Here is a 57,671-nt window from a genome sequence, read left to right as displayed (position 1 = left end):
GGAGTCGGATTACGTGGAGATGCTGCTGGACCACCAGGTCTCCGGCGTGATCTTCGCCGGTGGGTCGTATGCGCTGGCCGACGCCTCGCACGAGCACTACCGGCGGCTGACCGAGCGCGGCCTGCCGGTGGTGCTGGTCAACGCGGGCGTCGACGAGCTGGGTTTTCCCCGGGTGTCGACGGACGACGCGGTGGCGGTCGAGCAGGCGTACGGGCATCTGCGCTCTCTGGGCCACGAGCGGATCGGCATGGTGCTCGGCCCGGAGGGGCACATCCCGTCCCGGCGGAAGCTGTCCGCGATGATCCAGGTGGCCGGCGCGGAGGACGCCGCGGCGCGGGTCGAGCGGTCCAGTTTCTCCATGGAGGGGGCGCGGGTGGCGGCGACCCGGCTGGTGGAGCGCGGGGTGACCGGCATCATCTGCGCCAGTGACGTGCTGGCGCTGGGCGCGATCCGGGCGGCGCGACGGCTGGGCCGGTCGGTGCCGGGTGACGTCTCGGTGGTGGGTTTCGACGATTCCGCGTTCATGACCTGCACCGATCCGCCGCTGACCACGGTGCGGCAGCCGATCGAGACGATGGGCCAGGCCGCCGTGGACCTGCTGGTGAGCCAGATCGACGAGGCCCGGGAGTTCTCCGACGAGCTGCTGTTCGAGCCGGAGCTGGTGGTCCGGGGCTCGACGGGACCTGCCCCCAAAGACTGACAAAACACCTCTCCGAAGGCCGTCGACCACTGGTCGGCGGCCTTTTTGATGCCCGGGATCCGGTCCAGCCGCAAGGCAGTCGAATTTTTGCAGTAGAAAATCGAAACCTTGCGGCAACATGCTCGCCTCGTTACAGTGACCCCACTCACTACGAGAACCCGCAGGTCAGCGATGGCCATATAGGACCGTTCCCGAAGGGATGGACAGATGTCCGTACCGCAGTACCGGAAGGTTGCGGCGCTCGCGCTCGTGGCCGGCCTGGGGCTCAGCCTCACGGCGTGCTCCACCAAGAGCGACGACGACGGCTCGGACGCCGCCGGCAAGGTCACCATCACGGTCGACTGCCAGCCGGTCGCCGCCCAGAAGGAGCTGCTCGACAACTGGAACGCGGATGTCGCCGAGTTCCAGAAGCAGAACCCCGACATCGTCATCAAGAGCATCAGCGTCGGCCAGCAGTGCAACAACCCGCCGGACTTCACCGCGCGCCTGGCCGGTGGCACCACCACCGACGTCTTCTACGGCTACATGACCGACCTCCAGCAGGTGCTGGACTCCGGCCAGGCCATGGACATCACGCCGTACGTCAGCAAGGACACCGTCTCGACCTGGGACAGCGTCGACCCGGCGCTCAAGGAGGTCTTCACCGACGGCGGCAAGCTGTACGGCGTACCGGTGAAGAACTACTCGATGGGCCTGGTCTACAACAAGACGCTGTTCCAGAAGGCGGGCCTGGACGTCAACAACCCGCCGAAGACCTGGCCCGAGGTGCGGGAGGCGGCCAAGAAGATCGCCGCCACCGACAAGAGCGTGGCCGGTTACGCGGAGTACAGCGCCGGCAACACCGGCGGCTGGCACTTCACCTCGCTGATCTACTCCCAGGGTGGCCGGATCCTGTCCGAGGACGGCAAGAAGGCCGCCTTCAACAGCCCCGAGGGCAAGCAGGTCCTGCAGAACCTCAAGGACATGCGGTACGGCGACGACAGCATGGGCAGCCGCCAGCTCCTGCAGTGGGGTGACCTGCTGACCAACGCGGCGGCCGGCAAGGTCGGCATGTTCATCGGCGCGCCGGACACCACCCAGGCGATCGTCAGCCAGTTCAAGGGCAAGTTCGAGGACTGGGCGGTGGCCCCGCTGCCGGGCCAGACCGACCTGGGCAAGGGCACGCTCGGCGGCGGCGAGGGCTACTTCTTCAAGAAGGACCTCACCAAGGAGCAGGTGGAGGCCGGCCTCAAGTGGATCGCCTACCAGAAGCTGACGCCGGGCAAGGGCCAGTTCGACTACGTGCGGGCCAAGCCGCAGAACTACCCGGTCGGCCTGCCGCAGCCGCTGCTGTTCGCCCCGGGCACCGAGGCGCAGAAGCAGGAGCTCGACCTGCGTAAGGCGAACGCGAACGTGCCGGTGGAGAACTTCGCGCTCTTCGAGAACAAGCAGCTCCCGATCGTGGGTGAGCCGCGGGACGCGCAGGCGATCTACGCGATCCTCGACTCGGCGATGTCCGGGGTCCTGACCGACCCGAACGCGAACATCGACACGCTGCTCAAGACCGCCGAGGAAAAGGTCGACCAGCTGCTGGCGGCCGGTAGCTGAGCATGGCGGTCATGACTGCCCCCGCCCCGGTGAAGGCCGAGGCGGGGGTCTCCCCGAAGAGTCGCCGCAAGATCCGCGACAACCTGACCGGGCACGCGTTCCTGATCGGCGCGGTCCTCTGCTTCGCCCTCTTCATGTGGTATCCGATGATCCGCGGGCTGGTGATGAGCTTCCAGCGCACCCGTCGCGGTGTGACCACCTGGGTGGGCTGGGACAACTACCTCCGGATCATCGACGACCCGAGCTTCTGGATCGCCTGGAAGAACACCTTCTACTTCACCGGGCTGGCGCTGATCGTCGGGTTCGCGGTGCCGTTCTTCGTGGCGATCGTGCTGAACGAGTTCCGGCACGCCAAGGGCTACCTGCGGGTGCTGGTCTACCTGCCGGTCATGCTGCCGCCGGCGTCGGCGCTCTTCCTCTTCAAGTACTACGCGTACGACCCGAGCGAGGCCGGTCTCTTCAACGCCGTTCTGACATGGCTGCATCTGCCGACGTCGGAGTGGATGCAGTCACCGACCATGACGATGCCGGCAATGGTGATCGCGTCGACATGGATGAACATGGGCGGCGCGGTGCTGATCTATCTGGCGTCGTTGCAGAACATCTCCGGAGATCTGTACGAGGCCGCCGAGCTCGACGGCGCCGGCGTCTGGAAGCGGATCTGGCACGTCACCATCCCGCAGACCCGGCTGATCCTGGCGCTGCTCGCCATGATGCAGATCGTCGCCACCATGCAGCTGTTCATCGAGCCGCTGATCCTGGCCAACGGCGCCGGCACGCAGGACTCGGCGACCTCCGTGGCGTACCTGATCTACCAGCACGGCTTCTTCCAGAACGACCTGAACGGCGCCGCGGCCCTCGGTGTGATCATGCTGGTGGTCCTGGCCGCGTTCTCCGCCGTCTACCTGCGGTTGAGCACGAAGGACTGACCATGACCCGGACACTCATCTCGCACGCTCAACTCCGGCGCGGCCGCGGCCGGGTGATCTACTGGACGCTGCTGACCGTGGTCGTCGTGGGCTTCACCCTCGTCTTCCTCGGGCCGCTCTACTGGATGGTCACCGGCGCGCTCAAGTCGGGCCAGGAGATCGCGCAGACGCCGCCGACGCTGTTTCCGCGGGATCCGCAGCCGCAGAACTACGTCGACGCGTGGACCCAGCTGGATCTGGCGAAGTTGCTGTTCAACACGTTCTACTACGCGGCCGGCGCGGTGCTGTTCCAGCTCGTGTTCGACACCGCGGCGGCGTACGCGCTGTCCAAGCTGCGGCCGGCCTTCGGCAACGTGATCCTCGGCGCCATGCTGGCGACCCTGATGATCCCGGCCATGGTGCTGATCGTCCCGCAGTACCAGACCGTGATCGATCTGCCGGTGCTGGACCTCAGCCTGATCGACTCGCCGTTCGCGATCTGGCTGCCGATGGTCGCCAACGCCTTCAACATCTTCCTGCTCAAGCGATTCTTCGACTCGATCCCGGAAGAGATCATGGCGGCCGCCTTCGTGGACGGGGCCACGCCCCTGCGTACCCTCTGGTCGATCATCCTGCCGATGTCGCGGCCGATCCTCGGCGTGGTGTCGATCTTCGCGGTGACCGCGGTGTGGAAGGACTTCCTCTGGCCGCTGCTGGTGATGCCGCACCCGGAGACCCGCACGATCAGCGTCGGCATCTACGCCTTCGCGGCCGGCACCCCGCAGAACGTGGTGGTCGCCGCGTCGGTCATCGCGGCGCTTCCGACCGTGGTCATCTTCCTGATCTTCCAGCGCAACATCATGTCCGGCCTGACCGCAGGCAGCCTCAAGGGATGACGGGATGACAATGCAGTGGTGGCGTGACGCGGTGATTTACCAGGTCTATCCGCGCAGTTTCGCCGATGGCGACGGTGACGGGGTCGGTGACATCGCCGGCATCCGTGCCCGGCTCGGTCACCTGAGAGACCTCGGCGTCGACGCGATCTGGATGAGTCCGTGGTATCCCTCGCCGATGGCGGATGCCGGGTACGACGTCTCCGACTTCCGTGACATCGATCCGGTCTTCGGCTCGCTGGCCGAGGCGGAGGCGCTGATCACGGAGGCGCACGAGGCCGGCATCCGGATCATCGTCGACATCGTCCCGAACCACATCTCCAGCGAGCATCCGTGGTTCAAGGCGGCCCTGGCCGATCCGGAGGCGAAAGAGCGAGACTACTTTTGGTTTCGTAAAAGCCAAAATATGCCTACAAACTGGGTTGGCGAATTCGGCGGAACCGCCTGGACCCGGGTCGACGACGACACCTGGTACCTGCACCTGTTCACCCCGGAGCAGCCCGACCTCAACTGGGAGCATCCCGACGTCAGAGCCGAGTTCGAGAGCATTTTGCGGTTCTGGTTCGACCGGGGCGCCGACGGCATCCGGATCGACTCGGCGGCGCTGCTGTTCAAGGATCCGGCGCTGCCCGAGGTCGTCGAGGGACAGCCGCACCCGTTCCACGACCTGGACGCGGTGCACGACGTCTACCGGTCGTGGCGCCGGATCGCCGACGAATACGCCGACCGCGCCCTGATCGGCGAGGTGTGGATGCCGGACGTCGAGCGGTTCACCAACTACCTGCGGCCGGACGAGCTGCACGCGGCGTTCAACTTCGACTTCCTGGGCTGTGCCTGGGATCCGCGGCTGATGCGTGACTGCGTCGACCGCACCCTCGCAGCGCACGCCCACGTCGGCGCCCCGCCCACCTGGGTGCTGTCCAATCACGACGTCACCCGGCACGTGACCCGCTACGGCCGGGCCGACACCACGTTCAGTTTCGAGAACAACCTGGACGGCACCCCGGTCGACCTGGAACTGGGCACCCGGCGGGCCCGGGCAGCCGCGCTGCTCACCCTCGCGCTGCCCGGCTCGGCCTACATCTACCAGGGTGAGGAGCTGGGCCTCTGGGAGAACGAGGCGATTCCCCACGATCAAATTCAAGATCCGATGTACGCGCGACGCGGCCACACCCGCGACGGCTGCCGCGTACCGATGCCCTGGTCCGGCGACGAGCCGCCCTACGACTTCACCACCGGCGCCCCGTGGCTTCCCCAGCCGGCCGAGTGGAAGGACCGGACCGTCCAGGCCCAGACCGGCGACTCCCGTTCGATGCTGGAGCTCTACCGGTCGGCGATCCGCCTGCGCACCTTCATCGCCCACGACTTCGCCTGGCTGGACCGCGGCGAGGACGTGCTCGCCTGGACCCGCGGAACGGATTTCGCCTGCGTGCTCAACCTCTCCGGCGCACCGGTGTCCCTGCCTGCGCACCGGAGCATCCTGCTCGCCAGCAGCCCGCTCGACGGTGACCTACTCCCCCGGGACACCGCGGTCTGGCTGCGCCTCTAAGGCGACCGGGCGTTCCCGGATCCACCGCCGGGGACGCCCTTCGGGGGCTGGCCACACCAAGGAAGGGAAAATGGCCAACCGAACCGTCCCACTGGCAACACTGACCGCCGTCCTCGCGACCGCCGTCGTCACCGCGGTGACCTGGCAGTCCACCCCGGCGCAGGCCGCCGGGCTCTCCCCGTTCGACGTACCCGGGCGCGGCGCGACCGTGCCGTTCACCGAGTTCGAGGCCGAGAAGGCGGCGCACAACGGCGTCTCCACCGGCACCGACCGCACCTACGGCACGCTCTCGTCGGAGGCCTCCGGCCGGGAGGCGATCACCCTCGACGCCGCGGGTGAGTACGTCGAGTTCACCCTCACGAAACCGGCCAACGCGGTCACCTTCCGGTACAGCGTCCCGGACGGCCGGACCGCCTCCCTCGACCTGCGCACCGGATCAACGCTGATCAAGACGGTGCCGGTGACCTCGAAGTACGCCTGGTACTACGGCTACTACCCGTTCACCAACAACCCCGCCGACGGCCGGCCGCACCACTTCTACGACGAGGCCCGGACCCTGTTCGGGACCACCTACCCGGCCGGTACGAAGATCCGGATCCAGGTCGCGTCGACCGCCCTGTCCCCGAGTTTCACCATCGACCTGGCCGACTTCGAGAACGTGCCGGACCCGATCGGCAAGCCGTCCGGCGCCATCGACGTGGTGGCCGACTACGGCGCCGACCCGACCGGCGCCACCGACTCGACCGCGAAGTTCCAGGCGGCGGTGAACGCCGGCGCCGCCTCGGGCCGGGTCGTCTACGTCCCGCCGGGCGCCTTCACCCTGTACAGCCACGTCATCGTCGACCGGGTCACGCTGGCCGGGGCGGGTCCCTGGCACACCGTGCTCGGCGGCCGGCACCCCACCCAGCGCGATCAGGCGGCCGGCATCTACGGCAAGTACACCAACCAGGGCGGTCCCAGCCAGAACGTGACCGTCAAGGACCTGGCGATCATCGGCGACATCCAGGAACGGGTCGACGAGCATCAGGTCAACGCGTTCGGCGGCGCCATGTCGAACTCGGTGATCGACAACGTCTGGATGCAGCACACCAAGGTCGGCGCGTGGATGGACGGGCCGATGGACCGGTTCACCATCCGCAACAGCCGGATCCTGGACCAGACCGCCGACGGCGTGAACTTCCACATCGGCGTCACCAACTCGACGGTCACCAACACGTTCGTCCGCAACACCGGTGACGACGCGCTGGCCATGTGGGCGGAGAACACGCCGAACGTCGGCAACGCGTTCACCCACAACACCATCGTCGCCCCGATCCTGGCGAACCACCTGGTCAGCTACGGCGGCCGGGACATCGTGATGACCGACAACGTGGTCAGCGAGTCGGTGACCAACGGCGGCGGCATCCACGTCGGCAACCGCTATCCGGGCGTCACCGGGCCGACCGCGGTGGCCGGCACCTGGACGCTGGCCCGCAACACCCTGATCCGGGCCGGCAACTCCGACTACAACTGGAACTTCGGCATCGGGGCGCTGTGGTTCTGGCCGGACCAGGGGGCGATCACCGGCGCCACCATCAACGTGACCGACACCGACATCCTGGACAGCTCGTACGCGGCGATCCAGTGGATCGGCAACCAGACCACCGGGCTGAACCTGACCAACGTCACCATCGCGGGCGCGGGCACCTTCGCGCTCCAGGCGCAGGCCCCGGTCACCGCGCGGTTCACCGGCGTCCGGGCGAGCGGGATCGCGCAGAATCCGCCGACCTACAGCTGTGTCGGCTCCGGTCTGGCGATCACCGACGGCGGCGGGAACTCGGGCTGGCAGACGGCCGGCCCGTACTGCGGGCCGTGGCCCGCTCCGCGATACGGGAACACCACCCCGACCACCCCGACCACCCCGCCGACCACCACTCCCCCGGCCGGCAACCTCGCGGCGGGACGGCCGGTGACCGCGACCGGTCAGGCCGACGTCTACGGACCGGGCAACGCGGTCGACGGCAACGCGAGCACCTACTGGGAGAGCACCAACAACGCGTTCCCCCAGTCGATCACCGTCGACCTCGGGCAGAGCCGCCCGGTCGCGCGGATCGTCCTGAAACTGCCGCCGCCGGCCGCCTGGGCCACCCGTACCCAGACCCTGTCGGTCCTGGGCAGCGGTGACGGATCCGCCTACAGCACCGTGAAGAGCTCGGCCGGATACACGTTCAACCCGGCGAGCGGCAACACGGTGACCATCCCGGTGAGCACGAACCAGCGGTTCCTGCGGCTCACCTTCACCGGCAACACCGGCTGGCCGGCGGGTCAGCTCTCCGAGTTCGAGGTCTACGCCTCCTGATACGCCGGCGGGCGGCTCTCCACCGGGTCGCCCGCCGGTTTCACCTCTCGTGGAAGAAAGGTGCGCTCCCGCATGTCCAGATTCAGGTTGATAGCCGCGGCCACGGCCGCCGGCTTGATAGCCGCCCTCGTGCACGCCCCGCCCTCGATGGCCGCCGGACCGAACCTCGCGGCCGGCAAGACCTTCAGCGCCTCCAGCTTCACCGACGTCTACCCGGCCGGGAACGCCGGCGACGGCAACGCCAACACCTACTGGGAGAGCGGCAACAACGCCTTCCCGCAGTGGCTCCAGGTCGACCTCGGCACGTCGACCCCGGTCAACCAGGCCGTCCTCAAGCTGCCGCCGGCCACCGCCTGGAACACCCGCACCCAGACGCTGTCCATTCAGGGCAGCACCGACGGCGGCTCGTTCAGCACCCTCAAGGCGAGCGCCGGGTACAGCTTCAACCCGTCCTCGGGCAACACGGTGACCATCGACTTCACCACCGCGAGCGCCCGGTTCGTCCGGCTGAACTTCACCGGCAACACGGCCTGGCCCGCCGGGCAGCTCTCCGAGCTGGAGGTCTACGGCCCGGTGAGCGGGGACAGCCAGGCGCCGAGCGCGCCGGGCGGCCTCGCCTACACCGAACCGGCGAGCGGGCAGATCCGGCTCACCTGGAACGCGTCGACCGACAACGTGGGCGTCACCGGCTACGACGTCTACGCCAACGGGGTGCTGCGCACGTCCGTCGCCGGGAACGTGCTGACCTTCACCGACAACCAGCCGGACAGCGCCACGGTCGCCTACCACGTGCGGGCCAGGGACGCGGCCGGCAACGTGTCGGCGAACAGCGCCACGGTCACCCGTACCGGCGCCACCGGGGACACGCAGGCGCCGACCACCCCGGGGACGCTGTCCTACACCACCCCGGCGAGCGGGCAGATCCGCCTGGCCTGGGGCGCGTCGACCGACAACGTGGGCGTGACCGGCTACAACGTGTACGCCAACGGGACCTTGCGGACCACGGTCACCGGAACCACGTACACCGACAGCCAGCCGGACACGGCGACCGTCGCCTACTACGTGAAGGCCCGTGACGCGGCCGGAAACGAGTCGGCCGCCAGCAACACGGTCACCCGGACCGGGACGCCGCAGAACGGCACGAACCTGGCGGTCGGCAAGCCGATCGAGGCGTCCTCGGTGATCCACACCTTCGTGGCCACGAACGCGAACGACAACGACACCGCCACCTACTGGGAGGGCAGCGCGTACCCGGCGAACCTCACGGTCAAGCTGGGCGCCAACGCCACCGTGTCGTCGGTGGTGGTCAAGCTGAACCCGGCGACCGAATGGGGTGCGCGGCAGCAGACGTTCGCGATCCTCGGCCGGGAGCAGTCGGCGTCCGCGTACACCACGATCGTGGGCTCCGCGACGTACAGCTTCCAGCCGGCGAGTGGCAACACGGTGACCGTGCCGGTGAGCGCGACCACCGCGGACGTCCGTCTGTCCTTCACCGCCAACACCGGCGCGCCCAGCGGCCAGGTCGCCGAACTCCAGGTCATCGGCACCCCGGCGCCGAACCCGGACCTCACGGTCACCGGCATCACGGTCTCCCCGGCGACGCCCGTCGAGACCGACGCGATCACGCTGTCCGCCACGGTGCGTAACGCGGGCACGGCCGCGTCCCCCGCCTCCGACGTCAACTTCTACCTGGGTACGACGAAGGCCGGCACCGCCTCGGTAGGCGCTCTGGCGGCCGGCGCCACCGCGACGGTCACCGCCTCGATCGGAGCGCGGGACGCGGGCACCTACCCGATCGGCGCGAAGGTCGACGAGGCGAACACGGTCATCGAGACCAACGACGCGAACAACGCCTACACCAGCCCGAACAATCTGGTCGTGGCACCGGTCAGCAGTTCCGACCTGGTCGCCTCGGTGGTCTCCTGGTCCCCGGGCAACCCGGCGGCCGGCAACACGGTCACCTTCGCGGCGACGCTGCGGAACCAGGGCACCGCGGCCAGCGGCAGCGGCGCGCACGGCGTCACCGTGACGATCCTGAACGGCGCCACCGTGGTGAAGACGTTCACCGGCTCGTGGAGCGGCACCCTGGCCCCCGGCGCCTCGTCGCCGTCGATCAACCTGGGCACCTGGACCGCGGTCAACGGCAAGTACACGGTTCGGACGGTGGTCGCGAACGACACCAACGAACTGCCGGTGAAGCAGGGCAACAACACCAGCGAGAAGCCGTTCTTCGTGGGGCGTGGCGCGAACATGCCGTACGACATGTACGAGGCCGAGGACGGTCAGACCGGCGGCGGCGCGCAGGTCGTCGGCCCGAACCGGACCGTCGGTGACCTGGCCGGCGAGGCGTCCGGCCGCAAGGCGGTCACGCTGAACCAGACCGGCTCGTACGTGCAGTGGACCACCCGCGCGGCGACCAACACGGTGGTGGCCCGGTTCTCCATCCCGGACGGCACGACCAGCTCGATCAACGTGTACGTCAACGGCACGCTCAACCGGACGCTGCCGCTGACCTCGAAGTACGCGTGGCTGTACGGCAACGAGACCAACCCGCAGAACTCGGGGACCGGTCCGCGCCACATCTACGACGAAGCCAACATCATGTTGACCGGATCGTTCCCGGCCGGAAGTACCGTCAAGTTGCAGAAGGATGCCGTCAACTCGGGCAACATCGCCGTCGACTTCATCAACCTGGAGCAGGTCGCTCCGATCGCCAACCCGGATCCGTCCCGCTATGTCGTGCCGGCCGGGTTCGATCACCAGTCGGTGCAGAACGCCCTGGACGCCGCCCGTCAGGACGCCACCAAGCTGGGCGTCTACCTGCCGGCCGGCGACTACCAGACGAGCAACAAGTTCCAGGTGTACGGGCGCAAGCTCAACGTGATCGGCGCGGGCCCCTGGTACACCCGCTTCCACACCCCGTCCACCCAGTCCGAGACGGACGCCGGCTTCCGGGCCGACGCCACCGCCAACGGCTCGACGTTCGCGAACTTCGCGTTCTTCGGCAACTACACGATCCGCATCGACGGCCCCGGCAAGGTGTTCGACCTGGCCAACGTCGCCGACATCACGATCGACAACATCTGGGCCGAGCACACGGTGTGCCTCTACTGGGGCGCGAACACCGACCGGATGAAGATCACCAACTCGCGGATCCGGAACATGTTCGCCGACGGCGTCAACATGACCAACGGCAGCACCGACAACCTGGTCGACAACAACGACGCCCGGGCCACCGGTGACGACAGCTTCGCGCTGTTCTCCGCCATCGACGCCGGCGGCTCCGACGAGATCAACAACGTCTACTCGAACCTGTCCACCACACTGACCTGGCGGGCCGCGGGCATCGCGGTCTACGGCGGGTACGCCAACACGTTCAAGAACATCTACATCGCGGACACTCTGGTCTACTCGGGCATCACGATCAGCTCGCTGGACTTCGGCTACCCGATGAACGGTTTCGGCGCCAGCCCGCCGACCGTGTTCGAGAACATCTCGATCGTCCGGGCCGGCGGCCACTTCTGGGGCAACCAGGTGTTCCCGGCGATCTGGGTGTTCTCGGCGTCCAAGGTGTTCCAGGGCATCCGGGTGAACAACGTCGACATCGTCGACCCCACCTACTCCGGGATCATGTTCCAGACCAACTACGTGGGCGGCCAACCGCAGAACCCGATCAAGGACACGGTCTTCACGAACGTGTCGATCACCGGCGCGAGGAAGAGCGGCGACCAGTTCGACGCCAAGTCCGGCTACGGCATCTGGGCCAACCCGATGCCGGAGGCGGGCCAGGGGCCGGCGGTCGGCTCGGCCACCTTCACCAACCTGCAGTTGAGCGACAACTACCGCGACATCGAGAACCCGACGACCACCTTCACCATCACGCGTAACTGAGCGGCACGGGGAGGAACGTGCCCGCGTCCCACCGGGACGCGGGCACGTTCGTAGGATCCATCGGTGCACATCGAGTTCACCTACGCCCGCTCCCCCGAGTACTACCGGAACAAGTTCCCGGCCCGGACCTCGCGGGCCGCGAAGCCCCTGTTCGCCTCGGTCGCCCCGATCGGATTCCTGGCCGTGTTCATCGTGCTGGGCGGGGAGCTCAGCCCGAAGGCCCTGATGACCGGCGGCCTGCTGCTTCTCGCGGCGATCGCGGCGATCGGGTCCGCACTGTGGCTGTCCGCGCGGGCTGCCCGCCGGCCCCCGGAGGCACCGGAATCCGCGCTGGTCCCGCGCGTCTGGGCACTCACCGGCGAGCGGCTCGTCGTGTCCAAGACCGAGTCGTCCATCGAGTACGACTGGTCGGTGTTCACCGCGATGTGGGTGCTGGACGACGCCTATCTGCTGCGCACCGCGACCGGCGGGATCATCGACATCCCACGGGCGCCGCTCACCCCGGAGCAGGACGCCGAGCTGCGGACCTTCCTCTGCGCGGTGGTCGACCGTCCGGAATCCAGCATCGGCCCCGACCGCCCGGAACCCACCGCCGGCCCGTCCACCGAACCGTCGGCGGCCTGATCATGCACCTCGAGATCGTGCGGAACGAGCCGTTGCCCGCACTGCGCCGGGGCCCGCTGCGGTCCATCCCGCTCGCCGCGCCGCTCGTCGTGGCCGGTGCCGCCGGAACAGGGCTCGGCCTGTGGCTGGGCGCTCCGGGCCCGGTCACCGTGGCCGCCGCCGTCCTGGCGGTCACCAGCCTGAGCGCGATCGGCATCGAGATCCGCACCCGCCCGCACCAGGTCCGGCCGGGGCGGCTGCCACTTCCGGAGACCTGGACCGTCACCGACGACGGCTTCGAGGTCCGCACGGCGGAGAGCCGCAAGACGTGGAACTGGTCGCTGGTCCGTTCGGTCGCCACCCATCCGGACCGTTACCGCCTGACGCTGGACGTCTCGGCCCCCGTCGACCTGCCCCGCCCGGAGTTCCCGGCCTCCGACGCGGTCCTCGACCACTTCCTCCGGCAACGCGCCCTGCTCCCGCCGCTGACCGGCGGCCTCTCGCCCTGGTCACGACGCTGACCGGCGGCCACTCACCCCGGTCGCGGCGCTGACCCTGGCGGTCACTTGATGTCCGGTCCTAACGTCGGGGCATGCAGCCCGATCCGCGAGCCCGTGCCGGATGGCAGCGACCACCGGAACCACCGGTCACCTTCTGGTGGTTCCTCGTCCCGTTGCTGACCTGCGGGCTGGGCACCGCCCCGATGGTGCTGGCCGGTGCGATCAAGCTCCGCTCGCGGACACACCTGATCCTCTCCGGCGTCTACTTCGTAGCATTCTTCGCCAACTGCGCGGGCTCGGCGGTGACGGGTGACGGCTCGGAGTCGACGGTGGCCGTCCTGCTCAGCATGGTCTCCCTCGTCCTGTGGGTGGTCGGGACGTTCCACGTCGGCTTCCTCCAGCAGCGGGTCCGGGCCGAGTTCTTCCAGCGAAACCCCCAACCCCGGACCCAACCTCCCGCGTACGGACGAGCCAGGCCCCGCCCGCGCCTGACCCACTACCCGCCGCCGCGCCCGGACTGGAACCCCGCGCCGGCCGTCGATCCGGCGCTGGCCCGCGCACAGTGGCGGGCCGCCCGCCGGGAGGAGGCCCGCCGGGTCCAGACCGAGCAGCCGTCGATCGCGTCCGAGCTGATGATCGGCCGTCCCGACCTGCCGGGCCGGGAGTACGACGACGGCGGCCTCGTCGACGTCAACCACGTCCCCGCCGAGTGGCTGGCCCGCGCCCTGCGCATCGAGCGCCCCCTCGCCGACCGCATCGTCGAGGCCCGCGACCTGCACAACGGTTTCACCAGCCCGGACGAGCTGCTGATCTACTGCGACGGCCTCACTCCGGAAAAGCTGGCCCAGTTCCGAGACCGCCTGGTCTTCATGCCCCGCTGACCGAGGCACCCGCTGACCGAAACCCCCACTGACCGAGGCCCCCGCTGACCGAGGCACCCGCTGGGTGAAACCCCCGCTGGTTCACTCGCAATGTGGTCGCTCTTGTTCAGCTAGCCGCGACTCCCCCGGCGCGATCTTGAACGATTGACCACCCCCAGCGGTGGGAAAACGTCCAAGATCGCAGCGGAAGCGCGGCGGGCGCGCTGCGGCCGTGAGGGGCCGCCTCGGCCCGGCGGGCGCGCTACGGCCGTGAGGGGCCGCCTCGGCCCGGCGGGCGCGCTACGGCCGTGAGGGGCCGCCTCGGCCCGGCGGGCGCGCTACGGCCGTGAGGCCGCAGCGGGCCCGCGTGGCAGGGCGGAACGGCCACGATTCGTCGGGGACGTTCCACCGCGTACCGGAAACGGGTTGTGGTTTCAGGCGGCCGGGATCGATGAGATGGGGCGGGCGTCGCCGAGGACCGGATCGACCTCGTACATCCGGGCTTCGGCGAGGTCGAAGTACATGCCGGCGAGGCGCAGCCGGCCGGCTGTCTCGGCGGCCCGGACCGCCGGATAGGTGCGCAGGTTGGCGAGTTGCCGGACGACGTTGTCGGTGCAGCAGCGTTCCTCGTCGCCACTGTCGCCGAAGTCCACCCCGGAGAGCGCGAGCCAGTCGCCGAGAGCGGACCCGGGCGGCGCCGCGCCGCTCATCAGGGCGCGGACGGCTCCGCACCCGGAGTGGCCGCAGACCGTGATGGCGCTGACGCCGAGGACGTCGACGGCGTATTCGACGGCCGCGCCGGCCGAGACGTCGCCGGCGCCGTGCGGGGGCACGATGTTGCCGACGTTGCGGACGCAGAACAGGTCGCCCGGGCCGCTCGCGGTGATCAGGTTGGGGACCAGCCGGGAGTCGGCGCAGGTGATGAAGAGCTGCTGCGGCCGCTGACCGTCGCGGGCCAGGTCGGCCAGGTGCGGCCGGACCAGCGGGGCCACGGTGCGCTCGAACTCGGCGATGCCGGCCGCCATGGCGCCGCGGCGCTGCTGGTCCATGTCCTGCCAGCGGGACCAGGAGCCGAGCAGCCGGGGGGTGCGTTTGCCGCTGCCCAGCCGGCCCGAGGTGGCCTGGGAGAACCAGGAGTCGTGCACCTCGCGGATGCGTACCGTGCCGCCGGTCCGTTCGTGTGCCGAGCACCAGTCGCGGATCGTCTCGTAGGCGCCGTGGTCCAGGTAGTCGAGGTGCAGTTCGAGGTCGACGTCGCTGCCGCCCGGTACGCCGCCCAGTTCCCGGGTGAGGCGGGCGGACTCGACGAAGGACAGGGTGCCGTTGATGGTGACCAGCCAGTCGCCGGGGGCGCGTTCGACCCGGCGGATCTCCGAGCGGGTGAGCCGCCAGAGGATCAGCAGCGCCGCGGTGATCATGCCGAGGGCGACGCCGGTGAGCAGGTCGGTGGCGACCACGCCGAGACCAGTGACCAGGTAGGTGGGCAGTTCCCGGTGCCGGGCGTAGGTGCGCATCTGGGCCAGGCTGACCAGCCGGAGGCCGACCACGATCAGGACGGCGGCCAGCACCGCCATCGGGATGGTCTCCAGCAGGCCGGCGCAGAGCAGCACGAACGCCGCGACCCAGACGCCGTGCAGGATCGCCGAGGCCCGGGTACGCGCGCCGGCCGCCACGTTGGTGGAGCTGCGCACGATCACGCCGGTCACCGGGAGCCCGCCGAGCAGGCCGGATGCCGTGTTGGCGGCGCCCTGGGCGACCAGTTCCCGGTTGAGGTTGGCGCGCGGGCCGTCGTGCAGCCGGTCGACGGCGACCGCGGAGAGCAGCGACTCGACGCTGGCGACCAGGGCGATCGTCAGGACGGCCACGACGATCTCGCGGGCCGGGGCGTCCGGCCAGCTGGGTGTGATCAGCCCGGCGAGCGGTTCGTCGGGCAGGCGGACCCGGGCCACGTCGGCGCCGGTGGCGGCGGCGAGCGCGGTCATCGACACCACCGCGACCAGGGCGGCCGGGAGCATCGAGCTGCGGACCAGGCGGGGCCAGAACACCAGGACGGCGACGGTGAGGATGCCGAGCACGGCGGCCGCGCCGTGGTGGGCGGCGATCTGGCCGGGCAGGTCGCGCAGGTTGCTCCAGGCGGAGCTCTGCGGGGTGCCGCCGAGCATGACGTGCACCTGGCTGAGCGCGATGACGAGGCCGATGCCGGCGAGCATGCCGTGTACGACGGCGGGTGACAGGGCCAGGGCGGCGCGGCCCAGCCGGGACGCGCCGAGGAGGATCTGAACGAGGCCGGCGACCGCGACGATGGCGGCCGTGCCGGCGAATCCGAAGTCGGCGACGGCGCCGGCGACTATCACGGTGAGGCCGGCGGCCGGGCCGCTGACCTGTAACGGGGCTCCGCCCAGGGCGCCCGCGACGATGCCGCCGATGACGGCGGCCACCAATCCGGAGAGCAGCGGGGCTCCGGATGCCGCGGCGATGCCGAGGGACAACGGAATGGCGATCAGGAATACGACGATGGACGCCGGCAAGTCCCGGCGCAGGATCTGCGTCAAGTCGGACATTTCGGTAATGTACCGAAGGTCGGTTAACGGGTGATTAACTAAACGGCCCTTACAGTAAGTACACAGAAAAGTGCCGCCCAGTGGATCACCGGGCGGCACTCGGGCGCATAACTATGCGATCAGGCCTTCCAGACCTCGTTGTTGGCCTCGTAGATCTCCCGCAGGATGGCCGGGACGTCGTAGGTCAGCTTCCAGTCCGGGTAGTGCTCCTCGAACCGGCCGGTGCCGCTGATCCACCACTGGTGGTCACCCTGGCGGGCCTGGTCCACGTACTCGGTACGGGCTTCCAGACCGGTGATCTCCGAGGCGATCTTGAAGGCCTCGATGTGCGAGCAGTTGGAGAACCGGCCGCCGCCCATGTTGTAGATCTCGGCGACCCGCGGCGCCCGGTGGAACGCCTCGAACGCGGTGATCAGGTCGTGCGAGTGGATGGCGTCACGGACCATCTTGCCCTTGTAGCCGAAGATCTTGTACGTCCGCTGCTCCATCACGCAGCGCATCACGTACGCCAGGAAGCCGTGCAGCTCGGCCGCCGAGTGGCCGGGGCCGGTCAGCGTGCCACCCCGGAAGACCGCGGTCGGCATGTCGAAGTAGCGGCCGTACTCCTGGACCATGATGTCGGCCGCCACCTTCGAGGCGCCGAAGACCGAGTGCATGCTGTTGTCGATCGTCATGGTCTCGTCGATGCCGCCGTACCACCGGTGGTCCTCGGGCAGCTCGTACCGCGTCTCCAGCTCCACCAGCGGCAGCGAGTTGGGCGTGTCGCCGTACACCTTGTTGGTCGACGTGAAGATGAACGGCGCGTCGATCGCGTGCCGCCGGGTCGCCTCGAGCATGTTGATCGTGCCGACCGCGTTCACGTCGAAGTCGGTGAACGGCTCGCGGGCCGCCCAGTCGTGGCTCGGCTGCGCGGCCGCGTGGATGACCAGCCCGATGTTCGATCCCAGGTCGGCGAAGAGCCGGTCCAGCCCGTCCCGGTCCCGGATGTCGACGCTGTGGTGGGTGTACCGGTCGCCGACCTCCTTGACCAGGCGCTGAAGGTTCCACTGGGTGGAGCCGTCGGCGCCGAAGAAGTAGCCGCGCATGTCGTTGTCGACCCCGACCACGTCCATGCCGAGTGCGGCGAAGTGCCGGACCGCCTCCGAACCGATCAGACCGGCCGATCCGGTGATTACGACGACGCTGCTCATGAAGGACCTCCGCGGGTGTCGGGCGTCACCGGGCGACACTACCGGTGAGCTGCAAAGGACCTCCGGCCCGGGCTGGAGTGTCGCGATCGTCATGCTTGACCGCAGCGTGAAACGGGCACGTCACAGATTCGCTACATCCTATGGAAAGGCTCCGGCGAAACCGGGCTGAACCTATGCAGAGGCGGTCTCGATGACGGAGTCACTACAGGCGTCGGATCCGCGCGTCCCCGAACGGGCCGCACTCACCCTCGGCGTGGAGGAGGAACTCCACGTCGTCGACCTCGGCACCCGTGAGCTGGTCCCGCGGGCGCCGGAGATCCTGGACCGGCTGGACGCGGCCCACTTCTCGGCCGAGCTGCACCGGTCGGTGGTGGAGACCAACACCCCGGTCAGCGCCACCCTGGACGATCTGCGGGCCGGGATCGTCGCGCGGCGGCGGGAGGCGATCGGGGTGGCCGAGTCGCTCGGCCTCGGGCTGGTCGCGGCCGGCACCGTGCCGCTGGTCGACCTGGACGCGCTGCCGGTCACGCCGACCTCCCGCTATCGGCGGATGCTGCACGAGTACCAGATGCTCGTGCGTGAGCAGCTGATCTGCGGCGCCCAGGTGCACGTCGGGGTGCCCGACCCCGACGAGGCGGTGGCGGTCGCCCAGCGCGTGACGCCGGTGCTGCCGGTGCTGCTCGGGCTCTCCGCCAGCTCGCCCTACTGGATGGGCGAGGACTCCGGGTACGCCAGCGTCCGCTCCCTGGTGTGGATGCGCTGGCCGACCGCCGGCGACAGTGGCCGGCTGCACTCGGCGGAGGAGCACGAGGCCCTGGTCAGCGACCTGATCGCGTCCGGGACGATCAGCGACCCGAAGATGGTCTACTTCGACGTCCGGCCGTCCGCGCACGTACCCACCGTGGAGCTGCGGGTCACCGACGCCAGCCCGGACACCGAGACCGTGGTGCTGCTGGCCGGCCTGTTCCGGGCCCTGGTGCTGCGCGCCCGGGAGGACCACCGGGCCGGTCTCCCGCTCCGGGACCCGCGGCCGCCGCTGCACCGGGCGGCGATGTGGCGGGCCGCCCGGTCCGGCCTGGAGGGCGACCTGCTGGACCTGCCCCGCTCGCCGGTCCCGGTGCCGGCCGCCGTCGCGGTCGAGCGCCTGGTCGGCGAGCTGCGCCCGCAGCTGGAGGAGCTGGGCGACTGGGACCAGGTCTTCGACCTCACCCTGCGGGCGCTGAGCCGGGGCAGTTCGGCCGCCCGGCAACGGCGCGCCCTGTCCCGGCGCGGCCGGCTCTCCGACGTGGTCGACGCGCTGGTGGCCGAGACCCGCGGCGGGGTGACGGAGGCGGGCCCGGCGGGCGCCCCGGCGCCGGCGCTGATCGAGGCCTACGTGGCCGACGGCGACGAGGCCTTCCCGGGCGGGCGGGTCTCCCCCGCCTACGCCGGGATCCTGCCGGTGCTCACCTCGCTCGGCTCCACCGGCCTGCGGCAGCGCGAGGACCACCGCGACGACGAGCAGCGGGCCCGCGGCATCACGTTCAGTGTGGCCGGCGAGGCGGCCACCCGGCTGTTCCCGTTCGACCTGGTGCCCCGGATCGTGCCGGCCGACGACTGGCGGCACCTCACCGAGGGTCTGGTGCAGCGGGTCCGGGCGCTCGACGCGTTCCTCAACGACGTCTACGGCGACCGTCAGGTGGTGGCCGACGGCATCGTGCCCGGGTGGGTGATCGACGGGTCGCCGGAGCTGCGGGCCAGCGGCGCCCTGATCAGCCGGCCCGCGGTCCGCGCCCAGGTGGCCGGGGTCGACCTGGTCCGGGACGGGGCCGGGAGGTGGTGCGTGCTGGAGGACAACCTGCGGGTGCCGTCCGGGATCGCGTACGCCATGCAGAACCGCCGTCTCACCTGGAGCGTGCTGCCCGAGTTGCCCCGCCCGGCCGCGCTGGTCTCGGTGGAGGAGACCCCGCGCCTGTTGAAGCGGGCCCTGCTGGAGGCGGCCGGCCCGGCCGCCGGCGACGATCCGGCGCTCGTGGTGCTCAGCCAGGGCCCGGACGACTCGGCCTGGTTCGAGCACCGGATGCTGGCCGAGGCCATGGGGGTGCCGGTGGTCCGCAGCACCGAGCTGTTCGTCGACGAGGGCCGGGTGTGGCGGCTGCGGGACGGCCACCGGCACCCGGTCGACGTCATCTACCTGCGCATGGGTGAGGACAGCCTGGTGCACTCGCCGGGCGCGGACGGCATGCCGCTCGGCCCCAGCCTGGTGTCCGCGTTGCACGCGGACACCGTCGTGCTGGCCAACGCGCTCGGCAACGGGGTGGCCGACGACAAGGCGGTGTACGCCTTCGTGCCCCGCCTCATCGAGTACTACCTGGGCCAGAAGCCGCTGCTCGCGGACGTGCCCACCTATCTGTGCGGGATCCCGGAGCAGCGTGCCGAGGTGCTGAGCCGTCTCGGCGAGCTGGTCTGCAAGCCGGTCGACGGCTACGGCGGCGACCGGATCGTGATCGGCCCGCACGCGAGCCCCGCCGACCTGGAGGCGCTGCGGCGGCAGATCAGGGCGACGCCGCACCGCTGGGTGGCGCAGGAGCTGGTCGAGCTCTCCACCCATCCGGTCTTCGACGGGCACCGGCTCGCCCCACGGCACGTCGATCTGCGGGCGTTCGTCTTCACCGGCGCCGAGTCGGTGGTGGCCCCGGCCGCCCTGACCCGGGTGGCGCCCGCCGGCAGCATGATCGTCAACTCCTCGCGGGGCGGCGGATCGAAGGACACCTGGTTGCTCGGCTGACATCGGGAGGTATTTCATGTGTGGAATCGCCGGCGAGATCCGTTACGGCGACCGGCCCGCGGACACCGAAGCGGTCCGGCGGATGCTGCCCTGCCTGGAGTCCCGCGGCCCGGACGGCCACGGACTGTGGACGCACGGACGGATCGCTCTCGGCCACCGGCGACTGAAGATCATCGACCTGTCGGAGGCCGGCGCCCAGCCGATGACCGATGACCGGCTGGGCCTGACCGTGGTCTTCAACGGCTGTGTCTACAACTACCGGCAGTTGCGCCTGGAACTGGAGAAGGACGGCTACACGTTCTTCTCCGGTTCGGACACCGAGGTGATTCTCAAGGCGTACCACCGGTGGGGCGCCGACTGCGTCACCCGTTTCCTCGGGATGTTCGCCTTCGCCGTGGTGGAGCACGACAGCGGGACCGTGACGCTGGCCCGCGACCGGCTCGGGATCAAACCGCTCTATCTGGCCGAGTCGCCGGGGCGGCTGCGGTTCGCCTCCACGCTGCCCGCGCTGCTCGCCGCGGGCGGTGTGGACACCACCCTCGACCGGGTGGCGTTGCAGCACTACATGACGTTCCACTCGGTGGTGCCGGCGCCGCGCACGATCCTGGCCGGGGTCCGCAAGCTGCCGCCGGCCACGATCCGGGTGATCCGGGCGGACGGCACGTCGACCGAGCGGGTGTATTGGGAGGCGTCCTTCGAGCGCACGCTGGAGAAGGCCGACTGGGCTCAGGCGGTCCGGGAGAAGCTGCGGCAGGCGGTGGAACGGCGGATGGTCGCCGACGTGCCGGTCGGGGTGCTGCTCTCCGGCGGCATCGACTCCAGCCTCATCGTGGCGCTGCTGGCCGAGCGGGGACAGGCGGGGCTGACCACGTTCAGCATCGGGTTCGAGGCCGCGGGCGGGGAGAGCGGGGACGAGTTCGAGTACTCGGACATCGTGGCCAAGCACTTCCAGACCACGCACCACCAGATCAGGATCGGTCATGAGCGGTTCCTGCCGGCCGTCGAGCGAACCGTCGGCGCGATGAGCGAGCCGATGGTGAGCCACGACTGCATCGCCTTCAACCTGCTCAGTGAAGACGTTGCAAAGCATGTCAAGGTGGTGCAATCTGGGCAAGGGGCCGACGAGATCTTCGCCGGCTACAGCTGGTACCCGCCCCTCGCCGGCGTGCCCCGGGAACAGGCCGTCGAGGCGTACGCGAAGGAGTTCTTCGACCGCCCGCACGCCGTGCTGGCCCGGCAGCTGAACCCGGAGTGGATGCTCGACGACGACCTGGCCCGGGAGTTCGTGGCGGAGAGCTTCGGCCGGCCCGGGGCGACCACCGCGGTCGACGCGGCGCTCCGGCTCGACTCGCAGGTGATGCTGGTCGACGATCCGGTCAAACGGGTCGACAACATGACTATGGCGTGGGGGCTGGAGGCACGCGTACCGTTCCTGGATCACGAACTGGTCGAGCTCGCGGCGGCCTGCCCGCCCGAGCTGAAACTGGCCCACGGCGGCAAGGGAGTGCTCAAGGAGGCGGCGCGCGGGCTGGTGCCCGACGCGGTCATCGACCGGCCGAAGGGCTACTTCCCGGTGCCCGGCATCCGGCACCTGGAGGGTCCGGTGCTCGACATGGTCCAGGACGCGCTGCACGCGCCGGCCGCCCGGAAGCGGGCGCTGTTCCGGCCGGAGTACGTGTCGGCGCTGCTCGCCGACCCGAACACCCCGCGCACCACGCTCGGGGCGAATCAGTTGTGGCAGCTCGCGCTGCTGGAGATGTGGCTCCAGACAGTGCTCGATTAGGAACAGGGGGATCCGGATGGAGGGTCAGCTCCACCGTGTCGACGTGACCGTGCTGCCCGCGGGCTGGAACCGCGTCGAGCCGGAGATCGCCGGGAACTGGTCGCCCACCCTGTCACCGGACGGGCGGCACCTGGCGTACGTCTCCGACCGGGGCGGCGCGCCGGCGGTCTGGGTGCAGCCGGTCGGCAGCGATCTGGCCTTCCGGGTCGACACCGGCCCGGAGCCGGTGTCGGCGGTCGCCTGGTCGTCCGGCGGCGGCTGGCTGGCCTGCCAGACCGCCCCGGGCGGCGCGCCCCGGCAGGAGGTGTGGCTGGTCCGGCCGGACGGCTCCGACCTGCATCAGGTCGCCGGTTTCGGCGACGACACCGCGGACGACATGCGCTGGCTGCCGGGCCGCCCGGTGCTGGCCCTCACCGAGAACCTGACCAGCGCCGTCCTCGTCGACGTCACCGCGGAGACCAGGACGGTGGTCGCGCGCGGCGACCTGCTCTCGCTTCTGGACGTGGACCCGGCCGGGCGCTTCGCGCTTCTGCGGTACGGTCCGCGCGGCGCCCGCGAAATCATGCTGCGTGAGCTGTCCACCGGCGCCGAGAAGCCGGTCACCCGCGGCGAGAAGGCGGTGTTCAGCCCGGGCGGCGGGTGCGTCTACGCGCTCAGCCAGGACGGCGAGTTCCCGGCGCTGATCCGCGTCGCCGGTGACGCCGTGGAGGTCCTGGCCTCGGGTGGCGAGGTGGAGGACTTCACGGTCACCGCCGACGGGCGTACCGCCGTGGTGTTGGTCAACGTCCGGGGCGGCGAGTCGGAGGCCGCGCTGATCGACCTGGACCACGACGGCGATCGCGTCCCGAAGCCGGTGTCGCCGCTGCCCGGCCCGGTGGTCAGCGGCCCGGCGTGGAGCTTCGACGCGTCCACGCTGGCCTTCACGGCGGAGGGCCCCGGTCAGCCGCACGGCGTCTGGGTGTGGACCCGGGAGACCGGCGAGCTGCGTGCGGTCTCGGCGGCGCCGGCCTCGCCGGAGGCGGTCCACCCGACGCTCGAGACGGTCACCGCGCACGACGGGCTCACCCTCACCGGGTGGCTCTTCCGTCCCGGTACGCCCGGCCCGCACCCGACCGTGCTGTGGTTCCACGGTGGCCCGGAGGCGCAGGAGCGTCCCGGGCACGGCCCGCTGTTCCAGTCGCTGGTGGCGCGGGGCATCGCGGTGTTCGCCCCGAACGTGCGCGGCTCGTCCGGGTTCGGGCGCGCGTTCGTCGAGGCGGACAACGGCGCCCGCCGCTACGACGCGATCGAGGACGTCCGGTCGTGCGTGACGTTCCTGCGGGAGTCCGGGATCGCCGGGCGGGTCGGGATCATGGGCCGTTCCTACGGCGGCTACCTGACGCTGGCCGCGCTGACCGCTTTCCCGGAGCTGTTCACGGTCGGCGTCGACATCTGCGGGATGTCTGATTTCGATAGCTTCTACCGGCACACCGAGCCGTGGATCGCGGCGGCCGCGGTGAGCAAGTACGGCCATCCGGTGCACGACGCCGCCCTGCTGCGTGACCTGTCCCCGCTGCACCGGCTGGACCGGCTGCGCGCCCCGCTGCTGATCGTGCACGGCGAGAACGACAGCAACGTGCCGGTGATCGAGGCCGAGCGGGTGGTGGCGTCGCTCACCGAGCGCGGGCACCCGCACCGCTATCTGCTCTTCCCCGGCGAGGGCCACGAACTGCTGCACCGCTCCGCCCGGGCCGAGTTTCTGCGGGTCACCCTGGACTGGCTGGAGTCCCACCTGAGCTAGGGATCACGTTGCCGGGGACGCCGGTAAGGGAGAAGGCTGGCAGGGCACGTTACCCGACCAGCGGAAGGCCGCCCATGCACCTGCGTCCCTGGGCGGTGTGGGCCGCCGGGCTGGCCGCGTACGTCGTCGCCGTCCTGCACCGCAGCTCGATCGGGGTGGCCGGGCTCGACGCGCAGGAGCGCTTCGGCGTCGGCGCGGGCGCGCTGGCCGTCTTCGCCGTCGTCCAGCTGCTCGTCTACGCCGGGTTGCAGATCCCGGTCGGGCTCCTGCTGGACCGTTTCGGATCACTGAGGCTGGTGCTGTCCGGCGCGCTCGTGATGGCCGCCGGGCAGACCCTGATGGCGTTCACCGACGGGCTGAGCGGCGCGATCACGGCCCGGGTGCTGGTCGGCGCCGGGGACGCGATGACCTTCATCAGCGTGCTGCGCCTCGTGCCGCACTGGTTCCCGGCCCGGCGGGTGCCGGTGCTCACCCAGCTCACCGGGATCATGGGCCAGATCGGTCAGGTGCTGTCCGCCGTGCCGCTGGCGGCCGTGCTGGCCGGCGCGGGCTGGACCACCGGCTTCCTGGGCGCGGCCGGCGCCGGCCTGTTCGTGGCGGTCGCGGTGCTGATCGCGCTGCGGGACACCCCGGAGCGGCGGATCAACAGCGGCGGCGCGATGAGCTGGCAGCGGCTCGGCACCGATCTGGGCAGCTCCTGGCGGCACCCGGGCACCCGGCTGGGCCTGTGGGCGCATTTCACCACCCAGTTCACCGGCACGGTGTTCGCGCTGATGTGGGGCGTGCCGTTCCTGATCGCCGGGGAGGGCCTGAGCCGGGCCACCGCGGGCGTGCTGCTGACCGTCTTCGTGGTGACCGGCATGGCGGCCGGGCCGGTGCTCGGCCTGCTGACCCAGCGGCACCCGCTGCGCCGCTCCCAGCTGGTGCTCGGGATCGTGGCCGCCAACATGGGCGCCTGGGCGCTGGTCATCGCGTGGCCGGGGCGGGCCCCGCTGCCGGTGCTGGTGCTGCTCGTGGTGGCGCTGGGCCTGGGCGGGCCGGGTTCGATGATCGGATTCGACTTCGCGCGCAGCTTCAACCCGCCGAGCCGGCTGGGCACCGCGACCGGGGTGGTGAACGTGGGCGGCTTCGTGGCTTCGCTGATCACCATCCAGCTGATCGGGCTGATCCTGGACGCCCGTACCGGCGGCGGTAACGACTATCACATCGACGATTTCAAGGTCGCGATGTCGGTGCAGTTCCTGGTGGCGGCCGTGGGCGTGGCAGGGATTCTGCGGACCCGGCGGCTGGCCCGGCGCCGGGAGGGCATCGTGGTTCCCCCGCTGTGGACGGTGCTGGCGGAGCGGCGGGGTTTGACGGCGGACCGAGGGGTTAAGGCGAAGAGCTGACCCGCCGAGTCCAGCGCAGAGGATCTGGAGGACATGTCCCAGCAGGCACAGGGCCGATTCTGGTCCGGTATCGACATTCCGAAGACCGTCGCCGGCACCCTCGCGGCCGTCTCCGCCGCCGTGGCCGGCTCCTTCCTGGGAGTCGCCGGCACCCTGATCGGCGCCGCGGTGGCGAGCCTGATCAGCTCGATCGGCACGGAGATCTATCACCGGTTCATCGACCGGGGGACCCGGCGGCTGCACTCGGCGTTCACGGTCGCACCGGCGGCGGCCGGCACGCCGCCGGTCGAGGCCGCCGGGGAGCCGCCGTCCGGCGACGAGCCCCGGCGGGTCCACTGGAAGCGGGTGGGCCTGGCGGCCGCGGCGTTCTTCGCGCTCGGGATGGGCACGCTGACGACCGCGGAACTGTTCGCCGGCCGGTCGGCGGCGGATGTGACGAACGGGCGGGACACCGGCGGCCCGACCATCCTGTTCCAGTCGGTGGGCGAGGACTCCGGCGAGGAGCCCTCGGGTGAGACGCCGTCGGCGGATCCGACCGCGCCGGCCACCACCGACGGCACGCCCGCGCCGTCGAGCGAGGCCACGCCCGAGGCCACGACCGAGCCCACGCCGACGGCCCCGACCGATCAGCCGCAGCCGACGCAGCCCACCCAGGGCGGCGAAGACGATCCGAAACTTTCGGAGACCGGTGGAAGCGAATCGAACGAAATGACTTCCGAATAGCCGCTGAGCTGCTTTTCAGTGGCGATCTACTACCGTTATAGATCCGATAGTTGTTGACAGTCGCGCACCGGGGTCAAATACTCAGCCCATCGATGAGTGTCAGCCCCGGCGCCGGTCCGCATCCCCACGGCCGCGCCGGAATCCCCCGCTCTCCGAGGAGGACCCGTGCGCCCGTCCCCGCCCCCGCTGCTCCGAAGAACGGCCATCGCCCTGCTGGCGGCCCTCGCCGCGGCCGTCGGCGTGACCGCGGCGACCGAGTCCCGCGCCGCCGCGGCCGGAGTCGAGGACGAGGGCGTGAGCTGCCCCGCCCCGGCGCTGCCGGACGCCGGGGCGCTGCCCACCGTGACCCGCCTGCCGGACCCGTTCAAACGGCTGAACGGCACCCGCATCACCTCGCCGGCCGACTGGCGCTGCCAGCGCAACGAGATCAAGAAGCTGGCCGAGAAGTTCGTCTACGGTGAGAAACCGGCCAAGCCGTCGAGCGTCACCGGCACCGTCTCGGCGTCGACCGTCACGGTGAACGTGAGCCACAACGGCCGCAGCGCCTCCTTCTCCGCCGGGGTCGAGCTGCCCAGCGGCACCGGGCCGTTCCCCGCGGTGGTAGTGCTCGGCGGGTTCGGCGCGGACACCGCCACCATCAAGGCCGCCGGCGCCGCGGTGATCAAGTACGACCCGTACGCGGTGGGCCGGGAGGGCACCGGCCGCGCGAACAAGCAGGGCGCCTTCTACAGCGTCTACGGCTCGAACAGCACCACCGGCCTGCTGGTGGCCTGGGCGTGGGGCGTCAGCCGGATCATCGACGTGCTGGAGCAGTCCGGCGGCTCGATCCTGCGCGGCGACGCCACCGGGGTCACCGGCTGTTCCCGGTTCGGCAAGGGCACGTTCGTGACCGGCGCCTTCGACCAGCGGATCGCCCTCACCATGCCGATCGAGTCGGGCACCGCCGGCGTGCCCATCCTGCGCGGCGTCCCCGGCGAGGGCGCACAGAGCCTGAGCAGCGCGTACGGCGAGCAGCCCTGGCTCGGCGACGCGTTCGGATCGTTCACCGGCAGCCCCACCCGGCTGCCGGTGGACACCCACGAGACGGTGGCGATGATCGCGCCGCGCGGGCTGTTCATCATGGACAACCCGCACATCGCCAACCTCGGGCCCCGTTCGGCGAGCGTCGCGGCGCTGGCCGGGGCGGAGGTCTACAAGGCGCTCGGGGCGGGCGGGAACATCACCTACTGGTCCGACGTCCAGGACGGCAGCCACTGCGCCAACCGGGCCGAATGGCGTGAGCCGCTCCGGCAGAACATCCAGAGGTTCCTGCTCAACACCGGTAACCAGGCGGGCGTCATGCGGATCTCCAGCCGCGCCGCCGGAAACCTGGCCGAGTGGCGGGACTGGACGACGCCCCACCTCGGCGCCTCGCCGAGTTCCAGCCCGTCGACCTCACCGTCGAGCGGCGGCTCGTGTTCGACCACCTACACCGCGGGACAGCAGTGGGCCGACCGCTTCAACCTCACGGTGAACGTCTCGGGCGGCGGCAACTGGGTCGTCACGGTCACCGCGCAGTCGCCGCAGTACTTCCAGAACAGCTGGAACGCGGCGACCACCCTGAGCAACAACAACACGGTGCTGACGGCGCGGCCGAACGGCAGCGGCAACTCGTTCGGTTTCACCGTCATGCACAACGGTAACCGGACCTGGCCGGCGATCTCCTGCCTGATCGCCTGAGGGGGAGCCGGGGGCGGCCGCGGACGGGGTGGCCGCCCCCTGGCGCCTCGGCCTCAGGACGACGCGGGCTCGGCGAACGGCAGCCTGACCAGGAACCGGGTGTCACCCGGCTGCGACTCCAGCGCGATGTCGCCGCCGTGGCCGTTGACCACGATCCGGTACGAGATGTCCAGGCCCAGCCCGGTGCCCTCGCCGACCGGCTTGGTGGTGAAGAACGGCTCGAAGACCCGCTTCCGGATCTCCGGCGGCACGCCCGGGCCGGTGTCCCCGATCGACACCACGAGCCGGTCGTCCTCCCGGTACGTCCGGATGGTCAACGTGCCCACCCCGGACATGGCCTGGACCGCGTTGTCGATCAAATTGGTCCACACCTGGTTCAGCTCGGCCGGATGAGCCGGGATCTGCGGCAGCTCCCGGTCGTACTCCTTCACCACCTCGACCCCGTCGCCGATCTTGTGGGCCAGCATCACGAGCGTGCTCTCCAGGCCGACGTGCACGTCGATCCACTGGTGCGCGGCCCGGTCCAGGTGCGAGTACTGCTTCGCCGAGTGCACCAGCGACGACACCCGGCCGGTGGCGTCCTCGATGTCGCTCATCAGCTGCTCGGTCTCCAGTGCGTACCCGATCCAGTGGATCGCCTGGTCGAGCAGCTCCGGCGAGGCGAGCCGGGACTCCAGCTCGGTGAGGCACGCGGTGTCGATGCCGCCCTGCGCGAAGACCGGGGCCACGTCCCAGCCGCCGGTGATGTTCCGCTCGTCCATCCACTCGCCGAGCGCGTCCTCCAGGTCGGCGGTCTGCATCGCGGTCAGCGCCGGTGACTTCGCGGCCCGCTCGATCACCTCCTCCTGCAACTCCAGGAGCGCGGTGAGCCGGTCCGGGGCCACCTTGCCGGCCGCCAGCTTGCCGAGTTTCATCCGCATGGCGGCGACCCGCTGGCGCAGGGCGCTGGTGGCCCGGGCGGCGGCCGCCGCCGGATTGTTCAGCTCGTGCATGAGGCCGGCCGAGAGCGCGCCGAGGGCGGCCAGCCGCTGCCGCTCCCCGATCGCGGCCTGCGAGCTGCGCATGCCCAGCGCCAGGCCCTCCAGCAGGTGGATCGCCATCGGGAACCACTCCCGCATGAGCCACCCGAAGTCGGCCGCGGACACCATGAAGAACTCGCTGTCGGAGAGCGCCCGCATCGACGCCATGTAGTTGCGGGGCACGCCGTCGTCACGCAGGTACGCCTGGGTGGCACCCATGTAGACGCCGCGCTGCTCGGTCCGGACCGTGGTGACCTCGTCCCCGCCGACCCGCCGGGTGAGCGCGATCGTGCCGCTGAGCAGCACGACGAACGCCTCGGCCGGGTCGCCCTCGCGGATCACCAGGCCGCCCGCCGGAACCCGCATGGTGCACCCGTGCGTGGCCAGCCAGCCGAGCTGCTCGTCGGTCAGCTTCTCGAACAGGAACAGCGTCCTCAGCTCGGCCGGGGTGAGCACCCCCGGCTCGCAGGGTTCGAGCCGGATCTCCTCGACGTCGGACATGCCTATGCCTCCAGGTAGCGGTGGACCAGCGCGACGGCCATCGCTCCCTCACCGACCGCCGAGGCCACCCGTTTCACCGAGCCGCCCCGGACGTCGCCGGCGGCGAAGATGCCGGGGACACTGCTCTCCAGATAGAACGGATCCCGGTCGCGATCCCATCCCCGCGGCCGTTCCCCGTCGACGAGCAGATCCGGCCCGGTACGGATGAAGCCCTTGTCGTCGCGCAGCACCGTGTCGCCGAGCCAGTCGGTCCGGGGTTCCGCGCCGATGAACACGAACAGGTAGCCGCACTCGACGGTCGCCTTCGTACCGTTCTTGCTGTCGCAGATGGTGATCGCCTGGAGGTGGCCCTCGCCCTGCGCCCCGATCACCTCGCAGCGGGTCCGCACCTCGATGTTCCCGACCTGGGCGAGCTGCTGGATCAGGTAGTACGACATGGACGCCTCGAGCGAGTCGCCGCGCACCAGGAGAGTGACGCGGCGGGCGTACCTCGAGAAGAACAACGCGGCCTGACCGGCCGAATTGGCGCCGCCGACGATGTAGACGTCGGTGCCGGCGCACGCCGGCCCCTCGGTGGCCGCCGACCCGTAGAACACTCCCGAACCGGTCAGGCCGGCGATCCCGTCGGCCACCAGCGGACGGTACGAGACCCCGGTGGCGAGCAGCACGGCGTGCGCGGAGACCTCGCCACCGTCGGCGAACGTGAGGGTGCGGGCGGACCCGTCCGTCCGCAGCCCCACCACCTCCCGCGTGGTCAGCGTCTCGGCCGCGAACTTGTCGGCCTGCCGGCGGGCCCGCTCGGTGAGCTGGGCGCCGGAGATCCCGTCCGGGAAGCCGAGGTAGTTCTCGATCCGGGAGCTCTGCCCGGCCTGGCCGCCGACCGCCTGCCGCTCGATCAGCAGCGTCTTGAGGCCCTCCGACCCGCCGTACACCGCGGCGCCGAGCCCGGCCGGCCCGCCGCCCACGATGATCAGGTCGTAGAAGTCGCGGCCCGGGTCGGTGGACAGGCCGGCCGCCCGCGCCACCTCCTGCACGGTCGGCCGGGACAGCGCCCGCCCGTCCGCGGTCACCACCAGCGGCACCGCCTCCGGCCCGGCATCCGCGGCCTCCAGCAGGCGGCGGCCCTCCGGCTCGTCGGCGGCGAGATACCGGTACGGAACCAGGTTGCGCGCCAGGAAGTCACGGATCCGGAAGGACGGCTCACTCCACCGGTGCCCGACCACCCGAATGTCCGGCTGCTCCCGGTCGCCGGCCGCCTGCCAGGCGTCGAGCAGCTGGTCCAGCACCGGGTAGAGCTTCTCCTCCGGCGGATCCCACGGCTTGAGCAGGTAGTGGTCGACGTCCACCACGTTGATCGCCTGGATCGCGGCGTCGGTGTCCGCGTACGCCGTGAGCAGCGCCCGCCGGGCGAACGGGAAGAGGTCCATCGCCTCCTCGAGGAACGCGATGCCGTTCATCTGCGGCATCCGGTAGTCGGCCAGCATCACCGCCACCCGGCTGCCGCGCAGCTTCAGCTCACGCAGCACCTCGAGCGCCTCCGCGCCGGACGACGCGCGAACGATCCGGTACCGGTCGCCGTAGCGGCGGCGCAGGTCACGCGCGATGGCGCGGGACACCGACGGGTCGTCGTCGACCGTGAGGATCGCGGCCTGGCCCATGTGTGGTCCTCAGCTCTCGTGTTCAGCGACTTCGACCATCCGCCCTCTGCAGCCTTCCATGCCGCTCAGCCGGCGGCCACCCGCGTGGTGAACGCGGCCAGGTTGGCCATCGCCCGGTCGATCCGCTCGGTCAGGGTGAGCGTCTCCTCCCGGCGGACCAGCCGCATCCTCGGCTGCCGCTTGCCCCGCAGATAGAGCGAGCAGGCCAGATCCGAGCAGAGGTACTCCCCCACGCTGTTGCCGTTGCGCCCCGCCGCACCGGCCAGCGGCGCCACGAACAGCGACACCCCCGACGCGGCGTGATCGGTCAGGCAGACCCGGCACATGCTCGACCGCGTCGCGCTGGCCCGCATCGCCTCCGGCCGGCGCAGCACGATCCCGGTCGGCCCGTCCGCCCCCGGCACCACGAGCAGCGCACGCTGCGGCGCCCCCGGGTCGGTCCAGCCGAGAAAGTCCAGGTCGGTCCAGGGGATGCTGTCGTCGGACAACCCCGGCGGCATCTTGATCCGGCTCGCCTCGCCCTTGCTGCAATTCACGAAGGAGCTGCGAATCTCCCTCTCACCGAGTGCCAACATGCCCGCGAAGCTAACCCAACACCAGGCTTCGCCTCACCCCATTTCCGGTACGGGCTGCGCCGCCCCGCCGCATCCCGGCAGTCCCGCCGAGCCCCGCGAGGCCCTGCCGGGTCGAGCCTGTGCCGCGCCCGCCGGGCTGAGATCGGTGGCCCGGGCCTGACCAGGCGGGAAAGGGGTTGGTCTCAGAGGCGGTCGGCCAGGGCCAGGAAGCGGTCCGGGACGTCCTCGTAGCTGCGCAGGCGCCAGCCGGAGCCGGCGAGCAGGGGGCCGAGGCACTCCTCGCTCATGGGTTCGCCGGAGCGGAGGGTGCGGCCGTGGCGGGCGGCCAGCTGGGCGCGGCCGGTGGGATGGAAGATCGCGAGGACACCGCCGGGGCGGGTGACGCGGGCCAGCTCGGCCAGGCCGGCCAGCGGGTCCGGGAGATGGTGGACCAGACCGGCCGCGAAGATCACGTCGGTGGAGGCGCCGGCGATCGGCAGGCGGCGGGCGTCGGCCAGGACCAGCGTGGCGCCGTCGTCGCGGCCGGCCTCGTGAGCCGCGGACAGCATGCCGGCGGTGAAGTCCAGGCCCAGCACCCGGCCGGTGGGGCCGGCGGCGGCGGACAGCGCGGGCAACGCCCGGCCGGTGCCGCAGCCCACGTCCAGCACGACGTGGCCGGGGCGGACGCCGGCCAGGCGGACGGCCTCGACGTAGCGGGGCATGTCGTCGCCGAACTTGGCGTCCCAGCCGGCGGCGCGGGCGGCGAAGAAGGCCTGGCTCTCCGACAGGTACCACCGGTCCGGGTCGGCCAGGTCGGGGTGCAGGTGGCGGATCACCGGCCAGTCCGGGTCACGGTGGTCGATCACCACCTGGGCGCGACGCTCGCCGTCCCCCTCGGCGAACCGGTGGCGGGGACCGCCGCGGAGGAAGACCAGAACCTGGTCGGTGGCCGGTTCGAGGACGTTGAGCGCGGAGTCGAACATGCCGCCGCCGGGGCCGGTCAGGCCGAGGACGGCGTCGACGTTCCAGGCGCGGGCGGTGGACGGGAAGGCGGCGGCCAGGCGGGCGGCGAACGCGGCCGCGGCGCCGGGATCGCCGCCGTCGACGATCACGGTGAGCGGGGCACGCGGCGCCAGCACCTCGGCGAGCAGGGCGGTCACTTCGGCGATGCGTTCCGGCACGCTCCTCAGCATGCCGGTGCGGGTGTGACGTGTGCAACGCCAGAACGGTCGTACATTTTGTGCCAGTTTGTCGACCAGCGGCGATCGGTGTACGGAACCTGCCCACCGTTCCGGCAGTCGAACCCGCATGCGAGGACTGATCGTCGTACTGATCGCCGCGGCGCTGGCGACCACCGGCTGCGCGGGCACCGGATCCCGGCCGGCGGACGGGCCCGAACCGCAGGCCGGCCCGGTCGAGCTCCGGATCGCCGTGGCGGAGCCGCTCACCGGGGACTTCGCACCGGTCGAGGAGGGGTTCGAGATCCAGCATCCGGGCATCGAGGTGCTGGTCGGCGAACCGGCCGAGCTCATCGTCACCGACGAGCCCCCGGCCCGGGCGGTCACCGGCGAGGTGGAGCGGATCGGCCCGCTGTGGGTCGTGCTCGTGGCCGGCGCCGGCGCGGAGGCCGCCTCGTTCGTGGAGTTCCTCCGGGACGGGGAGGGCCGGCGGATCCTGATCGACCGCGGCGTCCTACGTCCGTGACGCGGCCCGGCCCGACCACGAGCGGCCGGTGGCGAGATTGGTGGCGCCACCGTCGAGGACCGCGCGGTGCACGGCGCGGGCCAGCGGCGCGCCCCACCGGGAACGCGGGCCACCGTAGGCGGCCGGCGGCCCGTCCAGCGGGCAGAGCACACAGACCGCGTCGGTGGCCGTGCCGGTGGCGGCCAGCCCGAGTTCGGCGAGCGCCTGCGCCTTCGCCTCGGTGGCCGTGGCGATCGTGTTGATCAGGGCGCCGTCGGCGAGCCGCTGCGGCACCCAGACGACGATGTTGATCGTGCCGGGCCGGTGGCCGAAACCGACCGCCTCGGGGTCGGCCGCCTGGATCGGGGCGCCCAGGCCGACGGTCGCGTAGACCTGCACGCCGTCGTCGTCGACGGCCACCACGTCGGCCACGTCGACGCCGGTGAGCAGGCCGATGCCGGGCCCGGTGAGCCCGAGATCGGCGGCCAGAGCGGCCAGGTGCACGTCCGGGTCGGGCCGGGCGTACGACATCGCGACGGACGCGTTGACCAGCCACTCACGCGGCCCGGTGCCACCGCCGAGGACCGCGCTGGAGGCGGCGAGCAGCGGCCGCGGGAAGCGCCAGAGCAGCAGCGGCACGTCCAGGCCGTCCTCCTGGCGATGGGTGAGGGACGGTTCCGCGAACATCCTGCTCACCCTATTCCCACTCGCTGGCGAGGACCGCCCAGATCTCGGTGTCGTTGCGGACGCCCTGCCAGGGGTACGACTCCCGCAGCAGCGCCTCCCGCGTCATCCCGAGACGGCGGGCCACGTTGGAGCTGTTGGTGTTGGCGGGGTTGCAGTGCCACTCGACCCGGTGCATGCCGCGGGTCTTGACGGCCCAGTCGATCAGCACCCGGACCGCCCGGGTGATCAGCCCGCGCCCGGTGGCGGCCGGTTCCAGCCAGCAGCCGACCTCGCAGTTGCCGCTCCTGACGTCGAAGGCCACGAACATGGTGCCGCCGACCAGTGTCCCGTCGAGCCAGATGCCGTACAGCCGCTGGGTGTCGCGGGCGGTGTTGTCGGCGTAGCGCTGGAGGGTGGCGGTCGCGCTCTCCAGGTCGGTGCTGACGCTGGCCCACGGGATCCACGGGTCGACGGTGGCCCGGGCCCGGTCCATGTGGGCGAGGAACTCCGCGGCCTGCCAGGGTTCGAGGGGGCGCAACTCGGCGCCTTCGGCCAGTTCGATGGAGAACACGGGGGCAGCGTAGGCCCAAAGCCCGTACCGGGGGCCGACCGGGGCACGCACGATAGAGGTATGAGACACGCCGACGAGGTCAAGCGGGCGCTGGTGCAGGCGGCGGACGCCGCCCGGTTCGCCCCGTCGATCCACAACACACAGCCCTGGCGCTGGGTGGTCCGCGACGGCGCCCTCGAACTGTACGGGGTGGCCGAGCGCCAGTTGCACGAGCAGGATCCGGCCGGCCGGATGCTGCTGCTGAGCTGCGGAACCGCCCTGCATCACGCCCGGGTGGCGCTGGACGCCGAGGGCTTCCGCCACGAGGTGGAGCACCCGGCCGGCGAGCCGTTGGCGGTCGTCCGGCCGGTTCGGCAGGTGCCGGTGCGGCCGGAGGACACCCGGCACTTCCAGATGCTGCGGGTCCGGCGTACCGACCGGCGCACGGTGACCGACGAGCGGGTGCCCGAGGACACCCTGCGCCACCTCGTGAAGATCACCGAGGAGGCCGGGAGCCGGCTGCACGTGCTCGGCCGCGACCAGGTGATCGCGCTGGCCGTGGCGGTGGACCGGGCGCACCGCGCGGAGTCCGCCGACGGCCGGCTGGTGGCGGAGACGGCGACCTGGGTGGGCGGCGAGCGCGCCGAGGGGACCGGGATCCCGGCCTCGGCCCTGCCCGAGGAGGTGCCGCTCACCACGGTCGCCGAGCGTGACTTCGGGACGAGGGGCACGCTGGCGGCCGGTGACGGGCACGACCGGGCGGCGACCTACGCGGTGCTGTACGGCGACGGCGACGGCCCGGCGGACTGGCTGCGCGCCGGGGAGGCGCTGAGCGCCCTGTGGCTGGCCGCGACCGAGCAGGCGATCAACCTGCTGCCGTTGAGCGGCCCGGTGGAGGTCCCGCACACCCGGCGGACGCTGCGCCGGATGCTCGGCGACACCGGCTTCCCCTACCTCGCGATGCGGCTCGGCACCCTGGACCCGGCGCATTCGGCGCCGCCGAGGACGCCCCGGCTGCCGGCCGGCCAGATCATCGACATCGTGCCCGGCTGAGCCTGACCGGGCGGCTGGCGCCGCACGGTCCGACCCGGGCGGCTGGCGCCGCACGGGTCACCGGGTCAGGCTGAGAACCGGCCGGCTCCCCTGACGGGGAACCGGCCGGTTCAGGGCGGGAGGAGTGGTCAGTGCTGGTCGCCCTCGGGTCCGTAGGCGGCCAGGAAACGGTCCCGGAAGGTGTCCATCCGCCAGACGGGTGCGGCCGGGCCGGGTTTGACGCCGTCCTCCCAGCCCCAGGAGGCGATCCGGTCGAGAACCTTCGGGTCCTTGGCGACGATGGTGACCGGGACGTCGCGGTTGCCGCTGGTACCGGCGACGACCGGGGCCGGCGGGTGGTCACCCAGGAAGATCATGACGGTGTCGTCGCCGGCGTACTCGGTGAGGAAGCCGAGCAGGGTGTCGATCGAGTAGGCGACCGAGCGGGCGTACTCGGTACGGACCCGGCTCTCGTCCTTCCACAGGCTCTCCGGGCTGGGCGCGGCGGCCGCCGACGGGCCGTAGACGCTGCCGTCGCCGACCGCGTCCCAGTCGAGCATGCTGGGCACCGGCGTCCACGGGGTGTGGCTGGAGGTCAGCGTGATCTCGGCGAACATCCGGCCCCGGTCGATCCGGGAGTACTCCAGCCGGTTGAAGGCGGAGAGCACGTACTGGTCGGGCATCCGGGACCAGCTGAACGAGGGACCCCGGTAGCCGACGTTCCGTGAGTCGTAGAGCTGCTGGTAGCCGTAGAAGTCGCCCTCCGGCCAGGCGAAGGTGTGCCCGGGCTCGATGCCGACGGTCCGGTGCCCGGCGTCGCGGAAGGCCCGGGTGAGGGTGAGCCGGTCGGTGGCGACCAGGCTGCGGTACCGGCGCTCGTTGTCGATCCACAGCCCGGACTGGAAGGTGGAGTGCGCCAGCCAGCTGCCGCCGCCCGCGGTGGACGAGGAGAGCCACCCGCTGCGTGCGGCGAACCCGGCCGCCGCCAGCTTCTGGCCGTTGGCCGCGAGGCTGTTCAGCACGGCCGTGTTGTAGCGGGGGTCCTCCAGCGCGTTGCGGCCGTAGCTCTCCACGAACGAGAGGATCACGTCCTTGTCGCGCAGGGCGGTCAGCATGCTGTCGGCCGGCCGGTCCCGGTACGCGTCCACCTTCACCTCCCCGGCGAACCGTTTCCGGTCGGCCAGGTCGTTGGGCAGCGCGAGCGCGGTGTGTGCGGCCAGGTCGGCGGCGGTGTGCGAGGCGACCGGGATGCCGCCGATCAGCTGGAAGCTCATCGCGGTCAGGGCGATCCAGGCGGCGCCCACCGCGCCCAGGCCCCGCCAGGCCCAGGCGCGGTGGTTCTGGAGGATGCCGCTCAGCCGCAGCACCGCCCAGGTCATGGTGGCCACCAGCCCGATGGCGAGGAGCACCAGGCCGATCGCGACGGCGATGGCGGCGCCCCGGCCGATCGAGTCGGCCAGCACGGTGTAGCCGTCGTCGAACAGGATCCAGTCGAGGGCCGGGTCGAAGCGGCGCGCCAGCACCGCGAAGAAGCCGATGTCGATCATCTTGACCACGGTCAGCAGCCCGAGGGTGACGCCGAGCCCGGCGGCGAGCGGACGGCGGAACCGGCCGAGGCGCCCCCGATGCGGAAGCAGGAGCAGGATCGCCCCGGCGATCGGCGCCTCGACCGGAACTCGCAGGAGCGCGGTGAAGACCGAGTTTCCGGGCGGCAACCGGAAGATCTGGTCCGGCACGATCAGCGCCAGGAACACCAGCACGGCGGCGAATCCCGTGGTCAGGTGCCGGATGATCCGGCGGTACGGCTTCGTTGGGCTCACGTTCCCTTCATACGCCAGGCTCCCGGGTCCGGTTCGACGCGGGTTAAATCACTGGATGAGTGAGCGCTCGCTCATTAGAGTGGCCGCCATGGATTCCCGGCGAAGACGCGTCCCGGCCATGGCGCCGGAGGAACGGCGGGCCGCCCTCATCGAGGCGACCATCCCGCTGCTGCACGAGCACGGCCTGGAGGTGAGCACCCGGCAGATCGCCCACGCCGCCGGGGTGGCCGAGGGCACCATCTTCGGCGTCTTCGAGAGCAAGAGCCAGCTCGTGGTCTGCTCGGTGGTCAAGGCTCTGGACCCCCAGCCGACCCTCGACGCGCTGGCCGCGATCGATCCGGCCGCTCCGCTGCACGACCGGGTGGCCGCCGCCGCCGAGCTGGTGCACAGCCGGTTCATCGAGAACGCGCAGTTGATGAACGAGGCCCGGAAGCTCGTCTTCACGACCGCGCCGGACCCGGAGGCGCAGGCCCGGATGGCCGCGTCCCGGCAGCGGCTGCACGACGCCGTGGTCGGCCTCTTCACCCCCGACGCGGCACGGCTGCGGGTCACCCCCGAGCGGGCGGCCCGGCTGCTCCTGCTGCACTGCGGGGCCAACGCCTTCGGCCCCTTCGGCGAACCCGGCGAATTCAGTGGCGCCGACCTGGCGTCCCTTCTGCTCTACGGCATTCAGTCAGCGGAAACGGAGCACGAGAAGTGCTGATCAAGATACTCAGAGTCCATTTACGTCCGTACCGGAAGGACATCACCCTGGTGGTGCTCTTCCAGTTCCTCCAGACGATCGCGACGCTCTACCTGCCCGCGCTCAACGCCGACATCATCGACAACGGCGTGGTCAAGGGCGACACCGGCTACGTCATGCGGGTCGGCGCCGGGATGCTCGGCATCACCCTGCTCCAGATCGCCGCCCAGGGCGTGGCGGTGTATTTCGGCGCACGGACGGCGATGGCCGTCGGCCGTGACCTGCGCGCCTCGATCTTCGGCCGGGTGCAGAGCTTCTCCGCGCGTGAGGTGGGCCAGTTCGGCGCGCCCTCGCTGATCACCCGGATCACCAACGACGTCCAGCAGATCCAGATGCTGGTCCTGCTCACCTTCACGCTGATGGTCTCGGCGCCGATCATGTGCGTCGGCGGCATCGTGCTGGCGCTGCGCCTGGACGTGCCGCTCTCCTCGCTGCTGCTGGCCATCGTGCCGCTGCTGGTCATCGTGATCGGCCTGATCATCGTGCGGATGCGGCCGCTCTTCCGGTCCATGCAGGAGCGTCTCGACCGGGTCAACCAGGTGATGCGCGAGCAGATCACCGGCATCCGGGTGATCCGCGCGTTCGTCCGCGACGACCACGAGCGCAAGCGCTACGGCGCCGCCAACGCCGACCTCACCGACGTGTCGCTGCGGGTCGGCCGGATCATGGCGCTGATGTTCCCGACCGTGCTGCTGATCGTGAACCTGTCCAGCGTCGCGGTGCTGTGGTACGGCGGCCACCGGATCGACTCGGGCGGCATGGAGGTCGGCGAGCTCACCGCGTTCATCAGCTACCTCATGCAGATCCTCTTCTCGATCATGATGGCCACCTTCATGTTCATGATGGTGCCGCGCGCCGAGGTCTGCGCCGAGCGGATCGAGGAGGTGCTGAGCACCGCGTCCAGCGTGGCGGCGCCCACCGCGCCGGTCACCACCCTGTCGCGGCACGGCGAACTCGAACTCCGGGACGTCGGCTTCCGCTATCCGGGCGCCGAGGCGGGCGTCCTCTCCGGGGTCCACCTGAGCGCGCACCCCGGCGAGGTGACCGCGATCATCGGCAGCACCGGCAGCGGCAAGACCACCCTGCTCAACCTCGTCCCCCGGCTCTTCGACGCCACCGAGGGCCAGGTCCTGGTCGACGGCGTGGACGTCCGGGAGATCGACCCGGCCCTGCTGTCGTCGGTGATCGGCCTGGTCCCGCAGCGGCCGTATCTGTTCACCGGCACGATCGCGTCCAACCTGCGCTACGGCAACCCGGACGCCACCGACGAACAGCTCTGGGAGGCACTGGAGATCGCCCAGGCCCGCTCGTTCGTCGAGTCGATGGAGGGCCAGCTGGAGGCCCCGATCGCGCAGGGCGGCACCAACGTCTCCGGCGGTCAGCGGCAGCGGCTCGCGATCGCCCGCACCCTGGTGCACCGGCCGGAGATCTACCTGTTCGACGACTCCTTCTCGGCACTCGACTACACCACCGACGCGGCTCTGCGGGCGGCGCTGACCGAGCACATCACCGACGCCACCGTGGTGATCGTGGCGCAGCGGGTCAGCACCATCCGCGACGCCGACCGGATCATCGTGCTCGACGACGGCCGGGTGGTCGGCACCGGCACCCACGAGGAACTGATGGACACCAGCCCCACGTACCGCGAGATCGTCCTGTCCCAGCTCACGGTGGAGGAGGCGACCACCCGATGACTTCTCCCCAACGCCGTGGGCCGGTCCCGGGCGGGCCGCCGGCCGCCCGCATGATGATGGCCGGTGGGCCGCCGGAGAAACTCGAGGACTTCAAAGGGTCCACCAAGCGGCTGCTGAGACTGCTCAAGCCACAGCGGCTGCTCGTGGGCGGGGCGCTGGCCTTCGGCGCCCTCGGCGTCTTCCTGTCGGTGCTCGGGCCGTACCTTCTCGGCCACGCCACCGACGTGATCTTCGCCGGGGTGATCGGCCGGAAGCTGCCCGCCGGGATCACCCAGGACCAGGCCGTCGAAGGGCTGCGGGCGCGCGGCGAGGACACCCAGGCCGATCTGCTCAACGGGGTCGCCGACCTGGTCCCCGGGCAGGGCATCGACTTCGACCGGCTGATCCGGGTCCTCGCCTGGGTGGCGCTCATCTATGTGTTCGCCTGGGTCTTCGGCGTCCTCCAGGGCCGGCTCACCACCCGGGCCGTCCAGGCCGCCGTCTACCAGCTGCGGCAGGACGTGGAGGAGAAACTGGCCCGGCTGCCGCTGTCCTATTTCGACAAGCAGCCGCGCGGTGAGGTGCTGAGCCGCGCCACCAACGACACCGACAACATCGCGCAGACCCTCCAGCAGACGTTCGCCCAGCTCGTCACGGCACTGCTGACGATCATCGGCGTACTCGGGATGATGTTCTGGATCTCGCCCCTGCTGGCCCTGATCGCCCTGGTCACGGTGCCGGTGTCGATCTGGCTGACCACCGTGATCGGCAAGCGGTCGCAGCCCCAGTTCGTCGCACAGTGGAAGACCACCGGCCGGCTCAACGGGCACATCGAGGAGATGTTCACCGGGCACACGCTGGTCAAGGTCTTCGGCCGGCAGGACGAGGCGGCGGCGACCTTCAAGACCCACAACGATCATCTGTACGCGTCGAGCTTCCGTGCCCAGTTCATCTCCGGCCTGATCCAGCCCGCGATGATGTTCATCAGCAACGTCAACTACGTGCTGGTGGCGGTCGTCGGCGGTCTGCGGGTGGCGTCCGGCACCCTGACCCTCGGCGAGGTGCAGGCGTTCATCCAGTACAGCCGCCAGTTCAGCCAGCCGCTCACCCAGGTGGCCAGCATGGCGAACCTCGTACAGTCCGGGGTGGCCTCGGCCGAGCGGGTGTTCGCTCTGCTCGACGCGGAGGAGCAGTCCCCCGAGCCGGCGGTCGTGACGATGCCGTCGGTGCAGGGCCGGATCACCTTCGAAAACGTGTCGTTCCGGTACCTGCCGGACAAGCCGCTCATCGAGAACCTGTCGCTGACCGTCGAGCCCGGGCAGACCGTGGCGATCGTCGGTCCCACCGGCGCCGGCAAGACCACGCTGGTCAACCTGCTGATGCGGTTCTACGACGTGACCGGTGGCCGGATCACGCTGGACGGGGTGGACATCGCCGGCATGCCCCGCGAGCAGCTGCGGTCGCAGATCGGGATGGTCCTCCAGGACACCTGGCTGTTCGGCGGCAGCATCGCCGACAACATCGGGTACGGTGCCTCGTCCCCCGATCTCCCCGCCATCCACGCGGCGGCGGAGGCGGCCCACGTCGAAGGCTTCGTGCGGATGCTGCCGGACGGCTACGACACGAAGATCGACGAGGAGGGGTCGAACGTCAGCGCCGGCCAGAAGCAGCTGGTCACCATCGCACGGGCGTTCCTCGCCGAGCCGAGCATCCTGATCCTCGACGAGGCGACCAGCTCGGTCGACACCCGCACCGAGGTGCTGATCCAGCGGGCGATGGCGACCCTGCGTACCGGCCGGACCAGCTTCGTCATCGCACACCGCCTCTCCACCATCCGCGACGCCGACGTGATCCTGGTGATGGAGAACGGCACCATCGTCGAACAGGGCGACCACGATTCCCTGATCGCGGCCGACGGCGCGTACGCCCGCCTCTACTCGGCCCAGTTCGCCCAGGCGGTAGCCGAAGTGGACTGATTCGGGAACGCGGAACGGGGGCGGCCGTCCGGCCGCCCCCGTCTCGTCTACCGGTCAGTCGTCACTTCTTGACGGTGACCTTCCTGGTGGCGCTGTATCCGGCGTCCACCGCGACCGACGAGTTGCCGCCGACGCGGGCCCGCAGGGTCCACGAGGAGCCGGCCTTCGCCGAGACGGTCGACGACCAGACACCGCTGGAGTTCGTGGTGCCCCTCCAGCTGGTGTTGGACCACTTGCCGCCGCTGTAGCGCTGGATCTGCACGGCCGCCCCGCGGAGCTTCGGGTCACCGGTGACCCGCAGCGACAGCTTGCCCTTCGAGCCCGAGGTCGCGGTGAAGGCCGGGTCCTGCATGACCCTGACGGTGACCTCGTTCGAGGTCGCCCCCTCCTGCGACTTCGTCTGGAAGCGCCAGCCCGTGCTGATCGTCCGGGTGAAGGTGTACGCGCCGGTGCTGTCGGCCGTGGCCGTGGCGAGCTGCTTCAACGGCTGCGCGGTGGCGGTCACCGCCGCGCCCCAGAGCTGGACGGTCTCGCCCGCGCCGACCTTACCGCTGATCCGGACCGAACCGGGGCCGTCGATCCTCGTCGACGACGCGCTGATGGTCGGCTTCGGAGGCTGGTAGTCGTCGTTGGCGTCGATGACGACCACGCCGTCGGTCACCGTGCCGCCCGTGCCCGAGCCGGCGACGACGATGCTCTCGGCCGGTTCCGGCTCGGTGTCGTCGTAGAGCCTGAGCTGGAGCGCCGTCACCGGCAGTTCGGTGCCGGGCAGGGTGCCCGCCGGGATGCTGACCGTCGTGGAGCTCGGGGCGGTGAAGTCCGAACCGCTGGCCGCGCGGTGACCGTCAGCCGCGGCACCCGTGAAGGTGAGGGTCAGGTTGGCCCCCGTCTGCGAGATGCCGGTGACCGTACCGATCACATCGACGGTGTCGCCTTCCTGGCCCCGGTCACTGTTGATTTCCAGGTCGGGTGCCTTGTCGTCGTTCTTGAGTGTCAGCGTGCCCGGATCTGCCGCTGCCTGCGTGACGAAGGTGGCGCTCACGGCAGCCGGGTCCGCGGTCGCCTCCAGGCCCACGGTCTCGTCGGGCTCGTTCGTCGCGTCGCCGTTGACGAGGACGGCGGCGTAACCGGTGGTCATCTCCGGCCCGATCGTCGCCGCCGTGCTGAGCGGGGCATAGTCGTTGTCCCCGATGACCCCGGCGACATCGTCCACGGCCGTCGTCGCACCGGCGTTCTCGGCGATGGCGAACGCGATCGGGTGGTCGCTGCCGTTGCTGAGCTTGATCGGCAGCAGGACCGCCGCGCTGTCACCGCCCTCGGGCACCGTCAGGTTGTCGAAGGTGACCGTCGGCACGGCGTCGTCGTCAGTGATGGTGATCGTGGTCGAGCCGCCGACCACCGAGGCCGGGCTCTCGCCGGCAACCGGCGAGACGACGATGTCGAAGACCTCCCCGTCCGTGGCGTCGACACGCGGGACCGGGCCCTCGTCGATGGTGTCGCCGATGATGCCGACCGTGAAGGTCTGAGTGGTCGTTCCGGCCGGGAACGCCAGAGTCCCGTTCCCCGCGACGAAGTCCTTCCCGGGGACAGCGTCCCCATAGGTGGGCGGAGTGAGGGGATCATTGTCGGTGTCGCCGGCCGCGGTGGCCCAGTCGGCCTTGACCGTCTTGCCGGCCACGCCGCTCAGCGTGGCGGTGAACGTCTGCTGCCGAATGCCGGAAGACCCTTCGGGGCTCACCGCGACCGGCGTGATGGCCACCGTCGGCGCGGTGTCGTCGTCGGTGATGGTGGCGGTGGCCCTGGTCGGCGTCCCCAAGGTCGCGTTCGTCGGATCGGAGATCTCGACGGCGAAGTCCTCGGGGTCCTCGTGAAGGAGGTCAGCCGCGGTCACGATGTCGATGGTCGCTGTCGTCGCGCCAGCGGCGATGACCGCCGTACCCGACAAGGGAGCGGTGAGGTCGGCAGTCATGCTGGCCGCGCCGTGGCCGGCGGCCGGGGTCACGTCCACGGCCTTCCAGTTGACCGTGATCGGCACGGTGGAGGTGGCGCTCGCCCGCACCGTGAAGGTGGCGGTGGCGGCCTCTGTCAGTGTCCCGGCCGGGGGTTCGATCGTCAGGGTCGGCACGGCGTCGGCCGAGGCCGGCGCTGCCCCCGCGAGGCCGATGGCCGTCGCGACGGCGGCCAACAGGGCCCCTCGCAGGGATTTCGGTCCACGCAGCGCGAACGGAACCGAGCCGCTCTTGGCCGCATGGGCTTGTCGGTAGCGCATGTCTGTTCTTTCTCCTTCGGCGGCTGGGCTACCTCCGTCCTGGGAGGCCCCTGGCTTTGCGTCCCCGCCTCGCAGCGGGTTTGCCTGTTCGGGTACAGCACCTTGGGCGGTCTAGGGGCACCGGAAGAACCGGCCCTCAGCAGCGCGAACACCGGGATACGGATCCCCGCGTGCGGCGGTGCCTTCCGTAATCTAACCGGCGTATCGACGCCTTACCGGCGGAACGGGCTATTAAGACGAATCATCCTCAAGTAGCTCAACGTCCGCCACGGACAGTGCTCAGAGCAGACCGTGCCGCATCGCGGTCGTGACGGCCGCCGTGCGATCGGCCACGTCCAGCTTGTTGAAGGCCCGGAGCAGATGCGTCTTCACGGTGGCCTCACTGATGAACAGCCGCTTGCCGATCTCGGCGTTGGTGAGGCCGGCCGCGACCAGGCGCAGCACCTCGGCCTCGCGCGCCGACAGGGCCGGTGGCGCCGGGCTGCGCACCTGCCGGACCAGTGTGGAGGCGACGCTCGGGGCCAGCACCGTCTCCCCTCGGGCGGCGGCGCGGACGGCGTCGGCCAACTCCTTCGGGGAGGCGTCCTTGAGCAGGTAGCCTGCGGCGCCGGCCTCGATGGCGCGCAGGATGTCCCGGTCGGACTCGTACGTGGTCAGCACCATCACCCGCACGCCGGTGGTGGCGGCCAGGATCCGCCCGATCGCCTCGACGCCGTCGCCACCCGGCATGCGCAGGTCCATCAGGACGATGTCGGGGCGTTCGGCCAGGACGAGGGCCACCCCCTCGACTCCGGACGAGGCCTCGCCGACGACGGTCAGGCCGGGTTCGGCGTCGAGCATGCCGCGCAGGCCCATCCGAACGACGGGATGGTCGTCGACGAGGACGATGCGGATCACGCGGGGATCTCCAGTTCGACGGTGGTGCCGGTGTCGGCGTCGCTGCGGATGGTCAGGGTGCCGTCGATGTCGGCGGCCCGCGAGCGCATTCCGGAGAGGCCGAAGTTGCCGGAGATGCCCGGGTCGAAGCCGCGGCCGTCGTCCCGGACGACCAGGCGCACCGAGTCCGGTGAGTACGCCAGCAGCACGGCGACCTCACGCGCCCCGGCATGCCGGCGGACGTTGGTCAGGGACTCCTGGGCGGCCCGCAGCAGCACCACGTCGAGCCGGGTGGGCAGGTCACGCGGTTCGCCGGTGATGCGGACGGTCGCGGGCACCCCGGCCTCCTCGGTGAAACGGGCGGCGCTTCGGCGTACCGCCTCGGGTAGTGAAGCGGAAGCCAGCGCCGAGGGTGCGAGAGCCGCGACCATGGCCCGCGACTCGGCGAGGTTCTCCCGTGCGGTACGCACGGCGAGCGCGAGGCGTTCGTCCGCGAGGTCCGGGTCGACCGCCTGGAGCAGGGTGATGATGCTGGTGAAGCCCTGGGCGAGGGTGTCGTGGATCTCGCCGGCCAGGCGGGCCCGCTCGGCCGCCGCCCCGGCCTCGTGGGAGAGCCGGGCCACCTCGGCGCGGTTGGCCTCGAGTTCGGCGATGAGCTGGGCCCGCTGTTCGCTCTGCTCGGCCATCCTGGTGATCCAGATGCCGATGCACATGCCGGCGGCCGTGGAGATGGCCGCGATCACCAGGTCGATCAGGATGCCGCCGGGGTCGGCGCGGAGTTCCAGCGCGACCGGGATCAGGTTGGCGCACAGGACCAGGGCCACCGCCCGGCGCAGCGACACCAGCATGAAGAAGATCGGGATGATCATGAACATCATCCAGGTGGCCACCGGCACGGCGGCCACGGCCATGGCGAAGAGCGGGAGGTACGCGACGCTCACCAGCGTCGACCGGGCGCCGTGGTGGTCGATGAGGATCAGTGGGCGGGCCGCGGCCAGGTAGAGCACCGCCATCGCGGTGACCGAGCCGACGGCGACCGTCCGCTCGGTCACCGAGTGCCCGTCGACCAGGAGGACCGCGGCCGCGATGGCGACCGCGACCACCAGGAAGTACAGCTCCCAGAGCCGGATGGACGGCGGCGGGGTCACTTCTCCCGGCTGCTCCACCGGAACGTCCACAGGCACAGGACCAATCCGATCACACACCAGACACCGAGCACCATGGCCACCATGCCCAGATCCCAGCTGCCGCCGATCTCCTGGGCCTCGGCCTCCGGAGGCAGGAACACGTAGCGGAAACCCTGGGCCATCCAGCGGACCGGGAACAGCGACGCCACCTTCTCCAGCCAGTCCGGCAGCTGGCTCATCGGGTGGATGAAGACGCCGGACACGAACTGCAACGCCACCACCGGCACGTTCAGGATGGCGCCGGCGTTGCGGGCGTTCTTGACCAGGGCGCTGACCGCGACGCCGAGCAGCGAGCAGGCGATCACCGAGAGCAGGAAGATCCAGGCGAAGGTCACCCAGTGGCCGGCCGGCGGCAGCGGCATGTCGAAGACCAGGACACCCACCCCGATCAGCACGGCCGCCTCGGCCACGCTGAGCAGCGTGACGAGAAGGGCCTTCCCGATCAGGTACGCCCACGCCGGCATCGGTGTGCCGCGCAGCCGCTTGAGAGTGCCGTCCTCCCGGTCCAGTGCGAGACCGGAGCCCATCGTCACGAACGCGGTGTTGAGCACGCCGTACGCGATCATGCTGGCCGTGAAGATCCGGCTGGCCGCCACTCCGGCCGCACTGGACTCGCTGCCGAAGATGGTGCCGAACAGCAGCAGGAGCAGCGCCGGGAAGAAGAAGGTGAAGACCACGGCGGTCCGGTCCCGCAGGAACTGGAGGATCTCGATGTGACCCCGGCTCAGGGCGACGGCGATCATCGGGCGGCTCCGATCAGGCTCAGGTAGGTGTCTTCGAGGGTGGGCCGGGTGATGGTCAGCGTGCTCAGGTCGGCGCCGGTCGCGACCAGGTGGCGGATCAGGTCGCTGGGGTCGGCGACCTGCTCGGTGCGGGTCGTGCCGTCCGCCCGCCAGCTGACCCGGGCCTGGGCGGCGCCCCGTCCGCCGAGGGTGGCCGGGGTTCCCTCGGCGACGATCCGGCCGGCGGAGACCACGGCGAGCCGGTCGGCGAGGGCCTCCGCCTCGTCGAGGTAGTGGGTGGTGAGCACGATGGTGGTGCCGTCGCCGGCCAGGGTGCGGATCAGGTCCCAGAACTGACGCCGCGCCTCCGGGTCGAATCCGGTGGTGGGCTCGTCCAGGAAGAGCAGTTCGGGGCCGCCGACGATGCCGAGCGCCACGTCGACGCGCCGGCGCTGACCGCCGGAGAGCGTACGGATGCGACTGTTCCGTTTGGCCTGGAGCCCGACCAGCTCGATCACCTCGTCGGGCCGGCGCGGGTTCGGGTAGAAGCCGGCCACGTGCCGGACCATCTCGTGCACGGTGAGGTCGGCGGCGTCGTCGGCGTCCTGGAGGACGATCCCGATCCGGGTCCGCCAGGCCGAGCCGGCCCGCCCCGGGTCCTCGCCGAGCACCCGCACGTCACCGGCGGTGCGGCGGCGGTGTCCTTCGAGGATCTCGACGGTGGTGGTCTTGCCCGCGCCGTTCGGGCCGAGCAGCGAGAAGATCTCGCCGCGGGCCACGACCAGGTCGATTCCGGCGACCGCGTCCCGGTCGCCGTAGGTCTTGCGAAGTCCGGTTACCTCGATGGCTTCCATGTGTTCGATCGTGCCGTCGCGGGTGGCCCGGACGGGACGACCGCGCGGCGGTCACCGGTTGTCCACCGATCGGTGGACACCGATCGTCCCAGTGGAACTCGCGAACCCTCGACTAATGTAAGCGTAGTTACCGTAACTGTACTTACCTGAGGAGCACGCATGCGGAAACCGGACGAGGTGTTCGACCGTGACCACGAATGGCGCGAACTCGTCCGCTATGCGACCACCACGACGCCGGGCGCGACGCTCGGTGTGGTGTCCGGTCGGCGCCGTCAGGGCAAGACGTTCCTGCTGGACGCGCTCGTCCGCGCGGCCGGCGGGTTCATGTTCACCGCCACCGAGTCGTCCGAGGCCGACGCACTGCGGCAGTACGCGGATGCGCTGACCAACTACCTCGGCGAACCGAGTCCGCTGCGTTTCGCGCATTGGGACGAGGCCGTGACCCGCACGATGGCTCTCGCCAAGGACCACCCGCTGCCCGTCGTGATCGACGAGTTCCCGTTCCTCGCGCGCGCCAGCCCGGCGTTGCCGTCCATCATCCAGCGGGCTCTGGACCCGGCGGGCCAGCGGTCGAACACCCAGGTTCGGCTACTGCTGTGCGGCTCGGCGCTGTCCTTCATGGGCAACCTGCTGTCGGGCACCGCGCCGCTGCGGGGACGTGCCGGCCTCGAACTTGTCGTCCCTACGCTGGACTATCGCGCCGCGGCACGGTTCTGGCAAATCACCGACCCGCGGACGGCGGTGCTGACCAACGCCGTCGTCGGGGGCACCCCCGCCTATCGGCACGAGTTCACCCAGGACGACATTCCCGCCGGTCTGGCCGACTTCGACGACTGGGTGATCCGGGCCGTGCTCAACCCGGCCCGTCCACTGTTCCGGGAAGCTCGGTACCTGCTCGCCGAGGAACCCGACCTGCGCGACCCCGCCCTGTATCACTCGGTCCTGGCTGCCATCGCCGACGGCAACACCCGGCGCGGCGGCATCGCAGGGTACCTCGGCCGGCAGTCGTCCGATCTGAACCATCCGCTGCGGATCCTGGAAGACGTCGGCATGGTGACCCGGGAGGAGGATGCGTTCCGGAGCAATCGCAGCGCGTACCGGATCGCCGAGCCCCTCGTGGTCTTCTACCACGCCGTGATGCGCCCGGTCTGGGGTGATCTGGAGCGCGCCGGCCGCGCCGGCCTGGTGTGGCCACGGATGCGCTCCACCTTCCTGAGCAAGGTGGTCGGCCCGCACTTCGAGTCGATCTGCCGGCAGTGGGCCCGCTGGGACGCCGGAGCGGAGACCTTCGACGGCTTCCCGCATCGGGTCGCGGCCGGTGTCGTCGACGATCCGGCGGCCCGGACGGCGCACGAGGTGGATGTCGCGGCGTTCGGCCGCGATGCCGACGGCCGGGAAGTGCTGCTCGGCATCGGCGAGGCCAAATGGGGCGACCTCATCGACGTCAGGCACCTGGAGCGCCTCACGCACATCCGCGCGCTGCTGCGCCGACGCGACACTGTTCACGCCGATCAGTGTCGACTGCTGCTGTTCAGTGGTGCGGGCTTCACCGATGAGCTGCGGGATCGGGCCGCAGGCGACCCGGAGGTCCAGCTCATCGGCCTGGACCGACTGTACGGTCCGGCCTGATGGACGACGATCACTCCCAGCGGAACTTGCGGGCCGCCACGGCCGGCCAGAGCACCGCCCAGGCGAGCAGGGCCAGCCAGATGCCGGCCGGCACCGAGCCGCCGTGCATGAGCGTCTCGCGCAGCGCCTCGGCGTGTGCCGCGAGCGGCAGCAGGAACCAGCCGGCCGGGCCCAGGTCGGGTGCGCCGAACATGATGCCGCCGACGGAGAGCATCACCACGTAGATCAGGGTCGCCGCGCCGGTGGTGGTCTCCGGCTTGAGCACGCTGGCCAGCAGCAGGGCCAGGCCGCTGTAGCCGGCGGCGGCCAGCACGGTCACCCCGAGCGCGGGGAGCAGGGCGCCGGCCTCCGGCCGCCAGCCGACGGCCAGGCCGACCAGGGCCAGCACCAGCACCTGCACCACGATCTGGACCAGCACGGCGGCGGTCTTGGCGAGCAGCAGTCCGGGCCGGGTGAGCGGCGACGCTCCGAGCCTTTTGAGTACGCCGTAACTGCGCTCGTAACCGGTGGTGATGGCCTGGCCGGTGAACGCCGTGGACATCACGGTGAGGGCGAGCACGCCGGGGACGACATAGCCGAGCCGGTCCTCGGTGGGCAGGTTGGTGACGTCGAACAGGCCGGCGCCGAGCAGCACCAGCAGCGGGACGCCCATGGCGAGCACCACGGCCTCGCCACGGCGGGCGGTCAGCAGCAGCTCCATGCGGATCTGGGTGGCCAGGATGGTCCGCATCGGCGCGCGCCCGGGCGCGGGGGCGAAGGTGCTCACTGGGCGGCTCCCACCGGGGTCTGCGTGGTCAGGGACAGGTAGACGTCCTCGAGGGTGCGGCGGCGGGTGTTCACCGCGGTCACGTCGGCGCCCGCCGACGCGAACCAGGTCAGCACCTCGGCCAGGCCGGCGGTGTCGAGGGCGCCGGAGATCGTGTACTGCCCCGGGGAGGGCTCGGCGACGCTCCACCGGCCGCGCAGCCCGGCCAGGTCCAGCCCGGGCTCGGCACGGACCTCCAGGACGTCGACGGCCGCCGCCGAGGTCAGCTCGGCCGGGGTGCCGGTGGCCGCGACCCGGCCGGACCGCATGATCACCACGTCGTCGGCGAGCCGCTCCGCCTCGTCCAGCAGGTGCGTGGTGAGCAGCACCGAGACGCCGTCGGCGCGCAGCTCCTCGATCAGCTGCCAGGTGGTGTGCCGGGCCTCGGTGTCCATGCCGGCCGTCGGCTCGTCGAGGAAGACCAGCTCGGGGCGGCCGACCAGGGCCACCGCGAGGCTGAGCCGCTGCTGCTCGCCGCCGGAGAGACGGCGGAACCGGGTGCGCTCGAACCGGCGCAGGCCGAGCCGGTCCAGCAGCATGTCGGTGTCCAGCGGGTCGGCCGCGAACGAGGCGAACAGCCGCAGGATCTCGCCGGCCGTGGCCCACGGGTAGACCCCGCCGGACTGGAGCATGATGCCGAGCCGCGGCATCAGCGCGTCGTGGTCGCCGACCGGGTCCAGCCCGAGCACCCGCGCCCGGCCGCCGTCCGGCCGGCGGAAGCCCTCACAGACCTGGAGCAGGCTGGTCTTGCCGGCGCCGTTGTGCCCGAGCAGGGCCAGCACCCGCCCGCGCGGCAGGCGCAGGGACACCCCGTCGACGGCCGTCGTGTCGCCGTAGCGCACCACGACGTCCGTCACCTCGACCGCGGCCGCGTCGCCACCAACCATGAGTCCCGCCCATCCGGATTCGTCCGCCACGGCCACCATACGGTGAGCCGCTGGGGCCTCCGGCCCGCGGTGCACCTCGATGGTCTGTCCCACACTCCCCCATGGTGGCGGTGGAGACCTCCTACCCGGGTCGGGCTCTATCGTCTCCGGGTATGAGCGTCGTACAGATCTACACCGACGGGGCGTGTGTCCCCAATCCCGGACCGGGCGGCTGGGGCGCGGTGCTGCGCTGGGGCACGGCCGAGAAGGATCTGTGCGGCGGCGAGGCGGATCCGACCACGAACAACCGGATGGAGCTGACGGCCCCGATCCGTGCGCTGGAGGCCCTGACCCGGGCCCCGCTCACGGTGGAGATCTACACCGACAGCGTCTACGTGCGGAACGGCATCACGCAGTACATGCACAACTGGAAGCGCAACGGCTGGCAGACCGCGGCCCGGCAGCCGGTGAAGAACGTCGACCTGTGGAAGCGGCTGGACGAGGCGGTGCGGCGGCACGAGGTGACCTGGCACTGGGTGAAGGGGCACGCCGGCCACCCGGAGAACGAACGGGCCGACCGCCTCGCCGCCCGGGGGCTGCGCGAGGCCGTCGAGGCGGCCGCCCGGTCCTGACGAGCGGTCACCCGCGCGGCCGGGGGACCCGGTGCTCCACCTTGGCGCGGGCGACCCGGTCCGGCGGCAGCTGGTAGGTGGCGGCCCGGACCAGTGCCTCGGGCACCGTGTGCCGGCCCTCCCGCTGCTCCGGCACGTCGGGGGCGAGCGGCACGACCGGCGGCGCGACCGGCCGCTGACCGGCGGCGCGCGCGGCCATGCTGAACACGCTGCGGGTGGCCGTCTCGTAGCCGTGCCGGTAGGCCTCCCGCAGTTCCGCCCCGCTCTGCCGGCGCTGATGGATCCGGCCCGCGACGTATCCGGCACAGGCCATGGCGGCGGCGGCCAAACCGACGAGGAGGAGGGTGTCGCCCGGTGCGCTCATGCTGCGATTGTGACGAATCGGATAGACCGTCAGCTATGGCCCGTTTGGCGTACCCCGTTGGGCTTAGCCAGCGGCGATAGGTCACGAGTTGACACCTTTGCGCGCGGAGCGGCACGGTACTTCCGATTGTCCCTTTGACAACGACGAGTCTGGATGATGGGGAGAAGGCCATGCGCAGCACCCGGCGCGCCCTGACGGCCGTCGTCGTCGGCGCCGCACTGCTGGTGACGTCCGCCTGCGGGCCCGGCGAGGACGACACCGCCGCGTCGACGGTCGAGGTCTTCACCTGGTGGGCCGGCGGGGGCGAGAAGGCGGGCCTGGACGCCCTGGCCGGTCTGTTCACGGAGTCCTGTCCCGGGCAGCGGTTCGAGAGCGGCGTGGTCCCCGGCGGCGCCGGGGTGAACGCGAAGCAGGTGCTCGCCGCCCGCCTCCAGCACGACGACGCCCCGGACACCTTCCAGGTGCACGCCGGCGCGGAACTGCTCGACCACATCGACGCCGACCAGGTGCGGGACCTCAGCGCGGAGTACCGGGCCTGGGGCCTGCGCGACGCGCTGCCGGCCGGCCTGGTCGCCGACCTCACCGTGAACGGCGGGATCTACTCGGTTCCGGCCGGCGTGCACCGCGCCAACGTGGTCTGGACCAACGACCGGGTGCTCGCCGACGCCGGCATCCTGACCGTCCCGAAGACCCTGGACGCGTTCCTCGGCGACCTGGAGCGGCTGCGCCGTTCCGGGATCGAGTCCCCGCTCGCGCTCGGCCGCGACTGGACCCAGCTCATGCTGCTGGAGTCGGTGCTGATCAGTGATCTCGGCCCGGAGCGGTTCGGTGGCCTGTTCACCGGTGCGACGAAGTGGGACAGCGAGCCGGTCCGGCTGGCGATCGAGGACTACGCCCGGCTCCTGGCGTTCAGCAACCCCGACCGCGACTCGCTCGACTGGCCGCAGGCCACCCGCCTGCTCATCGACGGCAAGGCCGGCTACCAGCTGATGGGCGACTGGGTCACCGCCGAGATGACGGCGAACACCTTCAGCGGGTACGACAGCTTCACCTTCCCCGGCAACGGCACGGCGTTCCAGTGGCTGGCCGACTCGTTCGTGCTGACCACCGGCGCGGCCAACCCCGAGGGCGCCCGCTGCTGGCTGGAGACCGTCGCCTCGCCGCGCGGACAGCAGGCGTTCAGCGTGCGCAAGGGCTCCATCCCGGCCCGGACCGACGCGCCGACCGACGGTTTCAGCGACTACCAGCTCGAGGCGGTCGCGGACTGGCAGTCGGGCATCCCGGTCCCGTCCTGCGCCCACGGCTCGGCCTGCTCGCAGCCCTGGCAGAACGCCGCCAACGCGGCCCTCGGCGCCTTCTCCACCTCGGGCGACGCCGCCGCGTTGCGGAGCGCCCTCGCCGCGGCCGCCAAACGGTTCATCAGACAGTCGTAACGGGGCACGATGGGTGCATGGGTGAGGAACGTGACGGCGTACCGCTGACCAACCTGGACCAGGAGCTGTTTCCCGGGGCCGGGGCCACCAAGCGGGATCTGATCGACTACCTGGACGCGATGGCCGGCCGGTTCGTCCCGGTGCTGCGGGACCGGCCGCTCTCGGTCATCCGGGTGCTCCGCGGCCAAGACCGATTCATGCAGAAGAACCTGCCGAAGTACACGCCGGACTGGGTGCCCCGGGCCACGGTCTGGGCCGACTCGTCGCACCGCGAGGTGACGTACCCGCTGGCCAACGACCGCCGCACGCTCTACTGGCTGGGCAATCAGCGGGCCGTCGAGTACCACCCGGCGCTGATGACCGCCGGCTCCACCCACCCGACCCACCTCATCATGGACCTGGACCCGCCGGAGGACGGCGGCTTCGGCCTCGCCGTGGCCGGCGCCCGGCTGGTCCGGCGAGCGCTCGCCGACGTCGGGATGTCCGGGGCGGTCAAGACCAGCGGCGCCAAGGGCGTGCACGTCTTCGTCCCCCTCGCCGAGGGCGCGGCCGTGGAGGACGTGGCGGCCGCCCAGCGCGCGGTCGCCGCCCGGGCCGAGCGTCTCGACCCGGAGCTGGCCACCACCGCGTTCATCCGGGAGGACCGGCACGGCAAGGTGTTCCTCGACGCCACCCGGGCGGGCGGGGCCACCGTGGCGGCGGCGTACAGCCCGCGGGCCCGGCCCGGCGTACCGGTCTCGTTCCCGGTCGGCTGGGACGACCTGGACCGGGTCACGCCCGCCGACTTCACCCTGCACACCGTGCCCGGCCTGCTCGGCGACCGCGACCCGTGGGCGGCCGGCATGCCCGCCCCGCAGAAGCTCGACCCCGGGCTGGTCGCCGAGGGGCACACCATCCCGGTGGCCCGGGTGCAGGCCATGCACGAGGGGAAGCGCCGCGCCCGGGCACGCCGGGAGGCGGCCGGCGGGGAATAGTCTCTACACCGATCGGTGTAGGCCGTACGCGGGAGGCGTCGATGCGGTTGACAGCGGCGGTAGGACGCGCCGCCCCGCCCGGCGGACCTAGCGTCCCCGGCATGACGACGAACCTCACCCGTACCGCCGCCGTCCTGACCCTGGTGGGCGTGCCGACCGGTCTCGCCCTGACCGGCGGGCTCGGCGAGACCGTCCTGGTCGGCACACTCGCCGTGGGCCTGGCCGGACTGACCCTGGCCGCCCGCCGGTGGCCGCTCGCCGTGCTCCTGCTCTCCTTCTGCACGGTCGCCGCCTGGCGGGTGGCCGAGCTGATCACCGTCGGCTGGCTGTGGCCCGCGACCGCCGCCCTGGTGGCGCTGGTCCTGGCCGGGCGGTCACGGACCGCGATCATCGCCGCGGCGCTCATGCTGTGCTGGGGCCTCACCTGGGACGCCTTCGTGTCTCCGCATCCGGCCGACTGGGTGCTCGCCCACCTCGGCGGGGAGGCGCTGTGGGTGGCCGCCGCGCTGGCCGGCGCGTCCGCGTACCGGAACACGCTCCGCTGGCGTGCCGAGATGGCGCACCGGATCACCCAGGACGAGCAGCGGCGGCGGCTCGAGGCCGGCCGGAGGCGGGCCGAGGAGCGGGTGGAGATCGCCCGTGACCTGCACGACGTGGTCTCGCACACGCTGGCCGTGGTCGGCGTGCACCTGAACGTGGCGCTGGACTCCTTCGACGACGAGCCGGAGGAGGCGAAGGCCTCGCTGAAGCTGGCCCAGGAGGTCCGCGGCCGGGCCATGACCGACCTGAAAGCGCTGGTCGGCGTGCTGCGCGAGGGTGAGCTGCCGGCGCTCGAGGGCCTGGAGCGGCTGATCGGCCGGGTCCGCGAGGCCGGCCTGGACGTCGCGTTCGACGCCGTCGGCGACCCGGTCGAGGTGCCGGCGCCGGTGGCCACCGCCGTCTACCGGGTGGTGCAGGAGTCACTGACCAACACCGTCCGGCACGCCGGCGCCACCCGCGTCCGGGTCACCCTGCGGTACGCGCCCGGCAGTGTCCTGGTCGACGTGCACGACGACGGCACGGCGGGCGGCCCGGTGGCCGACGGGCACGGCATCTCCGGCATGCGCGAGCGGGTGGCCGCGCTAGGCGGCGCGCTCACCGCCGGTCCGGTCGAGGACGGATTCACGGTACGCGCCACCATCCCGATCACGGAGTCAAGATGACCATCTCGGTACTCCTGGCCGACGACCAGCACCTGGTCCGCGCCGGTTTCCGCAGTCTGCTGCGGCGCGGGCGGGACATCACGGTGGTGGGCGAGGCGTCGACCGGTGACGAGGCGGTGCGCGCCGCCCGTACGCTGCGCCCGGATGTGATCCTGATGGACATCCGGATGCCCGGGATCGACGGCATCACGGCCACGAGGCAGATCCTCGGCTTCCACCCCGCGAAGATCATCATCCTGACCACGTTCGAGACCGACGAGTACGTGTTCGCCGCCCTCGCGGCCGGGGCGAGCGGCTTCCTCACCAAGGAGATCGACCCGGACGGGCTGCGCAACGCGGTCCGGGTGGTGGCCGCCGGGGACGCCCTGCTCTCCCCCAGCGTCACCCGCCGGGTGGTCGGTGAGTTCGCCCACCGGCCGGTCGTGGCGGCCGCGTCCCCCGGCGGCGACCGGCTGGCGGTGCTCACCGAACGGGAGCGGGAGGTGGTGCGGCTGGTCGCCACCGGGTTCTCCAACGACGACATCGCCCGCGAGCTGGTGATCAGCCCGCTGACCGCCAAGACCCACGTCACCCGGGCGATCGCCAAGCTGGGCGTCCGCGACCGGGTCCAGCTGGTGATCGTGGCCTTCCAGGACGGCCTGGTCGGGAACTGACCCACGGGATCTCCTCAAGAGCGGCTGTCGCGGCCCGATGACCCGGTTGCCACCACTGCATGGTGGGGGGACCGGAAGGGGTGAGCGGATGGCGGTGGACCGTACGGCCATGGATCCGGGCGCGTCGCGTCGCTGGACCCGCCACTGTGTCGCGGTCGGAGCCCTGTTCCTGGTCGTCGCCGTGCTGGTGATGAGCAGGGCCGGCGGCACGGCCACGGCCGGCGCCGTCGGCACCTGGGCCCTGCTGGCCGGGGCCGCGATGGCGGCCGGCGCCTGCGTGTGGCGGTCCCTCGCCTTCACCGGCCGGTCCCGCTGGGCCTGGGCGCTGCTCGCCGCCGGTCTGCTGACCTGGGGTTTCGCTCAGTTCACGTGGCTCGCCCGCAGGTGGGTGCCGGGGGTGCCGGAGGTCCTGGCGCAGCGGGGTGTGGAGGACATCGGCCTGGCCGGGCTGGGCCTGCTGATCCCGGCCGCGCTGCTGACCATGCCGCGCGCCGCCCAGCCCCTGGCGAACCGGGTCCGCAGTGTCCTCGACGGTCTGCTGATCGCGTCGTCGCTCGTACTGTTGGCCTGGATCTTCGTCATGGACGACCTGGCGGCCGGCGCGCACGGGCCGCGCTTCTACCTGACGCTGTTCTTCCCGCTGGCCGACGTCGTGATCGCCACCATGGTCGCCTACATGCTGCCGTTGCGCCGGGACCGGCGTGGCTTCGGCGCCGACCTGACGTTCGTCTGCGCCGGCCTGATCGCCTTCGCCGTCGCCGACGCCGGGCACGTCTACCTGCACCTGGTGCACGACTTCGGCGGCGGGCCGATCGTGCACCTGGGCTGGCTGGCCGGCTACGCGCTGATCACGATGGGCGCGCTGCGGCCCCGGGTGGCCGACGACGCCCCGCTGGACCTGCCGCCGGGCGTGTGGAGCACCGCGGTCATGATGCCGTACCTCACGGTGATCGCCGCCCTGGGCGCCAGCGTCATGCTCCAACTGCAGACCGGCCACGTCCCCACGTTCGTGGGCTTCACCAGGTCCTTCCTGATCCTGCTGCTCATCGGCCGGCAGTTGCTCACCCAGTTGGAGAACCGGGCGCTGACCCGCGGCCTGGAGACCCGGGTCGCCGACCGCACCGCCGAGCTGTACGCCCGTGAGCAGCACTTCCACGCCCTCATCCGGCACAGCTCGGACGTGATCACGGTGATCGACAGCTCCGGGGTGATCCGCTACCAGTCCGAGTCGATGCAGCGCGTGTTCGGCTACCCGGCGGCGGTGTTCCTCGGCCGCCGCTACACCGACCTGGTCGACGCCGAGGTGGCGATGCGGCTGGCCCAGGCGATGCGCCAGGTCGCGGCCCGCCCGTTCGCCAGCGTCACCCTCGAGGTCGTGCACACCCACCAGGACGGGCGCAAGCGGCCCTCCGAGGCGATCATCACGAACCTGGTGGACGACCCGCACGTGGCCGGCTTCGTGCTGAACACCCGGGACATCAGCGATCGGATGGAGCTCCAGGAGCAGCTGGTGCACGAGGCGTACCACGACTCGCTCACCCAGCTCGCCAACCGGGCCCTGTTCCGTGAGCGGACCGCCGCCACGCTGGAG

The 57,671-nt window shown here is 71.1% G+C and carries 45 protein-coding genes and 1 riboswitch (2 of these 46 cut by a window edge); of the genes, 28 read left to right on the top strand and 17 right to left on the bottom strand.

The window, feature by feature from the left end; genetic code table 11:
* From J5X75_RS35495 to J5X75_RS35450, 10 genes are all read left to right on the top strand, one after another.
* A protein-coding gene (locus J5X75_RS35495; protein ID WP_188119111.1) for a LacI family DNA-binding transcriptional regulator crosses the window boundary here: on the top strand, window positions 1–700 show its 3' portion. Its footprint begins 302 nt before the window's first position; the window shows 700 of its 1,002 coding nt (coding positions 303–1,002); its start codon lies beyond the left edge, outside the window; it ends in the stop codon at window positions 698–700.
* Between the two features lie 207 nt (window positions 701–907).
* Window positions 908–2,287: an ABC transporter substrate-binding protein gene (locus tag J5X75_RS35490; RefSeq protein ID WP_208472012.1), complete on the top strand. Its 1,380-nt coding sequence runs from the start codon at window positions 908–910 to the stop codon at window positions 2,285–2,287.
* Window positions 2,288–2,289: 2 nt separating this feature from the next.
* A complete protein-coding gene (locus tag J5X75_RS35485) occupies window positions 2,290–3,216 on the top strand; it encodes a carbohydrate ABC transporter permease (protein ID WP_208472011.1) in 927 nt (308 codons plus the stop codon).
* Window positions 3,217–3,218: 2 nt separating this feature from the next.
* The gene (locus J5X75_RS35480) at window positions 3,219–4,091 is read left to right on the top strand and encodes a carbohydrate ABC transporter permease (protein ID WP_208472010.1); all 873 of its coding nucleotides are present in this window, start codon (window positions 3,219–3,221) and stop codon (window positions 4,089–4,091) included.
* 4 nt (window positions 4,092–4,095) lie between these two features.
* On the top strand, window positions 4,096–5,637 hold the full coding sequence (locus J5X75_RS35475; protein WP_238490530.1) for an alpha-amylase family glycosyl hydrolase: 1,542 nt from the start codon (window positions 4,096–4,098) through the stop codon (window positions 5,635–5,637).
* Window positions 5,638–5,707: 70 nt separating this feature from the next.
* Window positions 5,708–7,975 carry a discoidin domain-containing protein gene (locus J5X75_RS35470; protein WP_208472009.1) on the top strand — a complete coding sequence of 756 codons (2,268 nt, stop codon included), beginning with the start codon at window positions 5,708–5,710 and terminating at the stop codon, window positions 7,973–7,975.
* A 72-nt stretch (window positions 7,976–8,047) separates the two neighbouring features.
* The gene (locus J5X75_RS35465; protein ID WP_238490529.1) at window positions 8,048–11,866 is read left to right on the top strand and encodes a discoidin domain-containing protein; all 3,819 of its coding nucleotides are present in this window, start codon (window positions 8,048–8,050) and stop codon (window positions 11,864–11,866) included.
* 63 nt (window positions 11,867–11,929) lie between these two features.
* Window positions 11,930–12,490: a YcxB family protein gene (locus tag J5X75_RS35460; protein ID WP_208472008.1), complete on the top strand. Its 561-nt coding sequence runs from the start codon at window positions 11,930–11,932 to the stop codon at window positions 12,488–12,490.
* Between the two features lie 2 nt (window positions 12,491–12,492).
* Window positions 12,493–12,990: a hypothetical protein gene (locus tag J5X75_RS35455; RefSeq protein WP_208472007.1), complete on the top strand. Its 498-nt coding sequence runs from the start codon at window positions 12,493–12,495 to the stop codon at window positions 12,988–12,990.
* A gap of 71 nt (window positions 12,991–13,061) precedes the next feature.
* A complete protein-coding gene (locus J5X75_RS35450) occupies window positions 13,062–13,850 on the top strand; it encodes a ComEA family DNA-binding protein (RefSeq protein WP_208472006.1) in 789 nt (262 codons plus the stop codon).
* Window positions 13,851–14,263: 413 nt separating this feature from the next.
* Here the strand turns inward: J5X75_RS35450 and J5X75_RS35445 are convergent, their stop codons facing one another.
* The gene (locus tag J5X75_RS35445; protein ID WP_208472005.1) at window positions 14,264–16,390 is read right to left on the bottom strand and encodes a SulP family inorganic anion transporter; all 2,127 of its coding nucleotides are present in this window, start codon (window positions 16,388–16,390) and stop codon (window positions 14,264–14,266) included.
* Between the two features lie 119 nt (window positions 16,391–16,509).
* Window positions 16,510–17,580, bottom strand: a complete 1,071-nt coding sequence (locus tag J5X75_RS35440; protein WP_208472004.1) for an NAD-dependent epimerase/dehydratase family protein — start codon at window positions 17,578–17,580, stop codon at window positions 16,510–16,512.
* A gap of 190 nt (window positions 17,581–17,770) precedes the next feature.
* Between J5X75_RS35440 and J5X75_RS35435 the strand changes: the two genes are divergently transcribed.
* From J5X75_RS35435 to J5X75_RS35410, 6 genes are all read left to right on the top strand, one after another.
* Entirely contained in the window at window positions 17,771–20,347 is a 2,577-nt protein-coding gene (locus tag J5X75_RS35435; RefSeq protein ID WP_208472003.1) for a carboxylate--amine ligase/circularly permuted type 2 ATP-grasp protein, read from the top strand.
* A 16-nt stretch (window positions 20,348–20,363) separates the two neighbouring features.
* Window positions 20,364–22,130: an N-acetylglutaminylglutamine amidotransferase gene (locus tag J5X75_RS35430; RefSeq protein ID WP_208472002.1), complete on the top strand. Its 1,767-nt coding sequence runs from the start codon at window positions 20,364–20,366 to the stop codon at window positions 22,128–22,130.
* 16 nt (window positions 22,131–22,146) lie between these two features.
* Window positions 22,147–23,910: a S9 family peptidase gene (locus J5X75_RS35425; protein ID WP_208472001.1), complete on the top strand. Its 1,764-nt coding sequence runs from the start codon at window positions 22,147–22,149 to the stop codon at window positions 23,908–23,910.
* Between the two features lie 74 nt (window positions 23,911–23,984).
* A complete protein-coding gene (locus tag J5X75_RS35420) occupies window positions 23,985–25,298 on the top strand; it encodes an MFS transporter (protein ID WP_208472000.1) in 1,314 nt (437 codons plus the stop codon).
* A gap of 33 nt (window positions 25,299–25,331) precedes the next feature.
* The gene (locus J5X75_RS35415; RefSeq protein ID WP_208471999.1) at window positions 25,332–26,021 is read left to right on the top strand and encodes a hypothetical protein; all 690 of its coding nucleotides are present in this window, start codon (window positions 25,332–25,334) and stop codon (window positions 26,019–26,021) included.
* 165 nt (window positions 26,022–26,186) lie between these two features.
* Window positions 26,187–27,740 carry a glucuronyl esterase domain-containing protein gene (locus J5X75_RS35410; RefSeq protein WP_307798477.1) on the top strand — a complete coding sequence of 518 codons (1,554 nt, stop codon included), beginning with the start codon at window positions 26,187–26,189 and terminating at the stop codon, window positions 27,738–27,740.
* A 53-nt stretch (window positions 27,741–27,793) separates the two neighbouring features.
* Here the strand turns inward: J5X75_RS35410 and J5X75_RS35405 are convergent, their stop codons facing one another.
* From J5X75_RS35405 to J5X75_RS35390, 4 genes are all read right to left on the bottom strand, one after another.
* A complete protein-coding gene (locus J5X75_RS35405; protein WP_208471998.1) occupies window positions 27,794–29,260 on the bottom strand; it encodes an ATP-binding protein in 1,467 nt (488 codons plus the stop codon).
* A gap of 2 nt (window positions 29,261–29,262) precedes the next feature.
* Window positions 29,263–30,918, bottom strand: a complete 1,656-nt coding sequence (locus J5X75_RS35400; protein WP_208471997.1) for an NAD(P)/FAD-dependent oxidoreductase — start codon at window positions 30,916–30,918, stop codon at window positions 29,263–29,265.
* A 65-nt stretch (window positions 30,919–30,983) separates the two neighbouring features.
* Window positions 30,984–31,493: an FBP domain-containing protein gene (locus J5X75_RS35395; protein WP_208471996.1), complete on the bottom strand. Its 510-nt coding sequence runs from the start codon at window positions 31,491–31,493 to the stop codon at window positions 30,984–30,986.
* A gap of 182 nt (window positions 31,494–31,675) precedes the next feature.
* Entirely contained in the window at window positions 31,676–32,653 is a 978-nt protein-coding gene (locus J5X75_RS35390; protein ID WP_208471995.1) for a class I SAM-dependent methyltransferase, read from the bottom strand.
* Window positions 32,654–32,780: 127 nt separating this feature from the next.
* On the opposite strand from J5X75_RS35390, the gene J5X75_RS35385 reads away from it, so the two are divergent.
* Window positions 32,781–33,176, top strand: a complete 396-nt coding sequence (locus J5X75_RS35385; protein WP_208471994.1) for a hypothetical protein — start codon at window positions 32,781–32,783, stop codon at window positions 33,174–33,176.
* On the opposite strand, the gene J5X75_RS35380 is transcribed toward J5X75_RS35385, so the two are convergent.
* Both J5X75_RS35380 and J5X75_RS35375 read right to left on the bottom strand, forming a co-directional pair.
* Window positions 33,165–33,842: an adenosylcobinamide amidohydrolase gene (locus tag J5X75_RS35380; RefSeq protein ID WP_208471993.1), complete on the bottom strand. Its 678-nt coding sequence runs from the start codon at window positions 33,840–33,842 to the stop codon at window positions 33,165–33,167. The two genes, J5X75_RS35385 and J5X75_RS35380, sit on opposite strands and share 12 nt — an antisense overlap.
* A gap of 10 nt (window positions 33,843–33,852) precedes the next feature.
* Window positions 33,853–34,392 (bottom strand): GNAT family N-acetyltransferase, encoded by a 540-nt coding sequence (locus J5X75_RS35375; protein ID WP_208471992.1) that lies wholly within the window; start codon window positions 34,390–34,392, stop codon window positions 33,853–33,855.
* 60 nt (window positions 34,393–34,452) lie between these two features.
* On the opposite strand from J5X75_RS35375, the gene J5X75_RS35370 reads away from it, so the two are divergent.
* The gene (locus tag J5X75_RS35370) at window positions 34,453–35,424 is read left to right on the top strand and encodes an Acg family FMN-binding oxidoreductase (protein WP_208471991.1); all 972 of its coding nucleotides are present in this window, start codon (window positions 34,453–34,455) and stop codon (window positions 35,422–35,424) included.
* 128 nt (window positions 35,425–35,552) lie between these two features.
* Here J5X75_RS35370 and J5X75_RS35365 read toward each other — a convergent pair whose 3' ends face one another.
* Window positions 35,553–37,223, bottom strand: coding sequence for a sulfatase-like hydrolase/transferase (locus J5X75_RS35365; RefSeq protein ID WP_208471990.1), 1,671 nt, complete (start codon window positions 37,221–37,223; stop codon window positions 35,553–35,555).
* Between the two features lie 88 nt (window positions 37,224–37,311).
* On the opposite strand from J5X75_RS35365, the gene J5X75_RS35360 reads away from it, so the two are divergent.
* Genes J5X75_RS35360 through J5X75_RS35350 form a run of 3 tightly spaced genes read left to right on the top strand, consistent with a single transcriptional unit; the run spans window position 37,312 to window position 41,614 of the window.
* A complete protein-coding gene (locus J5X75_RS35360; RefSeq protein ID WP_208471989.1) occupies window positions 37,312–37,926 on the top strand; it encodes a TetR/AcrR family transcriptional regulator in 615 nt (204 codons plus the stop codon).
* Complete coding sequence (locus J5X75_RS35355; protein WP_208471988.1) at window positions 37,920–39,659, top strand: ABC transporter ATP-binding protein; 1,740 nt, start codon at window positions 37,920–37,922, stop codon at window positions 39,657–39,659. The genes J5X75_RS35360 and J5X75_RS35355 overlap by 7 nt, the downstream gene beginning before the upstream one ends.
* Complete coding sequence (locus J5X75_RS35350) at window positions 39,656–41,614, top strand: ABC transporter ATP-binding protein (RefSeq protein ID WP_208471987.1); 1,959 nt, start codon at window positions 39,656–39,658, stop codon at window positions 41,612–41,614. The genes J5X75_RS35355 and J5X75_RS35350 overlap by 4 nt, the downstream gene beginning before the upstream one ends.
* A gap of 61 nt (window positions 41,615–41,675) precedes the next feature.
* Here the strand turns inward: J5X75_RS35350 and J5X75_RS35345 are convergent, their stop codons facing one another.
* From J5X75_RS35345 to J5X75_RS35325, 5 genes are all read right to left on the bottom strand, one after another.
* The gene (locus J5X75_RS35345; RefSeq protein ID WP_208471986.1) at window positions 41,676–43,883 is read right to left on the bottom strand and encodes a Calx-beta domain-containing protein; all 2,208 of its coding nucleotides are present in this window, start codon (window positions 43,881–43,883) and stop codon (window positions 41,676–41,678) included.
* Between the two features lie 15 nt (window positions 43,884–43,898).
* Window positions 43,899–43,978: riboswitch (cyclic di-GMP riboswitch) on the bottom strand.
* A gap of 184 nt (window positions 43,979–44,162) precedes the next feature.
* The gene (locus tag J5X75_RS35340; RefSeq protein WP_208471985.1) at window positions 44,163–44,780 is read right to left on the bottom strand and encodes a response regulator; all 618 of its coding nucleotides are present in this window, start codon (window positions 44,778–44,780) and stop codon (window positions 44,163–44,165) included.
* The gene (locus tag J5X75_RS35335; RefSeq protein WP_307798475.1) at window positions 44,777–45,943 is read right to left on the bottom strand and encodes a sensor histidine kinase; all 1,167 of its coding nucleotides are present in this window, start codon (window positions 45,941–45,943) and stop codon (window positions 44,777–44,779) included. The genes J5X75_RS35340 and J5X75_RS35335 overlap by 4 nt, the downstream gene beginning before the upstream one ends.
* Window positions 45,904–46,689 carry an ABC transporter permease gene (locus J5X75_RS35330; protein ID WP_208471984.1) on the bottom strand — a complete coding sequence of 262 codons (786 nt, stop codon included), beginning with the start codon at window positions 46,687–46,689 and terminating at the stop codon, window positions 45,904–45,906. Before J5X75_RS35330 ends, J5X75_RS35335 begins: the two co-directional genes overlap by 40 nt.
* Window positions 46,686–47,531 (bottom strand): ABC transporter ATP-binding protein, encoded by an 846-nt coding sequence (locus J5X75_RS35325; RefSeq protein WP_208472025.1) that lies wholly within the window; start codon window positions 47,529–47,531, stop codon window positions 46,686–46,688. Before J5X75_RS35325 ends, J5X75_RS35330 begins: the two co-directional genes overlap by 4 nt.
* Window positions 47,532–47,681: 150 nt before the next feature.
* Between J5X75_RS35325 and J5X75_RS35320 the strand changes: the two genes are divergently transcribed.
* Window positions 47,682–49,151: an AAA family ATPase gene (locus tag J5X75_RS35320; protein WP_208471983.1), complete on the top strand. Its 1,470-nt coding sequence runs from the start codon at window positions 47,682–47,684 to the stop codon at window positions 49,149–49,151.
* 10 nt (window positions 49,152–49,161) lie between these two features.
* Here the strand turns inward: J5X75_RS35320 and J5X75_RS35315 are convergent, their stop codons facing one another.
* The gene (locus J5X75_RS35315) at window positions 49,162–49,917 is read right to left on the bottom strand and encodes an ABC transporter permease (protein ID WP_307798474.1); all 756 of its coding nucleotides are present in this window, start codon (window positions 49,915–49,917) and stop codon (window positions 49,162–49,164) included.
* Window positions 49,914–50,873, bottom strand: a complete 960-nt coding sequence (locus J5X75_RS35310) for an ABC transporter ATP-binding protein (protein WP_307798473.1) — start codon at window positions 50,871–50,873, stop codon at window positions 49,914–49,916. The genes J5X75_RS35315 and J5X75_RS35310 overlap by 4 nt, the downstream gene beginning before the upstream one ends.
* 122 nt (window positions 50,874–50,995) lie before the next feature.
* Here J5X75_RS35310 and rnhA point away from each other — a divergent pair, with 122 nt between their 5' ends.
* Window positions 50,996–51,454, top strand: coding sequence for a ribonuclease HI (gene rnhA, locus J5X75_RS35305; protein WP_208471982.1), 459 nt, complete (start codon window positions 50,996–50,998; stop codon window positions 51,452–51,454).
* A gap of 7 nt (window positions 51,455–51,461) precedes the next feature.
* Here rnhA and J5X75_RS35300 read toward each other — a convergent pair whose 3' ends face one another.
* On the bottom strand, window positions 51,462–51,818 hold the full coding sequence (locus J5X75_RS35300; protein ID WP_208471981.1) for a hypothetical protein: 357 nt from the start codon (window positions 51,816–51,818) through the stop codon (window positions 51,462–51,464).
* Between the two features lie 170 nt (window positions 51,819–51,988).
* Between J5X75_RS35300 and J5X75_RS35295 the strand changes: the two genes are divergently transcribed.
* The 5 genes from J5X75_RS35295 to J5X75_RS35275 all read left to right on the top strand — a co-directional run.
* Window positions 51,989–53,251 (top strand): ABC transporter substrate-binding protein, encoded by a 1,263-nt coding sequence (locus J5X75_RS35295; protein WP_208471980.1) that lies wholly within the window; start codon window positions 51,989–51,991, stop codon window positions 53,249–53,251.
* 17 nt (window positions 53,252–53,268) lie between these two features.
* A complete protein-coding gene (locus J5X75_RS35290; protein ID WP_208471979.1) occupies window positions 53,269–54,225 on the top strand; it encodes a DNA polymerase domain-containing protein in 957 nt (318 codons plus the stop codon).
* A 101-nt stretch (window positions 54,226–54,326) separates the two neighbouring features.
* Window positions 54,327–55,427 carry a sensor histidine kinase gene (locus tag J5X75_RS35285; RefSeq protein ID WP_238490526.1) on the top strand — a complete coding sequence of 367 codons (1,101 nt, stop codon included), beginning with the start codon at window positions 54,327–54,329 and terminating at the stop codon, window positions 55,425–55,427.
* Entirely contained in the window at window positions 55,424–56,080 is a 657-nt protein-coding gene (locus J5X75_RS35280) for a response regulator transcription factor (RefSeq protein WP_208471977.1), read from the top strand. The genes J5X75_RS35285 and J5X75_RS35280 overlap by 4 nt, the downstream gene beginning before the upstream one ends.
* Window positions 56,081–56,168: 88 nt before the next feature.
* A protein-coding gene (locus J5X75_RS35275; RefSeq protein ID WP_238490525.1) for a putative bifunctional diguanylate cyclase/phosphodiesterase crosses the window boundary here: on the top strand, window positions 56,169–57,671 show its 5' portion. Its footprint extends 1,227 nt past the window's final position; 1,503 of the gene's 2,730 nt are visible here — the first part of the coding sequence; the start codon lies at window positions 56,169–56,171; its stop codon lies off the right edge, out of view.

Origin of the sequence: Actinoplanes flavus (assembly GCF_017592555.1) — a bacterium.
GTDB classification, from domain to species: Bacteria; Actinomycetota; Actinomycetes; order Mycobacteriales; family Micromonosporaceae; genus Actinoplanes; species Actinoplanes flavus.
The sequence above is the reverse complement of the archived record's forward strand: the minus strand, read 5'-3'. Positions and strand labels throughout refer to the sequence as shown.

Coding starts and splice junctions, on each gene's coding strand:
- J5X75_RS35465 (WP_238490529.1), top strand. CDS start 8,048: ATGTCCAGATTCAGGTTGATAGCCGCGGCCACGGCCGCCGGCTTGATA.
- J5X75_RS35280 (WP_208471977.1), top strand. CDS start 55,424: ATGACCATCTCGGTACTCCTGGCCGACGACCAGCACCTGGTCCGCGCC.
- J5X75_RS35330 (WP_208471984.1), bottom strand. CDS start 46,689: ATGATCGCCGTCGCCCTGAGCCGGGGTCACATCGAGATCCTCCAGTTC.
- J5X75_RS35295 (WP_208471980.1), top strand. CDS start 51,989: ATGCGCAGCACCCGGCGCGCCCTGACGGCCGTCGTCGTCGGCGCCGCA.
- J5X75_RS35345 (WP_208471986.1), bottom strand. CDS start 43,883: ATGCGCTACCGACAAGCCCATGCGGCCAAGAGCGGCTCGGTTCCGTTC.
- J5X75_RS35300 (WP_208471981.1), bottom strand. CDS start 51,818: ATGAGCGCACCGGGCGACACCCTCCTCCTCGTCGGTTTGGCCGCCGCC.
- rnhA (WP_208471982.1), top strand. CDS start 50,996: ATGAGCGTCGTACAGATCTACACCGACGGGGCGTGTGTCCCCAATCCC.
- J5X75_RS35440 (WP_208472004.1), bottom strand. CDS start 17,580: ATGAGCAGCGTCGTCGTAATCACCGGATCGGCCGGTCTGATCGGTTCG.
- J5X75_RS35420 (WP_208472000.1), top strand. CDS start 23,985: ATGCACCTGCGTCCCTGGGCGGTGTGGGCCGCCGGGCTGGCCGCGTAC.
- J5X75_RS35285 (WP_238490526.1), top strand. CDS start 54,327: ATGACGACGAACCTCACCCGTACCGCCGCCGTCCTGACCCTGGTGGGC.
- J5X75_RS35370 (WP_208471991.1), top strand. CDS start 34,453: ATGAGACACGCCGACGAGGTCAAGCGGGCGCTGGTGCAGGCGGCGGAC.
- J5X75_RS35290 (WP_208471979.1), top strand. CDS start 53,269: ATGGGTGAGGAACGTGACGGCGTACCGCTGACCAACCTGGACCAGGAG.
- J5X75_RS35475 (WP_238490530.1), top strand. CDS start 4,096: ATGACAATGCAGTGGTGGCGTGACGCGGTGATTTACCAGGTCTATCCG.
- J5X75_RS35320 (WP_208471983.1), top strand. CDS start 47,682: ATGCGGAAACCGGACGAGGTGTTCGACCGTGACCACGAATGGCGCGAA.
- J5X75_RS35385 (WP_208471994.1), top strand. CDS start 32,781: ATGCGAGGACTGATCGTCGTACTGATCGCCGCGGCGCTGGCGACCACC.
- J5X75_RS35395 (WP_208471996.1), bottom strand. CDS start 31,493: ATGTTGGCACTCGGTGAGAGGGAGATTCGCAGCTCCTTCGTGAATTGC.
- J5X75_RS35480 (WP_208472010.1), top strand. CDS start 3,219: ATGACCCGGACACTCATCTCGCACGCTCAACTCCGGCGCGGCCGCGGC.
- J5X75_RS35490 (WP_208472012.1), top strand. CDS start 908: ATGTCCGTACCGCAGTACCGGAAGGTTGCGGCGCTCGCGCTCGTGGCC.
- J5X75_RS35400 (WP_208471997.1), bottom strand. CDS start 30,918: ATGGGCCAGGCCGCGATCCTCACGGTCGACGACGACCCGTCGGTGTCC.
- J5X75_RS35430 (WP_208472002.1), top strand. CDS start 20,364: ATGTGTGGAATCGCCGGCGAGATCCGTTACGGCGACCGGCCCGCGGAC.
- J5X75_RS35485 (WP_208472011.1), top strand. CDS start 2,290: ATGGCGGTCATGACTGCCCCCGCCCCGGTGAAGGCCGAGGCGGGGGTC.
- J5X75_RS35425 (WP_208472001.1), top strand. CDS start 22,147: ATGGAGGGTCAGCTCCACCGTGTCGACGTGACCGTGCTGCCCGCGGGC.
- J5X75_RS35360 (WP_208471989.1), top strand. CDS start 37,312: ATGGATTCCCGGCGAAGACGCGTCCCGGCCATGGCGCCGGAGGAACGG.
- J5X75_RS35455 (WP_208472007.1), top strand. CDS start 12,493: ATGCACCTCGAGATCGTGCGGAACGAGCCGTTGCCCGCACTGCGCCGG.
- J5X75_RS35445 (WP_208472005.1), bottom strand. CDS start 16,390: ATGTCCGACTTGACGCAGATCCTGCGCCGGGACTTGCCGGCGTCCATC.
- J5X75_RS35380 (WP_208471993.1), bottom strand. CDS start 33,842: ATGTTCGCGGAACCGTCCCTCACCCATCGCCAGGAGGACGGCCTGGAC.
- J5X75_RS35450 (WP_208472006.1), top strand. CDS start 13,062: ATGCAGCCCGATCCGCGAGCCCGTGCCGGATGGCAGCGACCACCGGAA.
- J5X75_RS35405 (WP_208471998.1), bottom strand. CDS start 29,260: ATGTCCGACGTCGAGGAGATCCGGCTCGAACCCTGCGAGCCGGGGGTG.
- J5X75_RS35350 (WP_208471987.1), top strand. CDS start 39,656: ATGACTTCTCCCCAACGCCGTGGGCCGGTCCCGGGCGGGCCGCCGGCC.
- J5X75_RS35435 (WP_208472003.1), top strand. CDS start 17,771: ATGACGGAGTCACTACAGGCGTCGGATCCGCGCGTCCCCGAACGGGCC.
- J5X75_RS35470 (WP_208472009.1), top strand. CDS start 5,708: ATGGCCAACCGAACCGTCCCACTGGCAACACTGACCGCCGTCCTCGCG.
- J5X75_RS35415 (WP_208471999.1), top strand. CDS start 25,332: ATGTCCCAGCAGGCACAGGGCCGATTCTGGTCCGGTATCGACATTCCG.